Origin of the sequence: Lacinutrix himadriensis (assembly GCF_001418105.1) — a bacterium.
In the GTDB taxonomy this organism is placed as follows: domain Bacteria; phylum Bacteroidota; class Bacteroidia; order Flavobacteriales; family Flavobacteriaceae; genus Oceanihabitans; species Oceanihabitans himadriense.
In genome coordinates this window covers 634,385-692,055 of sequence record NZ_LIQI01000022.1, presented here as the reverse complement: position 1 = coordinate 692,055, position 57,671 = coordinate 634,385, and the positions used below count along the sequence as shown (strand labels likewise).

The 57,671-nt window shown below is 31.3% G+C and carries 55 protein-coding genes and 1 pseudogene (2 of these 56 running past the window's edge); 43 read left to right on the top strand and 13 right to left on the bottom strand.

The window, feature by feature from the left end; translation table 11 throughout:
* The 10 genes from AMD28_RS10680 to AMD28_RS10630 form a co-directional block, all read left to right on the top strand.
* Nucleotides 1–745, top strand: partial view of a flippase gene (locus AMD28_RS10680; protein WP_055444104.1) — the 3' portion only. The gene continues 563 nt to the left of window position 1, outside the view; 745 of the gene's 1,308 nt are visible here — the last part of the coding sequence; its start codon lies off the left edge, out of view; its stop codon occupies nucleotides 743–745.
* Between the two features lie 73 nt (nucleotides 746–818).
* Nucleotides 819–1,700 (top strand): sulfotransferase family protein, encoded by an 882-nt coding sequence (locus AMD28_RS10675; protein WP_055444103.1) that lies wholly within the window; start codon nucleotides 819–821, stop codon nucleotides 1,698–1,700.
* Complete coding sequence (locus AMD28_RS10670; protein WP_055444102.1) at nucleotides 1,682–2,671, top strand: glycosyltransferase; 990 nt, start codon at nucleotides 1,682–1,684, stop codon at nucleotides 2,669–2,671. The genes AMD28_RS10675 and AMD28_RS10670 overlap by 19 nt, the downstream gene beginning before the upstream one ends.
* Before the next feature lie 376 nt (nucleotides 2,672–3,047).
* The gene (locus AMD28_RS10665) at nucleotides 3,048–3,857 is read left to right on the top strand and encodes a hypothetical protein (RefSeq protein WP_152975585.1); all 810 of its coding nucleotides are present in this window, start codon (nucleotides 3,048–3,050) and stop codon (nucleotides 3,855–3,857) included.
* Nucleotides 3,854–5,023 (top strand): glycosyltransferase, encoded by a 1,170-nt coding sequence (locus tag AMD28_RS10660; RefSeq protein WP_055444100.1) that lies wholly within the window; start codon nucleotides 3,854–3,856, stop codon nucleotides 5,021–5,023. Before AMD28_RS10665 ends, AMD28_RS10660 begins: the two co-directional genes overlap by 4 nt.
* Nucleotides 4,981–6,303, top strand: a complete 1,323-nt coding sequence (locus tag AMD28_RS10650; protein ID WP_161804634.1) for a hypothetical protein — start codon at nucleotides 4,981–4,983, stop codon at nucleotides 6,301–6,303. The genes AMD28_RS10660 and AMD28_RS10650 overlap by 43 nt, the downstream gene beginning before the upstream one ends.
* Nucleotides 6,278–7,378 carry a DUF1972 domain-containing protein gene (locus tag AMD28_RS10645; protein ID WP_055444097.1) on the top strand — a complete coding sequence of 367 codons (1,101 nt, stop codon included), beginning with the start codon at nucleotides 6,278–6,280 and terminating at the stop codon, nucleotides 7,376–7,378. Before AMD28_RS10650 ends, AMD28_RS10645 begins: the two co-directional genes overlap by 26 nt.
* Before the next feature lie 162 nt (nucleotides 7,379–7,540).
* Nucleotides 7,541–8,938 carry a UDP-glucose 6-dehydrogenase gene (locus tag AMD28_RS10640; RefSeq protein WP_055444096.1) on the top strand — a complete coding sequence of 466 codons (1,398 nt, stop codon included), beginning with the start codon at nucleotides 7,541–7,543 and terminating at the stop codon, nucleotides 8,936–8,938.
* Nucleotides 8,939–8,951: 13 nt separating this feature from the next.
* Nucleotides 8,952–9,938, top strand: a complete 987-nt coding sequence (locus AMD28_RS10635; RefSeq protein ID WP_055444095.1) for a UDP-glucuronic acid decarboxylase family protein — start codon at nucleotides 8,952–8,954, stop codon at nucleotides 9,936–9,938.
* A 1-nt stretch (nucleotide 9,939) separates the two neighbouring features.
* Entirely contained in the window at nucleotides 9,940–11,298 is a 1,359-nt protein-coding gene (locus tag AMD28_RS10630; protein WP_055444094.1) for an exopolysaccharide biosynthesis polyprenyl glycosylphosphotransferase, read from the top strand.
* Here AMD28_RS10630 and AMD28_RS10625 read toward each other — a convergent pair.
* From AMD28_RS10625 to AMD28_RS10615, 3 genes are read right to left on the bottom strand one after another with little or no spacing between them, the layout of a single operon-like run.
* Nucleotides 11,295–12,461 carry a glycosyltransferase family 4 protein gene (locus AMD28_RS10625; RefSeq protein WP_055444093.1) on the bottom strand — a complete coding sequence of 389 codons (1,167 nt, stop codon included), beginning with the start codon at nucleotides 12,459–12,461 and terminating at the stop codon, nucleotides 11,295–11,297. The two genes, AMD28_RS10630 and AMD28_RS10625, sit on opposite strands and share 4 nt — an antisense overlap.
* Nucleotides 12,462–13,556, bottom strand: a complete 1,095-nt coding sequence (gene wecB / locus AMD28_RS10620) for a non-hydrolyzing UDP-N-acetylglucosamine 2-epimerase (protein ID WP_055444092.1) — start codon at nucleotides 13,554–13,556, stop codon at nucleotides 12,462–12,464. It abuts the gene before it with no gap.
* A gap of 1 nt (nucleotide 13,557) precedes the next feature.
* On the bottom strand, nucleotides 13,558–14,868 hold the full coding sequence (locus tag AMD28_RS10615) for a phenylacetate--CoA ligase family protein (RefSeq protein ID WP_055444091.1): 1,311 nt from the start codon (nucleotides 14,866–14,868) through the stop codon (nucleotides 13,558–13,560).
* Nucleotides 14,869–14,952: 84 nt separating this feature from the next.
* Between AMD28_RS10615 and purD the strand changes: the two genes are divergently transcribed.
* Complete coding sequence (gene purD / locus AMD28_RS10610; RefSeq protein ID WP_055444367.1) at nucleotides 14,953–16,224, top strand: phosphoribosylamine--glycine ligase; 1,272 nt, start codon at nucleotides 14,953–14,955, stop codon at nucleotides 16,222–16,224.
* A 3-nt stretch (nucleotides 16,225–16,227) separates the two neighbouring features.
* On the opposite strand, the gene AMD28_RS10605 is transcribed toward purD, so the two are convergent.
* Complete coding sequence (locus AMD28_RS10605; protein WP_055444090.1) at nucleotides 16,228–16,455, bottom strand: DUF6341 family protein; 228 nt, start codon at nucleotides 16,453–16,455, stop codon at nucleotides 16,228–16,230.
* Between the two features lie 47 nt (nucleotides 16,456–16,502).
* Here AMD28_RS10605 and AMD28_RS10600 point away from each other — a divergent pair, with 47 nt between their 5' ends.
* A complete protein-coding gene (locus tag AMD28_RS10600) occupies nucleotides 16,503–17,444 on the top strand; it encodes a DUF6427 family protein (RefSeq protein WP_055444089.1) in 942 nt (313 codons plus the stop codon).
* Here AMD28_RS10600 and upp read toward each other — a convergent pair.
* Complete coding sequence (upp, locus tag AMD28_RS10595) at nucleotides 17,415–18,074, bottom strand: uracil phosphoribosyltransferase (protein WP_055444088.1); 660 nt, start codon at nucleotides 18,072–18,074, stop codon at nucleotides 17,415–17,417. The two genes, AMD28_RS10600 and upp, sit on opposite strands and share 30 nt — an antisense overlap.
* 209 nt (nucleotides 18,075–18,283) lie before the next feature.
* Between upp and AMD28_RS10590 the strand changes: the two genes are divergently transcribed.
* The 3 genes from AMD28_RS10590 to AMD28_RS10580 all read left to right on the top strand — a co-directional run bounded on the left by AMD28_RS10590 (nucleotide 18,284) and on the right by AMD28_RS10580 (nucleotide 22,810).
* Nucleotides 18,284–21,010, top strand: a complete 2,727-nt coding sequence (locus AMD28_RS10590) for an SdrD B-like domain-containing protein (RefSeq protein WP_055444087.1) — start codon at nucleotides 18,284–18,286, stop codon at nucleotides 21,008–21,010.
* An 89-nt stretch (nucleotides 21,011–21,099) separates the two neighbouring features.
* Entirely contained in the window at nucleotides 21,100–21,708 is a 609-nt protein-coding gene (locus AMD28_RS10585; RefSeq protein WP_055444086.1) for a DUF4254 domain-containing protein, read from the top strand.
* Nucleotides 21,709–21,799: 91 nt separating this feature from the next.
* Nucleotides 21,800–22,810: a glycosyltransferase family 9 protein gene (locus tag AMD28_RS10580; protein WP_241492481.1), complete on the top strand. Its 1,011-nt coding sequence runs from the start codon at nucleotides 21,800–21,802 to the stop codon at nucleotides 22,808–22,810.
* Nucleotides 22,811–23,089: 279 nt separating this feature from the next.
* Here AMD28_RS10580 and AMD28_RS10575 read toward each other — a convergent pair whose 3' ends face one another.
* Nucleotides 23,090–24,142, bottom strand: coding sequence for a ferredoxin--NADP reductase (locus AMD28_RS10575; protein ID WP_055444084.1), 1,053 nt, complete (start codon nucleotides 24,140–24,142; stop codon nucleotides 23,090–23,092).
* A 109-nt stretch (nucleotides 24,143–24,251) separates the two neighbouring features.
* On the opposite strand from AMD28_RS10575, the gene AMD28_RS10570 reads away from it, so the two are divergent.
* The 23 genes and pseudogenes from AMD28_RS10570 to AMD28_RS10460 all read left to right on the top strand — a co-directional run bounded on the left by AMD28_RS10570 (nucleotide 24,252) and on the right by AMD28_RS10460 (nucleotide 45,364).
* A complete protein-coding gene (locus AMD28_RS10570) occupies nucleotides 24,252–24,590 on the top strand; it encodes a PadR family transcriptional regulator (protein ID WP_055444083.1) in 339 nt (112 codons plus the stop codon).
* Nucleotides 24,590–25,315 carry a hypothetical protein gene (locus AMD28_RS10565; RefSeq protein ID WP_055444082.1) on the top strand — a complete coding sequence of 242 codons (726 nt, stop codon included), beginning with the start codon at nucleotides 24,590–24,592 and terminating at the stop codon, nucleotides 25,313–25,315. The genes AMD28_RS10570 and AMD28_RS10565 overlap by 1 nt, the downstream gene beginning before the upstream one ends.
* A 47-nt stretch (nucleotides 25,316–25,362) precedes the next feature.
* Nucleotides 25,363–26,841, top strand: a complete 1,479-nt coding sequence (locus AMD28_RS10560; protein WP_055444081.1) for a DUF5687 family protein — start codon at nucleotides 25,363–25,365, stop codon at nucleotides 26,839–26,841.
* Nucleotides 26,842–26,852: 11 nt separating this feature from the next.
* Nucleotides 26,853–27,560 (top strand): ABC transporter ATP-binding protein, encoded by a 708-nt coding sequence (locus AMD28_RS10555; RefSeq protein ID WP_055444080.1) that lies wholly within the window; start codon nucleotides 26,853–26,855, stop codon nucleotides 27,558–27,560.
* 275 nt (nucleotides 27,561–27,835) lie between these two features.
* The gene (gene porW, locus AMD28_RS10550) at nucleotides 27,836–30,403 is read left to right on the top strand and encodes a type IX secretion system periplasmic lipoprotein PorW/SprE (protein ID WP_055444079.1); all 2,568 of its coding nucleotides are present in this window, start codon (nucleotides 27,836–27,838) and stop codon (nucleotides 30,401–30,403) included.
* Nucleotides 30,404–30,416: 13 nt separating this feature from the next.
* Complete coding sequence (locus tag AMD28_RS10545) at nucleotides 30,417–30,836, top strand: bactofilin family protein (protein ID WP_055444078.1); 420 nt, start codon at nucleotides 30,417–30,419, stop codon at nucleotides 30,834–30,836.
* On the top strand, nucleotides 30,829–31,038 hold the full coding sequence (locus tag AMD28_RS10540; protein ID WP_055444077.1) for an AtpZ/AtpI family protein: 210 nt from the start codon (nucleotides 30,829–30,831) through the stop codon (nucleotides 31,036–31,038). The genes AMD28_RS10545 and AMD28_RS10540 overlap by 8 nt, the downstream gene beginning before the upstream one ends.
* Nucleotides 31,022–31,417: a DUF6168 family protein gene (locus AMD28_RS19165; RefSeq protein ID WP_420806050.1), complete on the top strand. Its 396-nt coding sequence runs from the start codon at nucleotides 31,022–31,024 to the stop codon at nucleotides 31,415–31,417. Before AMD28_RS10540 ends, AMD28_RS19165 begins: the two co-directional genes overlap by 17 nt.
* Before the next feature lie 96 nt (nucleotides 31,418–31,513).
* Nucleotides 31,514–32,704 (top strand): F0F1 ATP synthase subunit A, encoded by a 1,191-nt coding sequence (gene atpB / locus AMD28_RS10530; protein WP_055444366.1) that lies wholly within the window; start codon nucleotides 31,514–31,516, stop codon nucleotides 32,702–32,704.
* Nucleotides 32,705–32,740: 36 nt separating this feature from the next.
* A complete protein-coding gene (atpE, locus tag AMD28_RS10525) occupies nucleotides 32,741–32,929 on the top strand; it encodes an ATP synthase F0 subunit C (protein WP_013993139.1) in 189 nt (62 codons plus the stop codon).
* 93 nt (nucleotides 32,930–33,022) lie between these two features.
* On the top strand, nucleotides 33,023–33,523 hold the full coding sequence (locus AMD28_RS10520) for a F0F1 ATP synthase subunit B (protein ID WP_055444075.1): 501 nt from the start codon (nucleotides 33,023–33,025) through the stop codon (nucleotides 33,521–33,523).
* 9 nt (nucleotides 33,524–33,532) lie between these two features.
* Nucleotides 33,533–34,069, top strand: a complete 537-nt coding sequence (atpH, locus tag AMD28_RS10515; protein ID WP_055444074.1) for an ATP synthase F1 subunit delta — start codon at nucleotides 33,533–33,535, stop codon at nucleotides 34,067–34,069.
* A 61-nt stretch (nucleotides 34,070–34,130) separates the two neighbouring features.
* Nucleotides 34,131–35,711, top strand: a complete 1,581-nt coding sequence (gene atpA / locus AMD28_RS10510) for a F0F1 ATP synthase subunit alpha (protein ID WP_055444073.1) — start codon at nucleotides 34,131–34,133, stop codon at nucleotides 35,709–35,711.
* A 154-nt stretch (nucleotides 35,712–35,865) separates the two neighbouring features.
* Nucleotides 35,866–36,726: an ATP synthase F1 subunit gamma gene (gene atpG, locus AMD28_RS10505; protein WP_055444072.1), complete on the top strand. Its 861-nt coding sequence runs from the start codon at nucleotides 35,866–35,868 to the stop codon at nucleotides 36,724–36,726.
* A 143-nt stretch (nucleotides 36,727–36,869) separates the two neighbouring features.
* The gene (locus AMD28_RS10500) at nucleotides 36,870–37,406 is read left to right on the top strand and encodes a hypothetical protein (RefSeq protein WP_152975582.1); all 537 of its coding nucleotides are present in this window, start codon (nucleotides 36,870–36,872) and stop codon (nucleotides 37,404–37,406) included.
* A 12-nt stretch (nucleotides 37,407–37,418) separates the two neighbouring features.
* Complete coding sequence (locus tag AMD28_RS10495; RefSeq protein ID WP_055444070.1) at nucleotides 37,419–37,886, top strand: hypothetical protein; 468 nt, start codon at nucleotides 37,419–37,421, stop codon at nucleotides 37,884–37,886.
* A gap of 54 nt (nucleotides 37,887–37,940) precedes the next feature.
* On the top strand, nucleotides 37,941–39,365 hold the full coding sequence (locus AMD28_RS10490) for an oligosaccharide flippase family protein (RefSeq protein WP_055444069.1): 1,425 nt from the start codon (nucleotides 37,941–37,943) through the stop codon (nucleotides 39,363–39,365).
* Between the two features lie 85 nt (nucleotides 39,366–39,450).
* Nucleotides 39,451–39,885, top strand: a complete 435-nt coding sequence (gene dut, locus AMD28_RS10485; RefSeq protein ID WP_055444068.1) for a dUTP diphosphatase — start codon at nucleotides 39,451–39,453, stop codon at nucleotides 39,883–39,885.
* 97 nt (nucleotides 39,886–39,982) lie between these two features.
* Nucleotides 39,983–41,001 (top strand): annotated as a pseudogene (locus AMD28_RS10480) (sugar phosphate nucleotidyltransferase).
* Nucleotides 41,002–41,067: 66 nt separating this feature from the next.
* The gene (locus AMD28_RS10475) at nucleotides 41,068–42,429 is read left to right on the top strand and encodes a tetratricopeptide repeat protein (protein WP_055444067.1); all 1,362 of its coding nucleotides are present in this window, start codon (nucleotides 41,068–41,070) and stop codon (nucleotides 42,427–42,429) included.
* Nucleotides 42,430–43,200, top strand: coding sequence for a lipoprotein insertase outer membrane protein LolB1 (gene lolB1, locus AMD28_RS10470; protein WP_055444066.1), 771 nt, complete (start codon nucleotides 42,430–42,432; stop codon nucleotides 43,198–43,200).
* A complete protein-coding gene (locus tag AMD28_RS10465; protein ID WP_055444065.1) occupies nucleotides 43,200–44,432 on the top strand; it encodes a murein hydrolase activator EnvC family protein in 1,233 nt (410 codons plus the stop codon). The genes lolB1 and AMD28_RS10465 overlap by 1 nt, the downstream gene beginning before the upstream one ends.
* A 170-nt stretch (nucleotides 44,433–44,602) precedes the next feature.
* Nucleotides 44,603–45,364 carry a hypothetical protein gene (locus AMD28_RS10460; RefSeq protein ID WP_055444064.1) on the top strand — a complete coding sequence of 254 codons (762 nt, stop codon included), beginning with the start codon at nucleotides 44,603–44,605 and terminating at the stop codon, nucleotides 45,362–45,364.
* A gap of 189 nt (nucleotides 45,365–45,553) precedes the next feature.
* Here the strand turns inward: AMD28_RS10460 and AMD28_RS10455 are convergent, their stop codons facing one another.
* Together AMD28_RS10455 and AMD28_RS10450 are read right to left on the bottom strand one after the other, a co-directional pair.
* Complete coding sequence (locus AMD28_RS10455; protein ID WP_055444063.1) at nucleotides 45,554–46,069, bottom strand: acyl-CoA thioesterase; 516 nt, start codon at nucleotides 46,067–46,069, stop codon at nucleotides 45,554–45,556.
* A 209-nt stretch (nucleotides 46,070–46,278) separates the two neighbouring features.
* Complete coding sequence (locus tag AMD28_RS10450) at nucleotides 46,279–47,217, bottom strand: HU domain-containing protein (RefSeq protein ID WP_055444062.1); 939 nt, start codon at nucleotides 47,215–47,217, stop codon at nucleotides 46,279–46,281.
* Between the two features lie 104 nt (nucleotides 47,218–47,321).
* Between AMD28_RS10450 and dprA the strand changes: the two genes are divergently transcribed.
* Nucleotides 47,322–48,425 (top strand): DNA-processing protein DprA, encoded by a 1,104-nt coding sequence (gene dprA / locus AMD28_RS10445; protein WP_055444061.1) that lies wholly within the window; start codon nucleotides 47,322–47,324, stop codon nucleotides 48,423–48,425.
* A gap of 102 nt (nucleotides 48,426–48,527) precedes the next feature.
* Here dprA and trpS read toward each other — a convergent pair whose 3' ends face one another.
* Nucleotides 48,528–49,496, bottom strand: coding sequence for a tryptophan--tRNA ligase (trpS, locus tag AMD28_RS10440; protein WP_055444060.1), 969 nt, complete (start codon nucleotides 49,494–49,496; stop codon nucleotides 48,528–48,530).
* Nucleotides 49,497–49,611: 115 nt separating this feature from the next.
* On the opposite strand from trpS, the gene AMD28_RS10435 reads away from it, so the two are divergent.
* The gene (locus tag AMD28_RS10435) at nucleotides 49,612–50,352 is read left to right on the top strand and encodes a lysophospholipid acyltransferase family protein (protein WP_055444059.1); all 741 of its coding nucleotides are present in this window, start codon (nucleotides 49,612–49,614) and stop codon (nucleotides 50,350–50,352) included.
* 95 nt (nucleotides 50,353–50,447) lie between these two features.
* Here AMD28_RS10435 and AMD28_RS10430 read toward each other — a convergent pair whose 3' ends face one another.
* The 4 genes from AMD28_RS10430 to recA form a co-directional block, all read right to left on the bottom strand.
* A complete protein-coding gene (locus tag AMD28_RS10430; RefSeq protein ID WP_055444058.1) occupies nucleotides 50,448–52,127 on the bottom strand; it encodes a hypothetical protein in 1,680 nt (559 codons plus the stop codon).
* Nucleotides 52,127–52,669 (bottom strand): RNA polymerase sigma factor, encoded by a 543-nt coding sequence (locus AMD28_RS10425; RefSeq protein ID WP_055444057.1) that lies wholly within the window; start codon nucleotides 52,667–52,669, stop codon nucleotides 52,127–52,129. Before AMD28_RS10425 ends, AMD28_RS10430 begins: the two co-directional genes overlap by 1 nt.
* Nucleotides 52,670–52,697: 28 nt before the next feature.
* Entirely contained in the window at nucleotides 52,698–53,111 is a 414-nt protein-coding gene (locus AMD28_RS10420; protein WP_055444056.1) for a hypothetical protein, read from the bottom strand.
* Between the two features lie 101 nt (nucleotides 53,112–53,212).
* The gene (gene recA / locus AMD28_RS10415; protein ID WP_055444055.1) at nucleotides 53,213–54,220 is read right to left on the bottom strand and encodes a recombinase RecA; all 1,008 of its coding nucleotides are present in this window, start codon (nucleotides 54,218–54,220) and stop codon (nucleotides 53,213–53,215) included.
* A 681-nt stretch (nucleotides 54,221–54,901) separates the two neighbouring features.
* Here recA and trhO point away from each other — a divergent pair.
* The 3 genes from trhO to AMD28_RS10400 all read left to right on the top strand — a co-directional run.
* Nucleotides 54,902–55,972: an oxygen-dependent tRNA uridine(34) hydroxylase TrhO gene (gene trhO / locus AMD28_RS10410; RefSeq protein ID WP_055444054.1), complete on the top strand. Its 1,071-nt coding sequence runs from the start codon at nucleotides 54,902–54,904 to the stop codon at nucleotides 55,970–55,972.
* Nucleotides 55,973–56,977 carry a radical SAM protein gene (locus AMD28_RS10405; protein WP_055444053.1) on the top strand — a complete coding sequence of 335 codons (1,005 nt, stop codon included), beginning with the start codon at nucleotides 55,973–55,975 and terminating at the stop codon, nucleotides 56,975–56,977.
* A gap of 231 nt (nucleotides 56,978–57,208) precedes the next feature.
* On the top strand, nucleotides 57,209–57,671 hold the beginning of the coding sequence (locus tag AMD28_RS10400; protein WP_055444052.1) for a PSP1 domain-containing protein. Its footprint extends 956 nt past the window's final position; the window shows 463 of its 1,419 coding nt (coding positions 1–463); it begins with the start codon at nucleotides 57,209–57,211; its stop codon lies off the right edge, out of view.

Here is a 57,671-nt window from a genome sequence, read left to right as displayed (position 1 = left end):
TGCTTATGCTTTAGGGGTTGTTATTGCTTTTGTTTTGAGTATTTTCTGGATTAAAAAAGCAGATAATTCGAAACTGAAAAAGTATTCTGCTAAGCAGCTTATGCATTATTCTTTTCCCATGTTAGCTACTAGTTCTTTTATTTTTATAATGGGATGGACAGACACTTTAATGTTAGGGTATTACAATGATAAAGTAGATGTAGGAGTATATAATGTGGTTATAAGAATAGCAAGAATAGCGATCATTGCTATCACATCCATTAATCTTGTTTTGGCACCTAAAATATCAGAGTTATATGGTAATTCTCAATTGGATGAGATGAAACAATTAATAACAAAATCCACAAAATTAATTTTTATAATTACAGTGCCATTGGTAATTGTAATTATGGTAGCTAATAAACTAGTACTATCCATTTTTGGAGAAGAATTTCTAATTGGAGGTACTGCTTTAATAATAGTAATGATGTCCCAGTTATTTAATGCCATATCAGGGAGTTCTGGTCAGGTAATGAATATGACAGGTAATCATAAAAAACTAAGAAATTTTACCATATACAGCGGGATTTTAAATATTAGCCTTAACTTTCTGTTAATCCCATTATACGGAATTATAGGAGCTGCAATAGCAACAGCTTCTAGTATTATTGTACTTAACCTAAGTTCTGCTATTTTTGTAAAACGAAAATTAGGTATAGTAACGTATTTTAATCCATTCCTTTTTATTAAAAACAAGAAGAAGTAATTGTTATTCTTTTTTAATACATTAGAATGCATTACAAATTAAATCTAATTAAGAAATTAAATATTGATTCATAATGAATAATAAAACTACTTTTTTTTGTCTAGGAGCTCAAAAATCAGGGACAACATCTCTACATGATATCTTATTACAGAACCCAAATATAGGTCTGCCAATAAATAAAGAAACACACTTTTTCTCTCATGACGACTTGTATACAGGAAACTTAGAAGAGTATTTTAAAATGTTTAATGATGATTTAGAGGAGAAGGAAGTTATTGGTGAAATTGATCCCGAATACCTATGTTCAGAAAAAGCACCAGAAAGAATTCTTAAACATTTTGGAGCCGATTTAAAATTTATTGTTATTTTAAGAAATCCTTACGACAGAGCTTTTTCTCAATATTTGATGAGTAAACGAAGAGGTTTTGAAGACTTAGAGTTTGAAGAAGCGATAGAAAAAGAAGAAACACGTACCAAAGATAATTTTGGAGAGTTGTATTTTAGTTATAAAACAAGAAGCTTGTACACCAAGCAAATTAATAAGTATTTTAAGCTTTTCAACCCATCTAATTTTTTGTTTATTCGTTTTGAAGACGATTTCATTGCTAATAAACAAGAAACTATAAATAAGGTAAATGATTTCCTAGGTTTAGAGTCTTTTAACTACGATTTAAGCATTCAGAGCAATGTGGCTTCAACTCCTAAAAGTAAATGGATTAGAGACTTTGTAAACAAGCCTAATGTTATTAGAAAAATAGGAAAGAAAATTATTGCGTCTCCGCAAATTAGAAAAAATATTATTAGCAAAATAGATCATCTTAACAGAAAGAAAATAACGTATAATACCAATGTAGATCTTAAAGATAAGCTTACTAAGTCTGTGTTTTTAGAAGATATAAAAGCTTTAGAAAGTTTAATAAATCAAGATTTATCTTCATGGTACAAGAAAGAGTAGGAATAGTTACAGTTACTTATGGGAATAGAGAGGCTTATTTTTCAAAACTAATTGCCTCTGCTGTAAAACACCCCAATGTTGCAAAAATTGTTGTGGTTTCTAATGGTGTTGACCAAGAAAGCAGCGTACGTTTAAACGAATTACAAGAAGCAAATAAAACAAAACTTATAGTACATGATTTAGGCTATAATTCTGGGTCTGCTAAAGGTTTTAAAGAAGGAATTTTAAGAGTTTTAGAAGAAGATGTAGATTTTGTATGGCTTTTAGATGACGATAACCTACCTAAAGATAATGCCTTAGAAGTGCTATTAAAATCTTGGGATGGTTTTAATAAAGATACAACCAAACCTCTTTCATTGTTATCCTACAGACCACAAAGAAAGATTTACAAGGATGCTATTTCGCAGCATAATCCCTATTTAATGCTAGGGACTGAAAATTCTTTTTTAGGATTTAATATTGTAGATAAACTGAAGAAACCTAAAGCCAATAAACCAGAAAATGTAGATTCTGGTGTGGTTGCAGTGGCACCTTACGGAGGCATGTTTTTTCATAAGGATACTATTAGTAAAATAGGGCTTCCTAACGAACACTTTTTTCTATATGCAGATGATCACGAGTTCTCTTATAGAATAACAAAAAATGAAGGAAAAATAATTTTAGTTTTAGATAGTGAATTAGAGGATTTAGAAACTTCCTTTCATTTAAAAAAACCTAAAAAAATTCTGCACACAAGATATTTTTCTACCGATTCCAAAAATGCAATTTATTACTCAGTACGTAACAATGTGTATTTTGAGAAAAATTTTGTGACTAGTAAGTTCATATATTTCTTAAATACTATAAGTTATATTTTTATCTTATTTTTGGCAATGATTTTTAATCCAACTCACTTCTGGAAGTTTCCTATAATATTAAGAGCAATACTATCTTCTAGTAAACACTTTAAAACAAATGATAAAATTAAATAAGTTATACTTAGGTGTTTTTTTATTAATTATAGCTTTTTGTTTTCTAATAGGAGGGTTTACTCAGTTTTTTATAGGTATACCCAACACCGTTTTGTCTTATGGGATAATTGGGCTTTTTTTTATATTTTACACTATTTACGTTGTTGTTAAGAAAAAGGTTTTTGTAGATAAAATAGTACTTCTTTTCTTCCTTTTTTTTCTACTCATTATTCTCAGTTCTATTGTAAACCAAACAAAAGTTTTAAAAACAATTATTTATTTAATTTTTGTATTTGTACCTCTGGGAAGCTATTTGTTTTTTAAAATAAATCAAAAAGAAAGATATATTTCAACTAGAACAATTAGTAAAATCTATTTATTTATAGCTTGTTTACAATTGCCGGTTATTTTAATACAGCATTTCGGATATGATTTCCTTATACGGTTTAATAATAGTAGTCAAGGTATTGCTTCTTTCGACTTTATGTTTGGGACCTTTTTCTTAAAAGCCGATCATGCTTTAGGTTTCTTTATTTTGTTAAACATCTTTAATATTTTTGAAAACAACACAAATAACAGCATTACCAAAATGCCTAAACTGATTGTTTTCTACCTGTCTTTAACCATATTAATAGCAGAATCAAATGTTACGAAACTGTTGTTGATTTTATTTTTTGGATATTTAATTTATAAATCATTTCCAAAAAAAATAAAAGTATTTGGTGTTTTAGTACTTCTTTTTTTAATGCCTTTAGGGTATTCTCAAGCTAAAAAAATAACAGCTTTTGAAAGGGAAATTTACTTTTTTCATCAAGAATATAATTCTAAAAAATCCTTTTCAAACTACAATAGAGGCATTGCTAAGCGACCTCAAGTTGTTATCACCTATGCAACCATGCTACCGCTAAGAGTAGTAGGGGAAGGGCCGTACTCTTATTTTAATGTATTAAAAGGAAAATTTACAAATACAGAACATTTTTCGCAATTAATATGGGTTTATGCAGATTTGGGTATTATAGGGTTAATTCTATTAATATTACTTTTATATTTGCTCGTAAATAGTTTTAACTTAGATAGAAGTGTGAAATTTATTCTATTTGGTGTTGTACTTATTTATGCTTTTATGACAACGATTTTTTCAGATTTAGCAATAATGATAACCCTAACTAGTTTATTACAAAATAATAAAAAGATTAGACAAGAATGAATATACTTATAGCACCTTTTCACGATTGGAGAAAAATTATCCTAGAAGGTTTTAGAACTAGAGATGCGCATTTTATTGAACATTTAAATGAAAATACTGCAGATGTAAAAGTGGTTATTAATAGACCTACAACATTAGTAGAAATCTTGCTTAAAAGAAAACCTAACTTAATAAAAGGGAAAGTCATTCATTCGAAATCAAACTTTAAACTTTATGAAGTAAGTACGAATTTTTATGTTATAGATTTTGTTTCAAATGATATTTTTGGTCAAGTATTAAACGGTTATAATTGGTTTATTTCACAATATGAAAACCCAAAATATATTAACTTCATTAACGAGTCTTTAAGTAAACTTGGTATTCATGACGATTACTTTTTACTCAATCAAAACATCTTTGCAAGTAAATTATCTAAATCCTTAAAGCCTAAAAAATCCGTTTTTGATGCTTGGGATAACTTTGCAAAATTTAATGTGTATTCAAAAATTAAAGAAGAAATTTTTTCTGCATATAAAGAGTATGCTAAGATTTGTGATTTTTGGATTACAAACTCCAATGATAATATTAGAGATTTTTCAAAAGCATACCAACCTAAAGAACTCGTACTAATTAAAAACGGTGTGGACGTTTCTAGATTTGCTAATGATACAGAAGCAGAAATTCCTGAGGATATGAAAAATATCCCGAGGCCAATTGTTGGTTTTGGAGGAAAAATAACACACCTTTTGGATGTTGATTTGTTAAATGAAACGATGAAGCAAACTAAAAATGCTTCCTTTGTTTTTGTAGGTCAGATTTTAGATAAACAAGTATTTAATAGTATTTTAAAATTAGATAATTTTTATTATTTAGGCGATAAGCACTACGAGATCTATCCAAACTATGTAAAAAACTTTGATATCTGTACCGTACCTTATGTGGTAGATGAAGACAAGAAATCTGGTGCAAACTCTATTAAAGTTTATGAGTATTTAGCAACTACAAAAAAAGTGATTGGTACAGACTCTAATGGCTTAGAAGAATTAAAAGAACATTTGTATATAATTCATAATGCCGAAGAGTTTTCTGCAGAAATTACAAACCACCAAAATTCTAAGAACTTAATAGATTTAAATACACATTCTTGGAGTACAAAAGTAGAAGACTTAATCAAACTACTTCATTAGTGGGGTTTATAAAAAACATCATTTCAAAATACGACGTAGCAACAATTTTGCTATGTTTAATTGCTGCTACAATACCATTTAAGATTAATATTGGTAATCTTGCCATTATTATTGCTTCGGTATATACGGTCTTTTTTTTTCGAAAAGAAAATCTTAAAAAACTCAAATCTTTTAGTGCTATTTTTCCAATAGCATTCTTTCTAATCGTAATAATAAGTAGCCTTTTAAGTAATAAACACATGGAAGGCTTAAAGCGCCTAAACTTAGAGATTTTATTAGTTTTGCTCGTTTTTATTTTAGTAAACAACAAAATAACCAAAACTAAAATCTCTAAGATATTAATATGGTTTACTTATGGTACTGTATTAAGTGTTACCATATTATTGATTCATAATGTAATAAAAGTTGCCCAACATAAAGAACTAGGAGATTTAATATTTCATAACTTCACATTGTTATATGATTATCATCCCATTTATTATTCTTTAAATATTTCCATTGCTTTATTTTTTATTATTCACACAAAAACGAAGTGGTTTTACAAAAAGAATAAAGTCGTAAAAACGGGGTTTATAATTATTCTTCTTTTAGGGCTAATCCTTTGTGTTTCAAAAGCAATATTATTTATAAATGGAATTATTTACCTGTTTTATTTTTCGTTGAAAATAAAGCAATTGAAGAAAAAAATAGTATATTTTACAATATTAGGAATAGTATCTATATCGGTATTTAATATTCATTTTATAAAGGATAGGTTTACTGACGGATTACGTTTTAGTCCAGAAATATTAAACTTTAAACCAACTAACGATTTTAGCCAAAAAAAAATATTCACCTATCAAGAAAAAACAGAGATAAGTGATTTAGAGTTAAGATATGTTTTAAGTAGCATTGGCGTTTATCATTTAGTAAAAGATGGCAAATTGCTTTTAGGTTTCAAACAAGGGGATACGAAAGATTATTTGAACTATTATTTTTTTTCCTATAACTTAGGACCTAATTGGTACGAGGATTTTAATTTACACAATCAATACACGCACATGCTAGTAACGTATGGTGTTTTTGTATTGATCTTTTTTTTATGTTATTTGTTTTTTAGTTTTTATGAAGCAATTAAACACAAAAACGTAATGCATGTTTTTTTCCTTATACTTGTATGTTTTGGATTTCTTTTTGAAGTCACCCTCGTTAGAAGCAAGGGGATCGTATTTTTTTATTTTTTTAACACACTTTTTTTACAAAACTATTTAAATTTTGAAGATAGCAATAATAGGAACTAGAGGGGTTCCAAACCATCACGGAGGATTTGAGCAATTTGCGGAATTCTTTTCGGTTTTTTTAGCCGATAATAAGCATGACGTATATGTATATAATTCGCATACGCACCCTTACCAAGAAAGTACGTTTAAAGGAGTAAAAATTATTCATTGTCAAGATCCAGAAAATGTAATAGGGACTCCCGGACAGTTTTTATACGACTTAAACTGTATAAGAGATGCCAGAAAAAGAGATTTTGACATCATACTACAACTAGGGTACACAAGTAATTCTGTTTGGCATCGATTTTTGCCTAAAAAAGCCATTATAATTACTAACATGGATGGTTTGGAATGGAAAAGAAGTAAATACTCCAAACCCGTACAAACCTTTCTAAAATACGCCGAAAAACTGGCTATAAATAGTAGTGATTATTTAATCTCAGATTCTATTGGCATACAAGAGTATATTCAAAAGACCTATAATAAAGATTCTACATACATTGCGTATGGAGCAGATAACTTTATAAATGAAGATAGCACAGTTTTAGAATCCTACAATGTAACTCCGTATAAATACAACATGCTAATTGCTAGATTTGAACCAGAAAATAATCTAGAAACTATTTTAGATGGCGCAAGCCTTGCAGATAAAAAGGAAACCTTTTTAGTAGTAGGTAAACATGATGCTAATGAATTTGGTGAGTACTTAAAGAAAAAATATATCGATCATAAAAATATTCGCTTCATTGGAGGGGTTTATAATTTAGAGCATTTAAATAATCTTAGACATTTTTCTAATTTATATTTTCACGGCCATTCGGTAGGAGGAACAAATCCTTCTTTATTGGAAGCCATGGCATCTACCACATTAATAATTGCTAATGACAATGTCTTCAATAAAGCAATTTTAAATGAAGATGCTTTCTATTTTACAGACAAAAACGAAGTCGCTAAATATATCGACACCATAAATAAAGAAGCGTATCAAGATAAAATCACTAATAATTTTAAGAAAATAGAGGACACCTTCAATTGGAATAAAATTAATAATGAATATTTAAAACTCTTGCTAAAAGCATTAAAAGAAAAGAAATAAGAATAAAGGATAATACTTTCACTAATAAATAATAAAGCTTTATTGTTGAAAAACGTAATAATTTCTTTATTTTGAAATAATTTACGTGTAAAAACAAAATTGCTAGAATTTAAATTAGTATTATTTTTATAATAGTAATAATAATAAAAGAAGTTTAAATAAATGAAAATAAAAAACATCTGTTGTATTGGAGCTGGATATGTTGGTGGACCAACCATGGCCGTAATAGCAAAACAATGCCCTAACATAAAAGTAACTGTTGTAGATATTAATGAAGCTAGAATTGCAGCATGGAATGATGATAATTTAGATAACCTTCCTGTTTTTGAACCAGGTTTAGATGCTATTGTTAAAGAAGCAAGAGGAAGAAATTTATTCTTTTCCACTGAAGTAGATAAAGCTATTGACGAGGCTGAAATGATATTTATATCTGTAAATACACCAACCAAAACTTACGGAAAAGGTAAAGGAATGGCTGCAGATTTAAAATATATCGAGTTATGTGCTCGCCAAATTGCTAGAGTTTCTAAACAAGATAAGATTATTGTTGAAAAATCTACACTTCCTGTTCGTACAGCTTCTGCTATAAAAGATATTTTAGACAATACAGGTAATGATGTTGCTTTTCAAATATTATCCAACCCAGAATTTTTAGCTGAAGGTACAGCGGTAGAAGATCTTTTAAGCCCAGATAGAGTACTTATTGGTGGTGATACAACTCCAGAAGGAACGAAAGCTATTGAAGCTTTAGCAGCAGTATATGCGCATTGGGTACCACAAGAAAGAATTTTAAGAACTAATGTGTGGTCTTCAGAGTTATCTAAACTTACAGCAAATGCCTTTTTAGCACAACGTGTTTCATCAATTAATGCAATGTCAGAAATTTGTGAGAAAACTGGAGCAGATGTAAATGAAGTTTCTAAAGCTATCGGGATGGATAGTAGAATAGGCGCTAAGTTTTTAAAATCGTCTGTAGGTTTTGGAGGTTCTTGTTTTCAAAAAGACATTTTAAATCTTGTTTATATTGCTAAAAGTTACGGATTAAACGAAGTTGCAGATTACTGGGAACAAGTAATCCTAATGAATGAACACCAAAAACAACGTTTTTCAGATAATATTGTAAGTACACTTTACAACACAGTATCTGGTAAAAAGATAGCGTTTTTAGGATGGGCATTTAAAAAAGATACCAATGATACTAGAGAATCAGCAGCCATCAAAGTCGCTGATAATTTACTAAATGAGCAAGCAGAAATAACTGTTTTTGATCCTAAAGTGGTGGAAGAACGTATTTATGCCGATTTAGACTATTTAAATACAAGATCAAGCGAAGAAAACAGAAGCCTTCTTAAAGTTGAAAATAACCCTTACGAAACGTGTAAAAGCGCTCATGCTATTGCCGTTTTAACAGAATGGGATGAATTTAAAACCTATGATTGGAAGCAAATTTTTGACAATATGCAGAAACCAGCTTTCGTTTTTGATGGAAGAGGTATTTTAGATAAAGAAGTTTTAGAAGATATCGGATTTGTTTACTACAAAATAGGAACAGGTCAATAAAGAATAATAAAGAATGAAAAAAGTACTTATAACAGGAGCAGCAGGATTTTTAGGGTCACATTTATGCGATAAATTTATCCATGAAGGTTTTTATGTTATTGGTATGGATAACTTTATTACTGGCGACAAAAAAAATATTAGTCACCTAGCTAGTAATCCTAACTTTGAGTTTATAGAACACGATGTAACCGAGTTTATTAAAATTGAAGGAGACTTACATTATGTTTTACATTTTGCTTCACCAGCAAGCCCAATAGACTATTTAAAAATACCAATACAAACCTTAAAAGTAGGTTCTTTAGGTACACATAACTTGTTAGGATTGGCTAAGGCTAAAAATGCAAGATTATTAATAGCATCCACATCCGAAGTTTATGGAGATCCATTAGTACATCCACAAACCGAAGATTACTATGGTAATGTAAATACCATAGGTCCAAGAGGTGTTTATGATGAAGCGAAACGTTTTCAAGAATCTATAACCATGGCTTACCATAGGTTTCATGGTCTAGAAACACGCATAGTTCGTATATTTAATACCTATGGCCCAAGAATGCGATTAAATGACGGAAGAGTTATTCCTGCATTTATGGGACAAGCACTTCGAGGAGAAGATTTAACGGTATTTGGTGATGGTAAACAAACCAGATCCTTTTGCTATGTAGATGATCAAGTGGATGGTATTTTTAAATTAATGTTTAGTGACTATGCAAATCCTGTAAATATTGGTAATCCAAACGAAATTACCATTGGAGATTTTGCCGAAGAGATTATAAAACTTACAAATACCAATCAAAAAGTAATTTATAAAGAATTGCCTGTAGATGATCCGTTGCAGAGACAGCCAGACATAACATTAGCAAGAAAGTTGCTTGGTTGGGAGCCTAAAGTTGAACGCGAAGAAGGTATGCTTAAAACTTTTAATTACTTTAAGTCTTTGTCAGATGAAGACTTATATAAAAGCGAGCATAAAGATTTTTCTAAACATATAAAAAAATAAATTGAACACATTTAACCAAGGGAGATATTCTGTCTATTTAAGGCCTATATCGTATATAATTGATTTAATTATTATAAATAGTTTAGCAATACTTTATTTTTTTAAAAGTGTTGAACCTGTTTCTTTTGTTGTTATAATTTCTTTATCCTGGATTACTATCTCTACACTATCTAAATTTTATGGTGTTTTTAGATATACAAGAGAAGTCGTTATCATGACACTTATTTTTAGGCAAATGGCACTTTTTACATTGGTTGTGTTTGCCTTTTCAGGGTTTTACTATGATTTAGATATATTGCCAAAAACTATTTTTAAATATATAGGTAGCGTATTTGTCCTGGTAACTGTATTTAAATTCACATTGTATTACTTATTACAGAGATATAGAGTTTCTTTTGGTGGTAACTATAGAGTTACTGCTATTTTAGGTAAAAACAAGCAAACGTATGCATTAGAAAAGTTTTTTAATGACAAACCAGAATATGGGTATTCACACACCAAAACTTTTAATTTTAAAAACCTTACAGAAGAGGGGCTGCAAGATTGTTTTAAGTTCTTACAAGAAGAAAATGTAGACGAGATTTACTGTTCTTTATCACAGCTTTCTAATAGTCAATTGAGTAAAGTAATAGATTTTGCAGATAATAATCTTAAAATCTTAAAGTTTTTACCAGACAACAAAGATATATATTCCAAAAAATTAAAATACGAATACTACAATTACACACCAATTTTATCCTTTCGTAATATACCTTTAGAAGATTCTGTAAATCAGTTTTTTAAGAGAGTATTCGACATTGTGTTTTCATCTGCTGTAATTATCTTACTTCTTTCTTGGTTAACCCCAATTATTGCCATTCTTATTGTATTAGAATCTAGAGGTCCAATATTCTTTAAACAGTCTAGAAATGGATTTAATTATAAAGAATTTGATTGCTATAAGTTTCGTTCTATGACTCCAAACAAGGATGCTAATTTAAATCAGGCTACAAGAGGAGACCAACGTGTAACTAAAATCGGTAAGTTTATACGTAAAACGAGTATTGATGAGTTACCACAATTTTTTAATGTATTGTTTGGTGATATGTCTGTAGTAGGTCCTAGACCACACATGGTAAGTCATACCAATATGTACGCAAAGCGAATAGATAAATTTATGGTGAGACATTTTGTTAAACCAGGAATTACAGGATTGGCTCAAGTAAGTGGTTTTAGAGGAGAAATTGAAACAGATAAAGACATTATTAATCGTGTAAAACTAGATATTTTTTACATCGAAAATTGGTCTTTACTACTAGATGTTAAGATCGTTACGCAAACCTTTATGAATGTCGTTAATGGCGAAGATAAAGCCTATTAAAGCAAGCTAGTTAGCTTTTTTAGTTGCCCTTCTAGATTAAATGTGGTTGTTGCTGTTTCTTTTATTTGTTGTTTAAAAGCGATTGTTATTTCCGAAATAGTAATAGAAGCAATTACACGATTTAAATCCTCATAATCTGCCGCATTAGCAATCCAACCTAGTGTGTTATTTTTTACAACATCTTCCCCTTCACCACCTCCAAAATATAGAATGGGTAAGCCTAATTTTGCATATTCAAATATTTTGGAAGGTACAGAACCATAAATTCTATTTAATAAAGGGATTATAGCAATATCGTATTGCAATAACACCTTATGTAGTGCTTCTCTTGTAACTCTACCATGAAAGTATATAGGAAGATCTGGATGTTTTTCTATAAAGGACTCTATAAGCTTCTGTTCTGCTCCAGAACCATAAATATGAAGTTCTATATTGTTATTGAAATTTAATTCGGTACAAAGCTTGTAAACACCTTGTGCAATTCCTAGAAGGCCAGCATAAACTAGTTTTATTTTTTCTTCGGAAGGATTTCTAGATTCTATTTCAGGGGCATCAAAATCCGGATAATTTCTATATAAAAGCGTTTCCTTTTCAGGGAATAACGAGGTAACATGTGTTAGTATTTCTTCGCTTTGACCTAAAACCAAATCCGCTTTATTGTAATTAAAACGTTCAATTTTCTCTAACATTTTATAGCTGAAATTCTTTTTAAAAGCACCAAGCTCTAATCCTGCAATTGGCCATAAATCGCTAACATTTAAAATAAGATTTCTATTTTTGGAACGTAAAAAAAGCATGGCAGTAAAAGCAACCAATAATGGTGGCGATTGTACAATTACCGTTTTTGGTAGTTTATTAAATGCAAAAAAATAAAGCAAGCTGAAACTATAGGAAAGCATTGCAATTAAACGCAAAAACTTGTTTTTAGAAACGGTAGCATAGATCCATAATCGGTGAATCGTGATGCCTTTTTCAACCGTTGTTTGTTTAAATTTCCCGCTGTAATCATCAAATATTTTACCAGTAGGATAGTTTGGTAAAGGGGTGATTACTTGTACTTTAAAGTTTCTTTCTTGTAAACCTTCCGCTAGGTGAAAAATCCGATTAGAAGCTGCTCCAATTTCTGGAGGAAAGTAACTCGTTATTATTAGTACCTCTTTCATTTACAGCGAATAAATTTTAACTAAACAATCTGTAATACGTTTTGCCGCTTTACCATCCCAAAGCTCTGGAGTTTGTCCTTGTTTCCAATTACCCGAAAGTAAATTTGCAAAAGCAGCTTCAATTTTAGCAGTATCATTTCCTACTAAAACATTAGTTCCAATAGCACAAGTTTCTGGTCTTTCCGTCGAGTCTCTAAGCGTAATACAGGGCACATTCATCACAGTGGTTTCTTCTGTAATTCCACCAGAATCGGTAAGCATGGCAAAAGCATTTTTTACCAAATAATTAAAATGTAAATACCCTAAAGGTTCTACATAGTGCAGGTTTTTAAAATTTAAATCTAAACCTTCTAAAAGCTTTTTGGTTCTTGGGTGTACCGGAAATATTATAGGATAGTCTTTACCAAGATCTACAATTTGCTGAATAAGGTTTTTAAGCTGTTTTTCTTCGTCTACATTACTTGGTCTATGTAAAGTCATGACCATATATTTTTTCTCTTCCAACTTTAATTTCTCCCAAATTTGCGGTTTTTCAAGTCTTGGTAAATTTTTCAATAAGGTATCAATCATCACATTTCCAACAAAGAAAACTTTGTTTTTAGAAACTCCAAGATTTTCTAAGTTTTCATTTGCATAGCTAGAAGTCGTGAAATAGTAATCGGTTAAACTATCGGTTACAATTCTATTAATTTCTTCAGGCATATTCATGTCGCCAGAGCGAATTCCTGCTTCTACATGTGCAACATCTATTCCTGCTTTTTTAGCAACAATAGTACAAGCCATTGTGGAGGTTACGTCACCAACAACCATTACTAAATCACAAGGGTTTTGTTGTAATTCTTTTTCAAAACCAATCATAATTGCAGCCGTTTGTTCTGCTTGCGTACCACTTTTTACTTCTAGATTAATATCTGGAAAAGGGATGTTTAGTTCGGTAAAAAAAGTATCGCTTAAATTTTTATCGTAGTGTTGTCCGGTATGAACTAACCTATAATTCATATTAAAACCTTGTGCTTTCTTTTCTTGAATAGCTGCAATAATTGGTGCTATTTTCATGAAGTTTGGTCGTGCACCTGCAATAATAGTTATATTCATATTAATTAAGTAAAGATCTAAATTGTTTCAATTTACCGCTTTTAGATCGTTCGATTTTATCGTGTCTTTCAAAGATAATATTTAAACCTTTTTCAAGGTAGTTATCCATTTCGGTTTTAATGTTTTTTATTTTTGCTTCCGAAATATCTTCCGCACTAGCATAAATAATTTTGAAAGTATCTATTTTCTGCTGTTCAATAATAAACTCTTTTATGGTACTATCGTCTTCAATAATACTTTTGGTAATGTAGTAAAAAGTTAAGCCTGCTGCCTTTTTTCCGCTAGGTAAAATAGCGATATCATTGGTTCTTCCTATTAGTTTTTCAAGAATAGGTTTTTGTAAGGTGCTGCTTTTACTAAGTACGCCAATATCGCCAATATCATAACGTATAAAAGGATGTGCTTTGTTATACAGTGAGGTAATTACAATTCTGCCTTCTTCACCAAAAGGTAAAATGTTGTCCTGCTTGTCCAGGATTTCTACAAAAATGGTTTCGCTATTTACTTGCCAAATATTTTGCGGATTTTGAAATGCAATTAAGTCTAATTCAGAGGCGCCATATTCATTAATTATAGGAACATTAAATTGCTTTTCTAGAAGTTTTTTATCGTCTTCAAAAAGCATTTCAGAAGTGACAACACAAGCATTTAGTGTAGGGCAAACCGTTTTTAGAATAATATTTTTTTTCTGAAGATATTTAGCAAATTGCACAATGGCACTGGTGTAACCATTAATATAATCAAAACGTGTTGTATGAAATGTCGTTACACATTTTTCAAAAGCGGCATCGCTTAAATCGAAAACCGAAAACCGAAAACGTTTCCCTAAAAAATCTTTAAAACGTTCTTTATAATACCCCACTTTATCTAACGGAATACCATAAAATCGAGCTTGTTTAGAAGTATTAAAATCGATACCAAACCAACCAAACCTGTTTTTTATTACCGACCAAGTTAGTGCATGGCAAAATTTATCTTTAGCAAAAACAAAAGGATCTCCAGAAGAGCCGGAAGTTTTATTCACATATACGTTTTTAGTAGTAAACCCTTTAGAAAGTCTAGCGTTTAAAGGTTGCTGTAAATCGCTTTTTGTCATTACAGGAATGTTTTTCCAGTCTGTAATAGTAGCATTTTTAGCAATTTCTTGATAAAACGAATTGTTTTGTAAGTGATAATTAAAAATATCCTTTTTTTTCTGAAGTAGATAAGTCTCAAAATCGGCTTCGTTTTTAGCCTGAATATTTTCTAAAACACGAGAAGCCTTCTTTATAGGAAAGCCGTTTAGTTTTAAAGAAAGATTGAATAAATGCAAACGAAAAGATATTTTTGTAAAGTAAATAAAAAATATTCGTGTATTCGACGCATTAGTTTTATTTTTGAGCAAACAAAATACAACATGACTATTTTAATTCTTGGTTCTGGCGGAAGAGAACATACTTTTGCTTGGAAAATATCACAAAGCCCTTTATGTAAAAACCTTTATGTAGCTCCTGGTAATTCTGGAACAGCAGAAATCGCTACCAATGTGGATATTGGGGTAACCGATTTTCAATCGATTAAAGCGCTGGTTTTAGAAAAAGAGGTGAATATGGTTGTGGTAGGACCAGAAGATCCTCTAGTGCAAGGTATTCATGATTTCTTTTTGCAAGACGAAGCCTTAAAGCATGTTGCAGTTATTGGACCAGAAAAAGCCGCGGCAGAGTTAGAAGGAAGTAAAGAATTTGCTAAAGAGTTTTTATACAGACATAATATTCCAACTGCAGCTTACCAGAGTTTTAATGCAAGTAATGTGGAAGAAGGATATGCTTTTTTAGAAACGTTAAATCCTCCTTATGTTTTAAAAGCAGACGGATTAGCAGCTGGAAAAGGGGTTTTAATCTTAAATGATTTAGACGAAGCGAAAGCCGAATTAAAAAGCATGTTAGTAGATGCTAAGTTTGGTGCAGCAAGTAACAAAGTAGTTATTGAAGAGTTTTTAGACGGAATAGAATTAAGCTGTTTTGTTTTAAGTGACGGAAAAAACTACAAAATTTTACCTACAGCAAAGGATTATAAAAGAATTGGCGAAGGAGATACCGGATTAAATACAGGTGGAATGGGAGCAATCTCTCCAGTACCTTTTGCTACCGAAGAATTTTTAAATAAAATTGAAGAACGCATTGTAAAACCTACAATTTCTGGTTTACAAAAAGATAACTTACCTTATAAAGGTTTTGTGTTTATTGGTATCATTAAAGTTGGTGACGATCCAAAAGTTATAGAGTATAATGTAAGAATGGGAGATCCGGAAACCGAAGTGGTTTTACCAAGACTTAAAAATGATTTAGTAGAAATTTTTCAAGCCATAGCGAATCAGACTTTAGATCAAATAGAAATTGAAATAGATGAGCGTGCAGCAACAACAGTGATGTTAGTTTCTGGTGGTTACCCAGAAGCATATGAAAAAGGAAAAGAAATCACTGGAGTGAAAAACATAACGGAATCTTTAGCTTTTCATGCAGGAGCAAAATTAGATGGAGATAAAATTGTAACTTCTGGAGGACGTGTTATGGCAATTACAAGCTATGGAAATACCTACCAAGAAGCCATAAAAAAATCTTACCAAAGTATAGAAAAACTACATTTTGATAAGATGAATTATCGTAAAGACATTGGTTTTGATCTGTAATTCTTATAAATAAGAATGTGCAGAAACAGTTTTATTTTCTTCGTTGTTTTTATCAAATGATCTTAATTGAAGCATCCAGTAAACCATTGCTACAAATCCAATAAGAATAAAAATCCAAGAAATAATATTTGCTGCAAACCAGTTTTCAAGTTCTAAGTTTTTAATTGCATCTAAAGGAACAAATAAAACATTTACAAATAGGTCTTGTATTGCGTTAAAGAAATCTTTCATAATAGTAATAATAGTATATTTACAATACAAAAGTACAAAAAGAGTTAATGATTACAAGTATTTTTAGTAAATCTAAGCCAATAAATTTTTTAATCGTTTTTGTAATTACTGCTTTGGCGTTTTTAAGCGTTAAATTAAAGTATACACAAGGGCCTGTTACTAGCGTGTTTGTTATGCAACAACTAGTAACTTTTATGGTTTCTTATTTCTCCATTTTACTATTAAATTTTATTGTAACTAAAAATGAATTAACTCTAAAAAGTAATATTGAAATAATATTATTTAGCCTTTTCTTATTACTAATACCAGAATCATTAATTAGTTCTAGAGTGATTTGGGCTAACTTTTTTATTCTTTTTGCCTTAAGAAGACTAATAAGTTTAAGAACTAAAAAAGATATAAAAAGTAAACTGTTTGATGCTGCTTTTTGTATTGCTGTTGCTTCTTTATTCTATTTTTGGGCTATTTTGTTTCTTTTCTTAATCCCATTGGTATTACTGTTTCATTCTAGTGATAATATAAGACATTGGCTAACACCTGGTGTTGGCGTTGCTACCGTTTTTATATTATGTATAAGTGCATCTATAATAATTAATAATACCTATTTAAGTTTTTTTAATAGTAATTACGAAACAGGATTAGACTTTAATAGCTATAACACCTTACAGTTTTTGGTAGCTTTAACATTGCTGTTTTCCTTTGGGTTTTGGTCAGTTTTCTATTATTTAAAAAACTTTAGAAAGAAAATTAGAACCATAAGACCAGCTTTTAAAACAATTTTGGCAACGTTAATAATCGCTTTTATACTCTTTGTAATTGCGCCAAATAAGAACGGAAGTGAGCTTTTATTCTTATTTGCACCTTTAGCAATAATTATTACTAATTATATTGAAACCATTAATGAGAAATGGTTTAAAGAAGTATTTTTTGGTGTTTTATTAATTGCTCCGTTTGTGATGTTAGTGTTGCACTTTTTTTCCAAAAGCTAAATCACCAGCATCCCCTAAACCAGGAACTATATATCCTTTGTCGCTTAATTCTGGATCAATAGTACCAATCCATAAATGTGTGTCTTCGCTAAAATTTTCATTTATAAAATCTACACCTTCTTGTGCGCCAATTACACTTACTAAGTGTACGTTTTTTGGTTTTCCAAAAGGTTTTAGAGCTTCAAAAGTAGCAAGCATCGATTGTCCTGTTGCTAACATAGGATCTGCAAGAATAAGGGTTTTGTTTTCTAAGCTTGGGCAAGCTAAATATTCTACTACAATTTCAAAACTATCCGGATCTTCTTTATGGTGTCTATATGCAGAAATAAATGCATTTTCTGCATCATCAAAATAATTTAATAAACCATTATGTAATGGTACTCCAGCCCTTAAAATAGAACATAAAACAATGTCATTATTAAGTAATTCCATTTTACAATTACCCAAAGGAGTTTCAATGGTTGTTGTATTATATTGTAGAGATTTACTCATTTCATAACCCAAAATTTCACCAATACGCTCTATGTTTCGTCTAAAACGCATGCTGTCTTTTTGAATTTTTATATCTCTTATTTCAGAAATAAAAGAGTTTAATATGGAATTCTCTTCTGCTAGATTAAATATTTTCATGGGATAAAAATAAGAATAAATTAAATAGTAAGATTACGGGTTTTGCCGATTTTTTATGAGTTTTATCTAAAAAAACTGTAAATATTTAAAAAAACTTCGGATAGTTGTATTTTGTATTATATTTGATTCCCCTCAAAAAAAATCTACTAGAAATTTCGTGCCTGTTTTATGTTATAGTATGCTATAATTTAAACATAAAACTAACTAACATGAAATTAAAAATTACAATTCTAGCCTTTTTGGCTTTAGCTTTTGGTTTTCAGACCATACAAGCTAATGCTCCTTTAAGTATTGATGGGGAAGCTGCAACTGTAATGATGACTACCGAAGACAATTCATTAATTGTTTCTGCAGGATGTCACATTTACACAGTAAATATGCAGACTTATCAAGCTACATTACTAACATCATCTCCTTATGTATCCGAGATAAACTCCTTAGCTGTAGATGCTAGTACAGGATGGGTTTTTTACGTTAGTAATCAGGCTTCTAAATACAACTGGACCGTTTATGGTTATAATGTATATGCGAATACACATAAATCTTTTGGCGATATTAAATCTTATTTTACTTCAAGCGGACATGCATATTCATCTAGAGGTTTAGGTTCTGGAGGCGCAACTTTTTATAATGGGAAACTTTACTTTGCTATGGAGTATCCTTCAAATTGCTATAACTATAGAACTTCAAGTGGTATAGTAAATGTAAAGGACGAATTAAAAAGAGAATTAGAAAGCGTTAAGATTAATAAAGGTTCTCTTATAAACACTGCTTCCGAAATGAGTACGGGAAGATCAGGATCTACGGAAACGTTGCCTACTGCAGATGTTAATGAAACTAAAAGTCTAAAAACGGAAGACAACTATAATTTACGTGATTATGTTTCAGAATCTAGCTTAATGGACAATACGGGTTCATCAACAGGATCTTCAACAGGTTCTTTAACAGATTCTAATAGAGGTGTTTCGCAACGTGGACATAGCAATTATAGTAGTTATAATAATAAGATTTACTTGCTAGAGGTTTGCTTTAGTAACCTTTCAGATTTTAGTGGAGATTCTTCTAGTATATCTAACGCTAGTCCGAAATACGACAACGACGGGCATTCTAGTTTTATATATAAAGGAGAGCTTGGGGATATAGCTGTAAGTGATGACGGAGAAATTTATGCGGTTACAACGTATCAAATTCAGCATTTTGATTTTAATACCAATGCTTTCAATTGGGCAAATAACGAAGATGTTTATGCGCAAATAGCTAAAGATAAAAACAGTAATTTTCATTTACTTAAAAATAAGAAAACGTGTTCTCATTATGGGTCTTGTTATTCTAGTTGTACTAGAAAAAGTTATGTACAAAGCTATACACAACCATCCCAATTACAAACGTATAATGATATTCAATTAGGAAGTTTAATTGAAATTCAGGGTTTATCAGCAGAAGATCAAGGTAAAATTACCGATGCTGCAGATTATTTAAACCTAGTTGTAGATGTTGAAGTTTCTTATAATTTAGAAGGAACTATTTTTGACGATGATAACCAAAATGGAACACAAGAAACGGAAGAAACTAATCTAGAGGATGTAATAGTGACTTTATATGCAGACACTAATAATAATGGTGTTTTAGATACAGGTGACCAAGAATTAGCAGTTGCTTCATCCGATGCCAATGGTTATTATAACTTTACAAATATCTCGGAAGAAGATATACTTGTAATTGTAACAGTGCCGGAAGATACAGAGGCCAACACCTACCAAGCAACGACCAATGAAGTTATCGTAATTACAGCAACGGAAGATGTTTCTGGAGTGGATTTCGGAATTAACGAAAATAACATAATTAACTATGCTATTGAAGGAGTTGTATTTGATGATGATAATGCTAATGGCCTTTATGAGACAGAAGAGGCGTATTTAAACAACATTCCTGTTATTTTATATAATGATATTAATAACAATGGCGCTTTAGATGTTGATGACTTAGTATTAGAAGAAACAACTACGGATGAAAATGGTTATTATGCTTTTACCGAAGTAAGCTATTATAGCGTATTAGTTGAAGTAATTGCACCAGAAGACACAGCAGATAATATATATACATTAACAACAGATGAGGTTGTTGTTATTCATTCCGATGAAGATGTATCTGGAGTTGATTTTGGTATCAACGAAGAAGAAATTTTAATGTATACTATTTCTGGTGTAGTATGGGATGACAATAATAGAGATGGTGTGCAAGATGCAACAGAAACACCTTTACCATCTATTATTGTTAATTTATATAATGATAATAATGAAAACGGAATTTTAGATGCTGGAGATGAATATGTAAGTACGCAATTTACGTCTTATTCAAACCCTAATTACACATTTACTAATGTTACAGCAGGTAGCAAAATAGTATATGCAGTAACGCCTCAAAACGTTCCACCATTCTTGTTTTATACTACTACTTTCGATTTAGATGATGCGACTGTTAATCCAGATGGTTTTTATGGTTTTAATTTACAAGAAACTACAGAAGGAGTTGATTTTGGTATAGATAAAATTTTTGGTAACTCAAAAGTAGCAGCAGACGAAGGAAAAGACAAAGGGAAATCTGACGAAGCATTAATTGACGATACGCTAATAAGAGAGTTTGCACAAAACAGTCAAGATTTAGATGCAGAATCTTTAGAGTTATATAATAGTGTGAAATTATATCCTAATCCTTCTACGAAATACATTTTTGTAAAATCAGATATACTAGATGCCAACACTGTTATTAAAGTTTACAGTATTACTGGTAAGTTAATTATAACAAAAGATTACAGTACAGCGTCTAATTTAAGTGAAGTAAAACTTGACTTAGAACAATTAAGCGCTGGATTATATCTTGCAAAAATTTTAACTAAGGATAATAAAACCATAGTTAAAAGGTTTGTTAAACAATAATTAATCAAATTTAATTGAATTCCAAAAAGCCGCTTTTAGCGGCTTTTTTGGTTTCAAAAATGTATATTTGTAATCAAATAAATTAAAATATGTTTTCAGAAAAAGCCAATAAAATATTTCAAGACGTAATTAATACCTATCACGTTTTAAATACTGTAGATCAACCTTTCACTAATATTTATAATAAAGAAACCAATTTATTAGAACATTTATTATACAGAAAATGTTGGATAGATACGGTACAATGGCACTATGAAGACATCATTAGAGATCCACAAATAGACCCTGTTGCTGCTTTAGCATTGAAACGTCAAATTGATGCTTCTAACCAAGACAGAACAGATATGGTAGAGTATATTGATAGTTATTTTTTAGAAAAAAATAAAAGCGTTTCTGTAAAAGAGAATGCTACTATTAATACCGAAAGTCCAGCTTGGGGAGTAGATAGATTATCTATTTTAGCTTTAAAAGTATATCACATGCATGAAGAAGCAACTCGTACAAACGCTACAGATACGCATAAAGCAGCTTGTCAAAAGAAATTAGACATCTTATTAGAGCAACGTGTAGATTTATCAACAGCAATAGATACCTTGTTAAAGGATATCGCAAATGGAGATAAATACATGAAAGTGTACAAGCAAATGAAAATGTATAATGACGATGAGCTAAACCCAGTTTTACGTTCACAGAAGTAATACATAATTTTTCATTACAAGAAACTCCTTCCCTTTTTTTAAGGAAAGGTGGATTTCAATTTATTAAAAAATTGAAAGACGCAAAGGTTTTATGAATACACAAAAACATATTTTAGTCATTCGTCTCTCTGCAATGGGAGACGTTGCTATGACTGTTCCTGTTTTAAGAGCATTTACACAGCAGCATCCAGGAGTGAAAATCACCGTTTTAACACGTGCGTTTTTTACGCCTTTTTTTAGAGACTTAGACAACGTTACTGTTTTTCCTATAGATTTAAAAGGAAGGCATAAAGGTGTTTTCGGACTTTTTAAACTTTCAAAAGAATTAAAAAAACTACATATTGATGCCGTTGCCGATTTGCATAACGTATTGCGAACTAAGATTTTAAAAGTCTTTTTCTTCGGAATAAAATACATGCAAATAAATAAAGGTAGAGCAGAAAAGAAAGCACTAGTTTCTGGTAAAGTGTTCCAGCAGCTAAAAACATCACAGGAGCGATATGCAGATGTTTTTAAAGCGCTAGGTTTACCTGTAGACATAAGTAATCCAACCTTTCCAAAAACCGTTAAGCTTCAAGATAAAACACTTTCTAAAACAGGAGGTAAAACCAAAAAGTGGATAGGTATTGCGCCTTTTGCAGCCTTTAAAAGTAAAATGTATCCTTTAGATGCTATGCAAGTAGTTATTGAAGCACTTTCTAAAACGCATACTGTTTTTCTTTTTGGAGGAAAACAAGATATTCAAGAGTTACAGGCTTTACAGATAAATAAGAACGTGGTTAATTTAGCCGGACAATTAAGTTTAAACGAAGAGTTAGACGTTATTTCTAATTTAGACGTCATGTTGTCTATGGATTCTGGCAATGCACACATTGCAGCAATGCTTGGCAAAAAAGCAGTTACCATTTGGGGAGTTACACATCCTTTTGCAGGGTTCTCACCTTTTAATCAACCAGAAAATTACGCGTTATTAGCAGATAAAAAACAGTTTCCTTTAATACCAACTTCTATCTATGGAAATAAGTTCCCTGAAGGATACGAAGAAGCTTCCAAAAGTGTTTCTACAAAAAAAATTATAGACACAATAAATGCTGTAATTTAAAAGGTGTAAGTAATTGTTGTATAGAATTTTAGGTGCTGAAATGAAAAACCCTACTCCAAGGAGTAGGGTTCATTTTAAACTTACCATAAAAAAAATAATCCCTAACTATTATCATTTATCGTTTAAAACTAGAACGAATATATTGGGTTTATTATTTAAAAAAAATAAACATCTAGGAAAAGATAATAAAATCGTTAAAGTGTATGTTTTTTGAGTTAAAACAAGATTTTCATCGATAAAATGTTAGCACAAGAATGATTTTAAATATTTTTTCACCGTTTATACATCATCGTAATCGACTGTAATTTTAGAGGTTGTTGGGTGTGCTTGACAGGTTAAAATTAAACCTTCTGCCAATTCACTAGCAGTTAAAATATTATTTTGTCTCATTTTTGCTTCTCCTTCCGTAATTTTCGCAATACAACTACTACAAATTCCGCCTTGACAAGAATATGGAGCGTCTAGATCTTTATCTAATGCAGCTTCAAGAATAGATTGTTTTTGCGACATAGTAAAGGTCGTTGTTTCATCATCTACAGTAATAGTAATTTCTGTTTCACCATTTGCAGTTTCTTCATTTATAACAGCAGGTTTTGCAGCTTTAAAAAGTTCAAAGTGTATGGTGTCTTCCGCTATATCATGTCCTGTTAAAACATCTTTAACAGTATGTATCATTGCTTCTGGTCCGCAAAGGTAAAAAGCATCTACATCAATATGCTTATGCTTATTTTTCATTACATAATTTACAGTACTTTTTTCAATCCTTCCAAAAATAGCATCTTCTTCATCTTCTTGACTAAAGACAAACTGTATAGAAAAGCGTTCTTTATAATTATGATGCAATGCTAATAATTCATTTAAAAACATCGTGTCTTTGGTGGTTTTGTTTCCGTAAACCAGAATTACTTTACTGTGTACTTCTTCTTCTAAAGCACATTTTATAATACTTAAAACAGGAGTAATCCCACTTCCGGCAGCAAATGCAGCGATATTTTTAGTTTTAGAATCGTTAGGTGTAAATACAAACCTTCCTTTTGGCGAAGCTACTTCTAAAGTGTCTCCAGCTTTTAAAGTGTTATTTGCATACGCAGAAAAAGTACCACCTTCTACTTCTTTTACTGCAACTTTTAATTCTCCACTTTTTGGCGAAGAGCATAAAGAGTAATCTCGTCTTACTTCATTGCCGTTAATAGTGGTTTTTACTGTTATATATTGTCCTGCTTTAAAAGCGAAAATTTCTTTTAAGTTTTCTGGTACATTAAAGGTTATAGTTACTGCTTTTTCAGTTTCTCTATGTATATCTTTAATGGTTAATTTATGAAATTGTGACATCTTTATTATTTTTTGTAAAAATAATGAAGCATTTTCGTTTTGCCTTTCTTTTATTCTAAAAATTATACCTAATTATCTTATACATAAGAAATTTATGTATATTTGATTTATGGCAAACAATAAATTATATAAAGGAAGTTTAATAACCATTATATTAAAGCTTCTGGATGAAGGAGGTAAGATGTATGGTTATGAAATCACGCAAAAAGTGAAAGTGATCACTAAAGGAAAATTAAAGATTACCGAAGGTGCTTTATATCCTGCTTTGCATAAATTAGAAGCAGATGGCATGTTAGATGTTGAGGTAGAAAAAGTAGATAATAGACTGCGAAAATACTATAAGCTAACAGAAAAAGGAAGTAAAGAAACCAATAGTAAATTGCAAGAGCTTCAGGATTATATTAAAACGATGCAGCTTCTAGTAAACCCTAAATTTAGTTTAGATTAATGAAAACAGCCAATAAAGAAAACATGTCGAAGAGCAAAAAAGTGGACAAAGAACAGCTTGACGATCTTTATCAATTCACCATAAAACATTTTGTAGAGCATTACGATTTGCAAACAGAATTAGTAGATCATCTGGCAAATGATATAGAATCTATTTGGGAAAAGAATCCTGATTTACCTTATGAAGATGCGCGAGATAAAGCTTTTAAAAAGTTTGGTGTTTTCGGATTTATGAATGCTGTTGAGCAACGTCAAAAAGCAATGCATAAAAGGTATTTAAAGTTTTTATGGACAGAGCTTAAGCAATGGTTTACTTTACCTAAAGCAATTAAAACGGCTGCCTTTTTTATAATAATCTATGTTGCTTTTACCTCTTCTTTATTCTCATATTTTATTTTTGCTTTTTATGGGGTAGTCTGTATTTGGTCTTTTGTTAAAAGTGTACAGCTTAAAAGACAGTTTAAAAGAAGAAAGGAAGTTTCTAATAAAAAATGGATGCTAGAAGAAATAATATTTAAACAAGCTGGAGGATCTGTACTATTATTAATGTCTCAATTGCCTTCTTTGTATAATCTTTCAGATAATTTATTTACCAATTTCTATTTTATTTTAGGCTTTTCTGTTTTTTCGACTTTATTTTTTCTTTGGCTATATATTAGCTTTTTAATATTGCCCCAAAAAGCGGAAGAGTTATTAAATAAAACCTATCCCGAATTCTGTGTGTAACATTTTTATACTTTTCACTACTAACATTTAAACCAAACCCAACCAAAATGATAAAACGTTTTTTAGATTTAGAATGGAAACAGTTTACTAGATCAGCAAGCTTTGGTAAAAGCGTAGCGCTAAAAATAGTAATGGCCTTTTTTGCCTTGTATTTTGTTGCCATGTTTTTAATCATGGGAATTGCAATGTATCCACTGCTTAAAAAAGTGTTTCCAGAAAGTGATCCTTTAATAATGTTTAACGGATTTATCTTCTTTTGGATTTTAGGCGATTTAGTAATCCGATTTTTCTTTCAAAAATTACCAGTAATGAGTGTGAAACCATTACTTACGCTTCCTATTAAAAGAGGTAAAGTGGTAAACTTCGTTTTAGGAAAATCTGCATTGTCCTTTTTTAATTTTCTGCCTTTATTTGCAATTATACCTTTTGGTGTTACGCTAATATTAAAAGATTATAACGTTTCTGTGGTTATCGTTTGGATGTTAACGATTGTGCTAATTACTCTTATTAATAATTTTTTAAATTTTATTATTGAAAGTCTATCTGCTAAAACAGAATTATCTTTTTTACCAATTATACTTTTTGCAGGATCTCTTTTTGCATTAAATCATTTTCAAATAATAAATATTGCCGAAGTTTTATCTAATGGTATTCAGGCTATTTCTAATAATCCGTTATTCCTAGTGGTTCCAATACTTGTTTTAATTGGTCTATACCTGTATAACTTTAAAATTCTTCGTGCTAAATTATTTTTAGACAGTTCCCTAAAATCTAAAACACAAGAGGTAAATGCTTCTAATCTAGAATGGACTAAAAAGTTTGGAGACATTGCACCTTTTATGCAATTAGATTTAAAATTACTTTGGCGTAATAAACGACCAAAATCCTCGGTTTGGATGTTGTTAATGGGACTTTTATATGGTTTGTTCTTTTATCCAAACCCTATGTATCAAGACAAAGAATTCTTATTTGCGTTTGTTGGTATTTTTGTAACCGGAATTTTTCTTATCAACTTCGGACAATTCATTCCTGCATGGGATAGTGGTTATTACAAAATGCTAATGAGTCAAAATATTAAATACAAACAATACTTAAAATCTAAATACACGTTAATGACTTTAAGTGTTATTATTTTATTTGTGTTAAGTATTCCTTACGTATACTTTGGTTGGAAAATTTTACTAGCACATTTTGCTGCAGCAGTTTATAATATTGGTGTAAACACCTACGTCATTTTATTAGGAGGTTCTTTCAATCGAAAAAAAATAGATTTAAACCAAAGAGCAGCGTTTAATTTTCAAGGTACTGGAGCGGTACAGTGGATTATTGGTTTTCCGTTAATGCTTTTACCAATGGGGATATTCGCTATTTTTAATTTTGCATTCAATTTCGAAATTGGTATTCTAGTACTTATCCTTTTAGGAGTAACCGGAATTATTTTCCATCAAAAAATAATGAAATTAATAACCAAGAGATATTTAGCTTCAAAATATAAAATGATTGCTGCTTTTGATCAAGACAACTAAAATTTAACCACATGATAACTACAACAAATCTTACCAAAAAATACAATTCAAATCCCGTTTTAAATATTGAAAGTTTAGAAATCCCTAAAGGACAAAGCTTCGGTTTAGTTGGTAATAATGGTGCTGGAAAAACCACGTATTTTAGTCTGCTTTTAGATTTAATACAACCAACTACAGGGTATATTAAAAATAACGATATTCAAGTAAACCTTAGTGAAGACTGGAAGCCATTTACGTCGTCTTTTATAGATGAAAGCTTTTTAATTGGTTACCTAACTGCAGAAGAATACTTTTATTTTATTGGCGAACTTAGAGGACAAAACAAAGCAGATGTAGATGCCTTAGTAGCTACTTTTGAAGATTTTTTCCATGGAGAAATTCTCGGACAAAAAAAATACCTTCGCGATTTAAGTAAAGGAAACCAAAAGAAAGCAGGAATAGTTGCGGCACTTATTGGTAATCCAGAAGTCATTATATTAGATGAGCCTTTTGCCAATCTAGATCCTACAACGCAAATAAAACTGAAACAAATAGTAAAAGATTTAGCGCAAGAACAAGGAGTAACCGTGCTTATTTCTAGTCACGATTTAATGCATGTTACAGATGTTTGTGAACGTATTGTAGTGTTAGAAAAAGGAGAGGTGGTTAAAGATATTGTAACTAGCCAAGCAACCTTAAAAGAATTGGAAGCACATTTTGCAGGAACAGAAATAATCTAAAAGTACTTGCTTTTTATAGCAAAGTAAAAAAAGATGTGTATTTTTACGTGCTTATGCAGTTTTTATACCAGTTGTGAATTAAAATTACTATAAAATAAAATGATGATTTTTTTCTTTATATAAATTAGAGAAATAAAGCATAGCTTTAGTTACGGTTTCTTTTTGTAATGAAATAGAAAGGAAAAAAGGGCGTTTTATTACGGAAATTTCAATTGGTAAATGATATTATATAATAATTGCACAAGTTTATAGTTATTTGATTAAATACACCGCTTTTGAAAACATCGTATAAAATAATATTAGTTCTTTTAGTTTCAGTAACTTTAATAACTAGTTGTTCTAGAAAAAAGAATAGCTTTATTAGTAGAAATTACCACGCATTATCCGCTCGAGACAACACCCTTTTTAATGGATATAATGCGCTAGAAGAAGGCAGAGAAAACCTGAACCAAGGTTATACAGATAATTACTGGGAAATCCTTCCTATAGAGCGCATGCAAGTTTTTGAAGAGGTTACACTTCCTGGACAAAATAAAAACGAAAGCTTTAGTAGAGCAGAAGAAAAAGCAGTAAAAGCCATTCAGAAGCATGGTATGAATATTCAAGGAAAAGAATATAATTACCAAATAGACGAAGCGTATTTACTTTTAGGGAAAGCACGTTATTTTGACCAGCGTTTTGTGCCTTCCTTAGAGTCTTTCAACTACATTTTATATAAATATCCTGCTAGTAATAAAATCAATCAAGCTAAAATTTGGAGAGAAAAATCTAATATTCGTCTAGAAAACGAAGAATTAGCGATTAAAAATCTAAAACGTCTTTTAGATCAAGAAGAATTAGACGGTCAGGACTTAGCAGATGCTACATCTATACTGGCACAAGCTTATATAAATACCAAATCTTTAGATAGTGCATTAACACAAATAGATATTGCATCTAATGCTACAAAAAGTAATGACGAACGCGGAAGATATCGTTTTATACAAGGACAGTTATACAATGCTTTAGGAGATAAAGACAGTGCAAACATAGCCTTTGATAGAGTTATAGATTTAAACCGAAGCACGCCTAGAATGTACCTTATTAGTGCACACATTGAAAAGGCTAAAAACTTTGATTATGAAGAAGGAGACAAATTAGAGTTCCTTGAATTACTTACCGACTTAGAGGAAAATCGTGAAAACAGACCTTACCTAGATAAGATTTACCATCAGATAGCAGAATACCATTTAAAGAATCAATCCGATTCTTTAGCATTAGCATACTACAATAAATCTTTAAGAACAGACACCAACGACAAGGTTTTAAAAGCAAAAACCTATGAGATTATTGGGGATATGAAATTTATTGCTGCAGCTTATAAAAGTGCTGGTGATTATTATGATAGCACCATGACGAATATGGTAGTGAATAGCAAGCCATACCGAGTTATTAAACGCAAAAGAGATAACTTGGAAGATGTTATTCTATATGAAGACATCGCGAAAAATAATGATAGTATTATACGATTAGTGTCTCTGTCTAAAGAAGGGAAGCTTGCGTTTTTTACAGAGCATGTAGAGAAACTTAAAGAGGAAGCCGAAAAAGCACAAGAAAAAGCAGCAGCAGCAGAAAGAAACAAAGGTCTTGTAACAACCAATAAGGTTTTTGGTAATAGTCCCGCATTAGGAGGTAAAGGTTCTAAAGGCGGACCAACACCTGGTCAAGGGTCTTCTTTTTACTTTTACAACACAACTACAGTAGCTTATGGTAAATCGGAGTTTGCTAAAGATTGGGGAAAGCGTAAATTAGAAGACGATTGGAGATGGTCTAGCAATACAAATTCCGGAATAAAAAATACCGAAGAAAATCCTGCGATAGCAAATGCTTCCGAAGTAGAATTATACGATCCTCAGTTTTATATAGATCAAATTCCTTCCGAAGAGAAAGTAGTAGATAGCATTGTAAAAGAAAGAAACTTTGCCTATTACCAATTAGGTCTAATCTATAAAGAGAAATTTAAAGAATATCCTTTAGCAAAGAGTAAATTCACACAACTTTTAAATAATAACCCGGAAGAAAAGTTAGTGCTTCCTACCAAATATAACCTGTATAAAATTTATCAATTATTAGGAGAGCAAGGGGAAGCCGATTTTACTAAAAAAGATATTACTACCAATTATCCAGATTCTAGATATGCAACCATTTTAAATAATCCGGAAGCAGCAAATCTGGAAGATGAAAATAGTCCGGAAACCATATATAAAAACCTGTACAATCAATTTGAAAATCAGGAATACGTTCAAGTACTTTCCAATATAGAAAAATATATTATAGCTTTTGAAGCAGAAGCGATAGTTTCTAAATTCGAGCTTCTTAAAGCAACAGCAACAGGACGTTTATATGGTTATGAAGCTTATAAAAAAGGAATTAATTTTGTCGCGCTTAATTATGCAAACACACCAGAAGGGCAGCGAGCACAAGATTTATCCACCAATGCATTGCCTAAATTGGCTAACAAAGAATTTGCTTCGGATAGCTTAAATGGTAATTATAAAGTGTTGTACAAGTTTAATACAGCGAATACCGAAGAGATAACAAGTTTTGAAAAAACCTTAAAGGAAGTAACAGCGCATGTGCCACATTATAGATTAAGTACTTCGGTAGATGTATATGATCCAGAAACAACATTTGTTGTCATTCACGGACTAAAAAGTATCGATGGAGCAAAAGGATTTGCATACATATTAAGAGATGAGGATAGATCTAAAATAACAAAGCCATCTATCGCTATTTCTTCTACAAATTACCAAATTGTTCAGATTCATAAGAATTTAGACGATTATACTAAAGCACAGCAATAATAAAATAAGAATCATGTTTTCAGATAATAAAAAAGATAAAAAAGCTTACGAAAATTCTTCCAGCCAAAACATTATAGCAAAAGGAACCAATATTGTTGGAGACTTTTCTAGTGAAGGCGATTTAAGAATAGATGGAACTATTGAAGGAAACCTAACTACTCCAGGAAAAATTGTAGTGGGAAGATCTGGTGTAATTAAAGGGACGCTAAATGGATCTGATGCTTATTTTGAAGGAAAATTCTCAGGAAACTTAACCTTAACAGGAACCTTAACTTTAAAGTCTTCTGCACATATTGAAGGGGAAGTCGTTCTTGGTAAACTAGAAGTAGAGCCAGGAGCAACCTTTAATGTAAACTGTGTGATGAAAGGCGCCTTAAAAGAATTAAATAATAACAATACTTCACAAAAAATAAAAAAAGGAAGAAGTGCCTAGTAAATTTTTAAGATTTACATCTACAGCTTTTCAAATGGGAGGAACCATTTGGTTGGGTAATGTATTAGGAAAATGGTTAGATGTAAAATACCAAACCACGTATTTAGAAAACACCATTACACTTCTAGCGGTTTTTATTGCTATGTACTTAGTGATTAGCCAAGTTTTAAAAATTTCAAAAGATAATGAAGACAATGATTAAAAGAATCGTTTTCTACTGTATAGGTTTTTCATTTTTATTTGCAGCTTCTTATACAATTCATGTATCTGGTTTAAAAGATTTAAATATTAAACTTAGAGTACCACTATTTTCTATCTATCTATTTCATTTTATAGTATCCCTATTTATTTGTGTAAGTTTTGCGGTACTGGAAACTACTAAAAAATGGTCGCAACAGTTGGGTTTTGTGTACTTATTTACATTAATAACCAAACTTATGCTGTTTGCAGTTCTCTTTAAAAATTCTGTTTTTAAAGTCGAGAACCTTAGTAAATTAGAAGGATTTAATCTGCTAATTCCGGTGTTCCTTTTTCTTTTTTTAGAAGTCTATTTTATTGCGAAGATATTAAGTAAAAAATAGTGCTAAATATTATTGAAAAAAAAGTAATTGTTTTTTCAATAATTTCCGTAGTTTTGCACCGAATTTAAAAACACAGTTTTTTTGATTTTTTTAACAATGAAGGTAGCTAAACAAACTTTTAAATTATTCACTCTCGCAGTAATGCTTTTCGCTAGTGCTTTTGCAATGGCCGAAAACACTAATGATACGGAGAAAGATACAGGTGGTCAAATAGATACAAAAGAAGAAGTGGAAGCTTATATTTTGCATCATATTCAAGATTCTCATGATTTTTCTTTGTTCTCATATACAAGTGATGCAGGAGAACGTAAACATTTCGGATTCCCTTTACCAATTATTTTATGGTCAAGTAACGGTTTAACAACTTTTATGTCTTCAGAGTTTCATCATAATGATGATGGTCATGTTGTTGTAGAGAAAAACGGATTGAAATTCGCAAAGATTCATTCTAAGATCTATGAGTTAGACGGTGGAGCTGCAACAGTAGCTTTTGATGAAACACATCATGCAACGAATGCACATAGAGTATTAGATTTTTCTATTACTAAAAGTGTAGTAGGTGTCTTATTAATTGGTTTATTAATGTTAATCTGGTTTTCTGGTTTAGCAAGACAATATAAAAAGAGACAAGTACCAACTGGTTTTGGTAGAGTCTTAGAGCCATTAGTATTATATGTAAGAGATGAAATCTCAAGACCAAACATTGGTGAGAAACATTATAGAAAATTTACAGGTTACTTATTAACAGTATTCTTTTTTATCTGGATATTAAACTTATTAGGCTTAACTCCATTTGGTTTTAATGTAACAGGTCAATTAGCAGTTACTGCTTGTTTAGCAATCTTTACATTAGTGATTTATACAGTAAGTGGTAATAAAGATTACTGGATGCATATTTTATGGATGCCAGGAGTGCCAATTTTAATTCGTCCAGTTTTAGCTGTGATTGAATTAGCCGGAGCATTAATCATTAAGCCATTCTCCTTATTAGTACGTTTGTTTGCAAATATTTCTGCAGGACATATTGTAGTAATGAGTTTAATAGCAATTATGTTTACTCTTAAAAAATCTTTAGGAGTTGTAGGAGCTACAGGATTATCATTAGTATTATCATTTTTTATAACATTAATTGAAGTGTTAGTTGCTTTCTTACAAGCATATATCTTTACCATGCTTTCGGCATTGTTTATTGGTATGGCTGTAGCAGAGCACGATCACGAACATGAGCATGATGATCATGGTCACGAAGTCGCTGACGCAGAAGATGTGCGAGGAGATTTCATTTAACAAGAGTTTTTTTAATTTAACTATAAATTTTTTATTATGTACAATTTAATTGGAGCAGGTTTAATCGTAATCGGAGCAGGAATTGGTCTTGGTCAAATTGGTGGAAAAGCAATGGAAGGTATTGCACGTCAACCAGAAGCAACAGGAAAAATCCAAACAGCAATGATTATTATTGCAGCACTTTTAGAAGGATTAGCATTCGGTGCTTTATTCTTAGGAAAATAAGCAGCAATCAAATTAAGAACACAAACCTGTAACGGTTGGTTACAGGTTGTGTTTATTAAATTAAAAAAAGAAGAAATTTAAATACATTTAGAAATGGATAAGTTATTAAATGATTTTTCACCAGGATTGTTTGTAGTACAAACAATACTTCTTTTACTATTAATCTTATTAATGGTAAAATTTGCTTGGAAACCAATCATGAGTTCTTTAACAGAAAGAGAAGAAGGAATTCAAGGTGCTTTAGATGCTGCTGAAAAAGCAAAATTAGAAATGCAAAATCTGCAAGCGGATAATGCAAACTTATTAAAAGAAGCACGTGCAGAACGTGAGTCTATGCTTAAAGAAGCAAGAGATTTAAAAAACAAAATGATTGACGACGCTAAAACGGAAGCTCAAGCACAAGCAAACAATATGATTGTTCAAGCACAAGCTGCTATTGAAAGCGAAAAGAAATCAGCTATGGCAGAATTAAAAAGCCATGTAGCAGGATTATCTATAGAGATTGCAGAAAAAGTAGTACGTCAAGAATTATCTAACAAAGACAAACAACTAGAATTAGTTGCCTCTATGTTAAATGATGCTAAATTAAACTAAGTTTAAATCATGGCAGGAGAAAGAGCAGCAATACGTTACGCAAAAGCGGTTTTAAGTTTAGCTACAGACAAAAATACAGCGGAGGTTGTAAATGCAGATATGGAGCTAATTAATAATACAGTAGCGCAAAGTAAAGACTTGAAAGACATGCTTTATAGTCCTGTAATTAGTTCGGCTGTAAAAAAATCGGCTTTATTAGAAATCTTTAAAGGAATAAATCCTGCAACGGTTAATCTAATAGATACGTTAATTACAAATAAAAGAACAAGTTTATTAGCAGAAGTAGCTTCTAAGTTTATTACTTTATACGAAGAACAAAAAGGAAGTCAAATTGCAATAGTTACAACAGCTGTACCTTTAACTGAAGCTTTAGAATCTAAAGTTTTAGCAAAAGTTAAAGAACTTACAGGAAAAGAAACGGCAATTAAAAATATAGTAGATGAAAGCATTTTAGGTGGTTTCATTTTAAGAGTTGGAGATACGCAGTATGATGCTAGTATATCTAACCAATTGAATAAATTGAAAAGAGAATTTACAACAAATTAATAAGGTTTTTAGGTTAGTACTTTTTAAAGGCTAACTATTAAAAGCTAAATACTAAATAAAGATGGCAGAAGTAAAACCAGCTGAAGTATCAGCAATCTTAAAACAACAACTATCAGGTTTTGAAGCAAACGCTTCATTAGACGAAGTTGGAACAGTATTAACAGTAGGTGATGGTATTGTACGTGCTTACGGATTAGCTAACGCACAATATGGTGAGTTAGTAGAATTCGATGGCGGATTAGAAGGTATTGTACTTAACCTTGAAGAAGATAATGTAGGTATTGTACTTTTAGGAACTTCAGTAGGAGTTAGAGAAGGTTCTACAGTAAAACGTACTAATCGTATTGCATCTATTAAAGTAGGTGAAGGTATTGTTGGTCGTGTTGTAAATACTTTAGGAATTCCTATTGATGGTAAAGGACCAATAACTGGTGAAACTTATGAGATGCCTTTAGAGCGTAAAGCTCCTGGAGTTATCTATAGAGAACCAGTAACTGAGCCATTACAAACAGGTATTAAAGCAATTGATGCTATGATTCCAGTGGGTAGAGGACAACGTGAGTTAGTTATTGGTGACAGACAAACAGGTAAGACTGCAGTTTGTATTGATGCTATCTTAAATCAAAAAGAATTTTACGATGCAGGGGAACCTGTATATTGTATATATGTTGCTGTAGGTCAAAAGGCTTCAACAGTAGCACTTATTGCTAAAACTTTAGAAGAAAAAGGAGCTTTAGCGTACACAACAATAGTAGCTGCAAATGCATCAGATCCTGCTGCAATGCAAGTATATGCACCTTTTACAGGAGCATCTATTGGAGAGTACTTTAGAGATACTGGTAGACCAGCTTTAATTGTATTTGATGATTTATCAAAACAAGCAGTTGCTTACCGTGAGGTATCTTTATTATTAAGACGTCCACCGGGACGTGAGGCGTATCCTGGAGATGTATTTTATTTACACTCAAGATTATTAGAGCGTTCTGCAAAAATCATTAATAATGATGCTATTGCTAAAGAAATGAATGATTTACCAGATTCATTAAAACCAATCGTAAAAGGTGGTGGTTCTTTAACAGCATTACCAATTATTGAAACACAAGCAGGTGACGTTTCAGCATATATTCCAACAAACGTAATTTCAATTACAGATGGACAAATCTTCTTAGATGGAGATTTATTTAACTCTGGTGTTCGTCCAGCAATTAACGTAGGTATTTCTGTATCTCGTGTTGGTGGTAATGCACAGATTAAGTCTATGAAAAAAGTATCTGGTACTTTAAAATTAGATCAAGCACAATACCGTGAGCTAGAAGCTTTCGCTAAGTTTGGTTCAGATTTAGATGCTGTTACTTTAAATGTAATTAATAAAGGTAAACGTAACGTAGAGATCTTAAAGCAAGGTCAAAATGATCCGTTTACAGTAGAAGATCAAGTAGCAATTATTTATGCTGGATCTAAAAATTTATTAAAAGACGTTCCTGTAAATAAAATTAAAGAATTCGAAAGAGATTATCTTGAATTCTTAAACGCGAAGCATAGAGATGTTTTAGATACTTTAAAAGCAGGTAAATTAACAGATGAGGTTACAGATACATTAATGAATGTATGTAAAGAACTTTCTGCTAAATATAGAGCTTAGAAGTTTTAAGTTTAGAGTTATGCGTTTACTTACGCATAACTCTAAATTTCAATTATAAAATTAATGTCACTCGGAGCATTGCTAAAACATAAAATGTATTTTGTGTTAAAGGCAGCAAGAAAATCTTGGCAAAGAGTCTTTACATAAATAAAGAATGGCGAATCTTAAAGAAATACGTAATAGAATAGCTTCAGTATCTTCAACGATGCAGATTACTAGTGCCATGAAAATGGTATCTGCTGCAAAATTGAAAAAAGCACAAGATGCTATTACAGCAATGCGTCCTTATGCAGATAAGTTAACAGAACTTTTACAAAGTTTAAGTGCAACTTTAGATGCAGATTCTGGAAGTAAATTTTCGGAACAACGTGAGGTAAATAATGTATTAATTGTAGCTATAACTTCGAATAGAGGGTTATGTGGTGCTTTTAACTCCAACATTATTAAGCAAACACAAAACTTAATTTCTAATGTACATGCAGGTAAAAAAGTATCTGTATTAGCAATAGGAAAAAAGTCTAACGATGCCTTTTCTAAAAAAGGAATTGTTATAGACAACAAGAGTGCTATTTTTGATGATTTAACTTTTGATAATGTTTCCGAAATAGCAGAAATGCTAATGGAGAAGTTTGTTGCTGGTGAATTTGATAAGATTGAAATTGTGTACAACAAGTTTAAAAATGCTGCTACACAAATCATAATGACAGAACAATTCTTACCAATTGTTCCTGTAGAAGGTGAAGCGGTTAACAATGCAGATTATATTTTTGAACCTTCAAAATTAGAAATCGTTGAGCAATTAATTCCTAAGTCGTTAAAGACACAATTATATAAAGGAATTAGAGATTCTTTTGCTAGTGAACATGGTGCTCGTATGACAGCAATGCATAAGGCTACAGATAACGCAACAGAATTAAGAGATCAACTTAAATTGACATACAATAAAGCACGTCAGGCATCTATTACTAACGAAATATTAGAGATCGTTGGTGGAGCAGAAGCTTTAAATAACTAAAGAATAAATATTATTAAAATGTCCCCTTGAGAGCAGTCGAAAGGTCTTTTTATAAACTAAAACAAAGCTTTACTATTATTAGTAGAGCTTTTTTTATGGAACATTATTTGATTTACTATCTTTATAACAATTAAACGTATTCCATGAGCATTATTAAAACATATATCCTATCTCTTTTCATGCTTTTTATTTTGGCAAGTTTTTCAAATTGTTCCAGTAGTAAACAAATAAATAACGAAGGGAGTAAGACAGCAATGCAAGATTTTCAAGATAAAATACCATTTACATTAGAAGAAACCTCTTATAAACATTGGGTTGCAGGTGTAAAAGGAGGAGGTGCAGGAATCACCATGCTAATCTCTGTTTCAAACAACACCAAAAATATAGTCATAGATGCTGCCTATTTTAGAGGAATGCAAACAAAATTAGAATCTATTAATTCGGGTTATGTAGCAAATTTTATAACCAAAGCAAATCAAAAGGAAGATATAGTAATGAGTACCGATAAACGTGCTGAGTATGATAATCAATTGCCAAACAAAGCAGATTTCCCTTTTCAGTTAAAAGATAATGAATGCGTTATTAGTTATATTGAAGAGGGTACAACCAAGTATTATAAAATAGAAAATCTTGTAGAAAAACCAAGAGATGAATATCCAAAGGCGCGACCAAAAAACTAAATCGAATATAGTATGCTAAATAGGAAAGCTTCTTTAAAAAACACTTTTGTTTTACTTATTCTCATTTCCATATTTAGTTGTAAACCTTCCAAATATGCATTTCAAAAAGAGGCTCCTTTCCAATTAACACGTGCATATTTTAATAATTGGACTAGCGGGATTAAAATTGGTAGTACAGGTTTAAATATATATTTTGCGAACCTAATTCCTGCAAAAAATATAACCATAGATAGTGTGTTTTTTAGAAGAATGAAAGGAAAGTTAAAAGAAGGAAAAGGATTGTATACCTCAAGATTAACGAAAAGATTAACCAATGCAGAAGATAATGCGCTAACTACAAATGGATTTTTTCCTTTTAAATTAGGAAACAGAGAATGTGTAATTAGTTACCTAGAACACGGCGTCATTAAGTATTTTAAAGTAAATTATGTAGAAGAAAAAGAAGGTGTTTATTATCTAGATGGACCTCCAAAAGATTAATACTTTTTATACTGCAACAAATTCAATACATTTAAGCCTAATTAAAAAATAACATTGAGTACATTAAAAAGGTTTTTTAAAGACACAATTATTTATGGATTGGCAACAGTTTTGCCAAGGCTAATGAATTTTATTTTAGTGCCTTTACACACGGGTAATTTGGCACTTTCTAATTACTCAGACAATACCACGTTTTATATTTATGCCGCTTTTTTTAATGTCCTATTAACCTATGGGATGGAAACCGCCTTTTTTAGGTTTTATAATTCGCATAAAGAAAAACTAAAAGTATTTTCTACCGTATTAATTAGTCTTTCCATTACCACTATTGTTTTTCTAGGCCTTGTTTTAATATTTAATAATGAAATTGCCTCTTTTGTTAATTTAGACATTGAGTACTTTAATCTTTTAATAGGTGTATTAGCTTTAGATACATTAGTTGTAGCTCCTTTCGCATATTTAAGAGCTACAGGAAGGCCTATAAAATTTACAGCCATTAAACTCTCTAATATTGTCGTTTATGTTATTTTAAATTATTTCTTCTTTTGGGCAGTTCCAAAATTTAATCTACAGTTTTCTTTTTATGATAAGACAGATTTAGTGAAGTATATATTTATCTCCAATTTGGCAGCTAGTATTGTTACCTTTTTACTACTAACACCCTACTTTTTTAAATCGAAACTACAATTTAGTAAGGCTATTTTTAAGCAACTAATAAATTATGGTTGGCCAATCATGATCGCTGGTTTAGCGTATGTAATAAACGAAAGTTTCGATAAGTGGATATTACCAAGAGAATTAGGAAAAGATATCAATGGTGCATATAGTGCATGCTACAAAATAGCAGTGTTTATGACTATTTTTATTCAAGCATTTAGACTAGGAGCAGAACCTTTTTTCTTTAATCATGCTAAAGAGAAAAATGCAACTAAAACCTATGCCATTATTATGAAGTATTTTGTAATCTGTGGTAGTATTATGTTGCTGGTTATTATTGCTTTTTTAGACATAATCAAAGAACAATTAGTTCCTAATGAAGCATATTGGATTGCTATAGATATTGTACCAATAGTACTATTAGCTAATTTGTGTTTAGGTATTTATTTCAACTTAGGTATTTGGTATAAACTTACAGATAAAACGAGATACGGAATGTATCTATCCATTGTAGGTGCAGTGATTACAATAGCATTTAATTTAATATTGATTCGTGAAATAGGGTTTATAGCATCCGCTTGGGCAACTTTAGTCGCGTATGGTTTTATGATGCTTTTATCGTATTACTTAGGACAAAAACATTATCCAGTGCCTTATAATATAAAAGCAATACTTGGCTATTTAGGGATAGCGATTACTTTATCCATTTTAGCATTATATACAAACGCAAACTATTATATTAATACAGCGTTAGTTTTAGTATTTTTGGGAATCGTTTTCTTTTCCGAAAAAAAGGAAATCAAACAACTATTAAAGCAATAACTATTTGTCACCTCGAGTGCAATCGAGTGGTATCATTATAATTAAAAAGGAAATTTAAAAAGTACCGCTTTCGCGGAAAATAAACATGACAATAAAAATAATAAACAAGTCTAGTCACGCATTACCACACTATGAAACCATAGCGTCTGCAGGAATGGATTTAAGAGCAAATATTACAGAATCCATAGTACTTAAGCCTTTAGAAAGAACGATTGTTAAAACAGGCTTATTTATAGAGTTACCAATAGGTTTTGAAGCACAAGTTAGACCAAGAAGTGGTCTTGCTGCAAAAAAAGGAATTACCGTATTAAATGCGCCAGGAACAGTAGATGCAGATTATAGAGGAGAAATAGGGGTTATTTTAGTAAATTTATCAAACCAAGATTTTACCATAGAAAACGGCGAGCGTGTTGCACAATTAGTTATTGCTAAACACGAACGCGCAGCATGGATAGAAGTAAAAGAACTTTCGGAAACCGATAGAGGAGAAGGCGGCTTTGGAAGTACTGGAACTTCTTAGGAAACCCTGAAAGGTTTTTAAAACCTGGCAGGTATAAATAACATAAAGTTTAATGAAACAGATTTCCACGAAAGTGGAAATGAAAATATAATTTTCAATGAAAATAATAGTACCAATGGCAGGACGAGGTTCTCGTTTACGTCCACATAGTTTAACCGTACCAAAACCATTAATTCCTGTTGCAGGACAACCAATAGTACATAGATTGGTTAAAGATATTGCTAAAGTTTTAAAGCAACCAATAGAAGAAATAGCATTTATTCTTGGAGACCCAGCTTGGTTTGGGGAAGAGGTAGTCTCAAGTCTTAAAGCATTAGCAGAAAGCCTTGGCGCAAAAGCATCTATTTACAGACAAGATAAACCATTAGGAACTGGTCACGCTATTATGTGCGCAGAGCCATCCCTTTCTGGACCTGCAGTTATTGCGTATGCAGATACTTTAATTCGGGCAGATTTTAACTTAGATCCAGAAGCAGATGCTGTGATTTGGACTAAAAAAGTGGCAAACCCAGAAGCTTATGGTGTTGTAAAATTAAATGCAGAAAATAATATTACAGAGCTTGTTGAAAAACCAGAAACCTTTGTTAGTAACCAAGCTGTAATAGGGATTTATTACTTTAAAGACGTTGCTGTTTTAAAAGGGAAACTGCAAGAGGTTTTAGACGAAAACATTATGAATGGCGGAGAATACCAATAAACGATGGTATTTTACGCATGATGGCTGAAGGAAAAGTCTTTAAAACAGGAACCGTTGATGAGTGGATGGATTGTGGTAACAAAGCCGTTACTATAGAAACCAACACGAGAATGTTAGGCTTTTTAAAAGCAGATAATGAAGAGCAATTAATAGCAGATTCTGTAACTTTAGATAATGCTACAATTATTGAACCTTGTTATATTGGCGAAAACGTGAAGCTTACTAATACTACTGTCGGACCAAATGTATCTATTGGTAATAATTGTACCTTAGAAAACGTTAGCGTTAAAAATAGTTTAATACAAAACCATACCAGCATAAAAAACGCTAATTTAGACGAAGCAATGATTGGAAACCATGTGAAATATAATGGCGAATTCTCTAAAATTAGTATTGGAGATTATTCTATTTTGGAATAATTATTGAAATCTAGAATACAATTAAAAAGATAATGTCATGCTGAGCTTGTCAAAGCATCTTTACTTATGAAAAAACAACGGTACATATTACTATTTATCTTCGGAATACTTCTCTTTCCGCAGGCAAACTATGCACAAGTTGATTTTAATAAGAAGCCTGATGATGATTTAGGAGACAATGAAGATGCATACCAAGAATTCTTTTTCGAAGCCTTAAAACAAAAGGGAATTGAAAACTACGATCGTGCTATTGAAGCATTATTAAAATGTGAAAAAATAGACAATTCAGATCCTGCTTTGTTTTTCGAATTAGGAAAAAACTACAGCCAACTTAAAAACTTTGGTGCAGCAGAAGATGCGCTTCAAAAAGCAATAAAAAAGCAACCAGATAACGAATGGTATTTAGATGAACTTTACGGAGTTTATGCAAAACAAAACGATCTGGAAAACGCTATTAAAACCGTAAAAAAACTAGTAAAATACCATCCAGATTATAAAGAGGATTTAGCAACGCTGTATGTTAAAACCAAGAAATATGATGATGCTCTTAAAGTTTTAGATGAAATGGATGCAGAGCTAGGTGTTTCAACCACAAGAGATCGTGTAAGAAACATGATTTATAGTGCAACTGGAAATAAAAAAGACCAGATTGAAAATTTAGAAGAACGCGTAGAAGATAATCCGGAGGAAGAGAAAAACTACCTTTCTCTAATTTTTAGATATAGCGAGAATAACGAAAAAGAAAAAGCTTTTGAAACGGCAATAAAACTATTAAAAAGTCATCCTAATTCAGAAATGGTACATTTGGCTTTATACAAGTTTTACCTAGATGATAATGAAGCCGAAAAAGCAGTAGTTTCTATGCAAATTGTACTTAAATCAAGTCAAATTAAACCAGAAGCAAAAATGATGGTGTTATCAGATTTTGTGAAATTTGTAGCTATACACCCAGAATATGAAAGCCAACTGGTGGAAATTACTTCAAACATCACAGAAGACGAAAAAGGCAAATCAAATATAGAAGTTGCACAATACTTTTTGGCTAAAGGAGATAAAGTTAAAGCAGTAGCCTATTACGAAAAAGCATTAGAAAAAGAACCAGATAACTTTGGTGTACTTCGCAATGTATTGTTATTATACATAGATGTAGAAAACTATTCAAAAGCGGTAGAGAAAAGTGATGAAGCTTTAGATAAATTCCCTTCGCAACCCATCTTTTATTTAGTAAATGGTGTTGCTAAAAATAAATTAAATCAGCCAGAAAAAGCAATCCGAGTTTTAGAAACTGGTTTAGATTATGTGATAGATGATCATAAAATGGAAGGTGATTTTTACAAACAAATAAGTATTTCACACACCCAATTAAACAATACCAACAAAGCAAAAACGTTTAGTGATAAAGCAAAACAATTAGAATCTACAAATTAGATGCATACAAAACGCCTTATATACCCCATTTTCTTTTTTGTTTTTTTGTTAGTAGGTTGTACCGCTACCAAAACAGTAACCTCTGGAAATGGCAATTTAAACTTAACCGCTAAGCAACTTATAAAAGAAAATGCAAAGCAAACACCAAGCTTTAAAACACTTGCTGCAAGAGTGAAAATAGAGTATGCCAAAGGAGAATCTTCGCAAAGCACAACGGTAAGCTTAAGAATGGAAAAAGACAAAACCATTTGGATGAGTAAACTAGGCTTTATTAAGGTGTTAATTACTCCAGAACGCGTAAGCTTTTACAATAAATTAGATAACACCTATTTTGATGGAGATTACAAATATCTAAGTGATTTATTAGGAACCGATTTAGATTTTGAAAAAGTACAAAACATGCTTTTAGGAGAAGCTTTGTACAATTTAAACAAGAATGATTTTGAAGTTTACACACAAGAAAATCAATACGTTTTAAAACCTAAAATACAGCCAGAAGCATTCGAGTTGTTTTACATATTAGATGCTTCACATTTTAAAATAAACTCGCAACAACTAGCACAAGAAAAAGAAAATCGAATGCTTCAAATAGACTATACCAGTTATCAAGAGGTAGACAAACAAACGTTTCCGCAGCATATAAAAATTAATGCCGTAGAAGCTTTTGAAGAAACAAGACTAAACCTAGAATTTAAGTCTATAGCTTTAAATGAAAAACTAAGCTTTCCGTTTAATATTCCTTCCGGATTTGATGAAATTATACTTAAATAATGCAGCATAAATTTACATACAAAATAGTCTTTTTAGTCGCATTATTTTTTTGCACTTCACTTTCGTTTTCTCAAAGTAAAAAGCAACAAGAGTTAGAAGATCGTAGACAAGAATTGCGTCGCGAGATACAACAAATCAACAGTCTCCTTACTAAAAATAAATCGCAACAAAAATCGCAATTAACCCTAATTGAAGATTTAAATTATAAGGTTAGTGTGCGTAGAAACTTAATTAAAGTTACTAACCAACAAGCCAATTTGCTTACTCGTGAAATTAACGATAACCAAAATAAAATATCGGAGTTACGAGAAGAATTAGCAACACTAAAAGACAATTATTCTAAAATGATTGTTACTTCCTACAAAAGTAAAAGTGAGCAAAGTCGTGTCATGTTTTTATTGTCTTCTAGTAATTTTCAGCAAGCTTATAAACGGGTAAAATATATTAATCAATATGCCGAATACCAAAAGGAGCAAGGGGAATCTATTAAAACTAAAACGGCAGAATTACAAGTAACCAATACGGCGTTATTAAAACAAAAAGCAGACAAGCAACAGCTTATTAGTGAAAATAAAGTAGCGCAAGTAGAATTAGAAAAAGAGCTTAAACAGCATGAAACCTTAATGGCTTCCATTAATAAAGACCTTAGCAAATATGCAACGCAAATTAAAAGCCGACAAGCAGAAGCAAGTAGAATAGACAGAGAAATAGAAAGAATAATTAAAGAGGCTATTGCAAGTTCTAATGCCAAATCTGGAACAAAATCTACTTCTAAGTCCACAGCTTATGCCATGACACCAGAAGATAAAGTGTTGGCGAATAGTTTTGTTACTAGCAAAGGTAAATTGCCTTGGCCTGTAGAAAAAGGAATTGTAAAATTACGCTATGGTAGACAGCCAAGTCCCATTGTAAAAACTATTATGATACAAAGTAATGGCGTTCGAATTGCGACAGAAAAAAACGCAAAAGTACGCGCTGTTTTTAATGGGGAAGTATATCGAATTATTGGATCTAAAAACGGAAATCCTTCGGTTTTAATTCGACATGGTAATTACTTTACAGCATATTCTAATTTGGGAAAAATCTACGTTAAAAAAGGAGATAAAGTAACTACGAAACAAGAAATTGGTGAAGTTTTTACAAATCCTTCAAACGGGCAAACCATGTTAAGTTTTAGTGTGTTTAATAACTCTAAAACAGAAAATCCAGCTTCTTGGATTTTTAAAATGTAAGATTATCATTTAGATTTCTCGACAAGCTCGACACCTCAAGCTTTTAATAAATTTCAATTCTAAAAAGAAACTATATGTCATTCCGACTTAAATGGAGGAATCTATAATTATTAAAATTTATTTCCTAAACCCTTGCAAATCCACATATATTGAAATTCTAAATTAATAACATGAAAAAATATTTTGTAATTGCTGTTTGTATTTTATTAGCTGCTTGTGATAGTGATGATTCCGATAATGTTTCACAAAATAATGCACCAAGTGGTACACTTATAAGTACAGAAACTTATTCTGTAATATCTGGTTATAGGCATATTAGCACAAACTCTTTTGACTCAAACGGAAGATTAATTGAAATAAACGGAATTCAAACTTCACCGGATGGAGAAAGTAGTTCATCCTCTACTACTTTTTCATATAATAGCAATGGACAAATATGGAAATCTATTTATACAAATGGTAGGTTTGAAGAATTTTATTTTACCAATAATTTAATTTCCTCATCTATTTATGCAAATGAATTTAATTCAGGCGAAAGAATATATTCATATAATAATTTGAATCAATTAAACCATATACAATTTATAGATGAGGATAATGTTGAAGTTGCAACCAAAGACATCACTTTTGATAGTAACGGAAATATCACGAACACTTATTCTTCAAATTCTGAAAACACTTCATTTACAGAATATACTTTTGAATATGATAATAAAAATAATCCAGCAGCATCACTTTTTAATAATCAAGAGTTTAGAAAAATATTAGAATACAATTTCAATAACAAAACAAAAAGAATTTACTCTAGAAATAGTGGTACAAATGTTTTTACTATGGAATATACTTACAATGAAGCAGATTATCCTTTAACCTCAAATGAATATATGGATGGAGATTTGGTAACACAAAGCACTTTTAATTACCAAGAATAAATTAAATAGAAACTCAATGTAATTTCAACTACAATGGAGGAATCTCTTAATGTAATTTTTGTTTCATTATGGAAGATTTCTCGACAAGCTCGAAATGACAGTGTGATTTTAAATAAAGAGACAACCTTAAACGGAAAGGTTTTGTCATTCCGACTACAATGGAGGAATCTCTAAGTAAAGTTTTAAAACCTACTCGTTCATAAACAAAGCCTTCAATTCTGTAGCATCATTAGGTTTCATTTTTCCGGCAAGTACTAAGCTTAATTGTTTACGTCTTAGCGCACCTTCAAAACGTTCTTTTTCTAATTCGGTTTCCGGTTCTAGTTCTGGAACTCTAATTGGTCGTCCAGTTTCATCTACAGCAACAAAAGTGTAAATAGCTTCGTTAGCCTTGTCTTTAATGCCTGACTCTCTGTCTTCAATCCAAACATCTATATAGATCTCCATAGAGCTGTTAAACGCTCTAGAAACCTTAGCGTCGACGGTTACCACACTTCCTAAAGGAATAGCACGATTAAAAGCAACATGATTAACAGAAGCGGTTACCACAATACGACGCGAATGACGACGAGCACTAATGCCTGCTGCGCGATCCATTCTTGCTAATAATTCGCCACCAAAAAGGTTGTTAATTGGATTGGTTTCACCAGGTAAAACCATATCTGTCATTATTGTTCTAGATTCTTTAGGTGTTTTAGTTTGCATCAAAAATGTATTAATTTTTTGTTTCCGAAAAACCGAAAATAATTGAAAATGCAAAGGTAAACCGAATTTAAGATTTAGTAGCTAATAAAAACATAAATTAAAATAGCAACAGGAAGTAGATTTAACGCTATCGGTATGTATTGTAAAGGGTCTAAAAAAAGAAACCTTCCCAAAAAAGGAAGGTTTTATAATAGGATGTCGTTTAGAAATTAGTTTACATCTTTAACTAATAACCAAGCTTCTTTGTTATGTGTTTTTTTAACGTCACGTAACGCTTGTAATGCTTCTAATCTATCCGTATAACTAGAGTAAACAACTTGGTGTAAGCCATATTTGTTAGCTCCAATTTTTCTAGCATTAAAACCTTGTTTTTTTAATTGCTTTACTTTTTTATCGCAATTTTCTTCCGCTCTAAAAGCACCAGCAATAATGTGATATTTACCAGTTTGCTTGTTTACCGTAAGGGTTACAGCAGGAAGCGGATTATCTATTACAAAAGTAGCTTCTTGAATTTTGTTTTCCAATTGTGTGTTTGCTTCTTCTTGTGCTAGTTGGTTATGTGTTTCAATTTGGGTTACATAGTAATTAGAAGAAACCAAACCTCCAGCAGTTAATGCTAATAATGCAATGGCTGCATATTTAAAATAAGGTCTCGCTTTGCGTTTTTCTGGAGTTACTGTAAGTGGAATTACTTTTTCTATTGCTTCTACTTCTTCCTTATACACTTCTCTTGTAATGGTAGGAGAAACGAATTGGTTTAAACCAAAAGCATCGGTTAAGTAATTTAAATGGTACGATGGCTCAAACAACATTTTACCTTCGGTATTAAAAGATAAATCTCCAATATTATCAAAGGTTAGTGTTTCGCCTTCTGTTAAATAAGATTTTAAAGATTTTACTCTTTTCTCCATTTTTTTAACAGCTACTTCAAAAGGAATCTTTTCTACATCCGCAATATAATGCGCCAACAAACCATCGTTTTGTTGTATTTGCTCGTTAAAAGATAATACTTTTTTTGGAGGATAAAAGGCATTTGTAGAGGCATGTACTTTCGCAGAAACGCGTTGTGTTAAAAAGGTACCAAAGTTAGGTACTGTAACACAGTCGTATCTGTATAATAAATCGCTTATGTAGGTTTCTAATCGCATAAAACAAAGTTATAAATTTTTTACTTCAGAAAAAAGAACGCGTGTATGAGTTATTAACATTATGTTTTTTTGTTTACTTTGCAGTATAGAAAAAATTCTATATTATGAATGATAATGAATTGCTTTACGTTTTAGCATTGCAGCATGTTGCTAAAATTGGGGACATTACGGCAAAAAAGCTCATTGCGCATTGTGGTTCTGCGGAAGCTGTTTTTAAAGAGAAAAAACAGAATCTTTTAAAAATTGATGGTATAGGAAGCATTGTAATTAGCGATTTATTTGCTAGAACGCATTTAAAAGCTGCAGAAAAAGAGTTACAATTTATAAAAGACGAAAATATTTTTTGCCATTATTTTACAGCGGAAACCTATCCCGAAAAGTTGAAACACTGTATAGATAGTCCTGTTTTATTATTTCAATCCGGAAATATGAATCTCAAACAACAGCGTATTATTAGTATTGTAGGCGCAAGAAAGGTTACTACAAATGGCATTGCTTTTTGTGAAAAGTTAGTAGAGCAACTTGCTGTTTTTAATCCTGTGATTGTTTCTGGTTTTGCTTATGGTACAGATATTACAGCACAAAAAGCAGCAATGAAACATAACCTACAAACTATAGGTTGTTTAGCACATGGTTTAAATCAGGTATATCCAAAGACCCATAAAAAGTATATTGCAGAAGTGGAGAAAAACGGCGGTTTCTTTACCGATTTTTGGAGTAGTGACACCTTTGATAGAAACAATTTTTTAAAACGCAACCGAATCATTGCCGGAATTAGCCAAGCTACTATTGTAATAGAATCTGCCGAAAAAGGTGGAAGCCTCGTCACTGCAGATATTGCAAACTCCTACAACAGAGATGTTTTTGCAGTTCCTGGAAGAGTTACAGATAGCCAGAGTATTGGTTGTAATAATTTAATAAAACACCAAAAAGCACACATGTTATCTACGCCTTTAGATGTGCCTTATATTTTAAATTGGGAATTAGAAGACAGTAAAAAACAGACAGTACAAAAACAATTGTTTGTAGAACTTGACGACCAAGAAAAAGTGATCTATAACTTTTTGAAAGATATCGAAAAAGAACAATTAGATGTTATTGCTTTGCGTTGTAACCTACCAACTTTTAAAGTAGCTGGTTTGCTTTTAAACATGGAATTAAAAGGTGTGGTAAGACCACTTCCTGGGAAATTGTTTGAGGTGATTTAATGTTTTTGAAAGTAGAAGAAGTAAAAAAAGCAATTATGTTTCTTATTAGAAAACATAATTACTTTTTTAATAATAGAAATTCTAACTTCTGAAGGGATTTAATTAATACCCAATCTTTTCTCTTACTCTAACTAAAACATCATTAGCAACCAAAGTCGCTTTTTCTGCGCCAATAGCAAGTATTTTGTCCAGTTCGTCTGTATTATTCATATAGTAGTTATAACGCTCTCTTTGGTGTGCAAATTTTTCGACAATCAACTCAAATAAAGCTTGTTTTGCATGTCCGTAACCAAAACCACCATTTTCATAATTGGCTTTCATGGTTTCAATTTGGGCTTCCGAAGCTAAAAGGTTATATAATGCAAAGCAATTACAGGTTTTCCAATCTTTAGGGTCTTCTAAAGCAGTGCTATCTGTTGCAATACTCATAATTTGTTTTCGCAGTTTTTTATCGTCTAAAAATAAGTTGATAAAGTTGTTTCTACTTTTACTCATTTTTTCACCATCTGTTCCAGGAACAAGCATGATGTTTTCTTGTATTTTTCCTTCTGGAAGTACAAAAGTTTCTCCCATTTTTGCATGAAAACGAGAAGCTACATCCCGAGTCATTTCTATATGTTGTAGTTGGTCTTTTCCAACAGGAATAATATTAGCATCATAGGCTAAAATATCTGCAGCCATAAGCATTGGGTAGGTAAACAAACCTGCATTTACATCATCTAATCGATCTGCTTTGTCTTTAAAACCATGTGCTAAGGTTAAGCGTTGAAAAGGGAAAAAACAAGACAAATACCAAGATAATTCGGTTACTTGCGGAACATCACTTTGTCTGTAAAATACCGTTTTTTCAACATCTAAACCAAATGCCAGCCAAGTTGCAGCTACAGAATACGTGTTTTCTCTTAAGACTGCTGCATCTTTAATTTGTGTTAAGGTGTGTAGGTTTGCTATAAATAAAAACGATTCGTTTTTAGCGTCTTCCGCCATTTTAATAGCTGGCATAATTGCCCCTAAAATGTTTCCTAAATGTGGTGTTCCTGTACTTTGTACTCCTGTTAAAATTCTTGCCATGTTTACTTTCCGCGAAAGCGGAAATCTTTTTAAATTAAACTTAAATCTTGATTGATAAAGCAAAGATAATTTTTTTATAAAGAGGAGTTCGATAAATTTAGTAGTTTTGGCACTTATGAAAGTTTTTAAGTACATTTTTTGGATTTTCTATCGCATTTGGTTTTATATACTGGTTGCTATACCGATTATTATATTATTTCCATTTTTAATTATTTCTATTTTAAAAGAAACCTGGTATCCTTTCTTTTTTAAGATTGCGCGTATTTGGGCTCGTTTTATTTTAATAGGAATGGGTTTTAAAACCAAAATTGAACGCGATCAAACTCTGGAGCCTAAAACAAGCTATATGTTTATTGCTAACCATACTTCGATGATGGATATTATGCTCATGTTAGTTGCTGTAAAAAATCCGTTTGTATTTGTTGGTAAGGCAGAATTAGCAAAAATACCATTGTTTGGTTTCTTTTATAAACGGACTAGTATTTTAGTAGATAGAAGTAGCGAACGTAGTAGAAAAGCAGTTTTTAGAAATGCACAAAGACGTTTAGGACAAGGATTAAGTATTTGTATTTTTCCGGAAGGATTGGTTCCTGATGATGATGTGCTTTTAACCGAATTTAAAGATGGTGCTTTTAGACTGGCAATAAACCACCAAATACCAATTGTACCATTAACGTTTGCAGATAATAAGAAACGTTTTTCATATACCTTCTTTAGTGGAAGTCCTGGAAGAATGCGCGCTAAGATGCATCAATTTATTCCAACAAAAGATCTAACAGTTAAAGATACTAAAGCTTTAAACAGCACTTCTAAAGCTATTATATTAAAGCAATTAAAGGTTTATAATTCAAAATAAAAAAGCTGCTCTTGGCATAGAGCAGCTTTTTGTATTATTACTTTTTTTAATGGTATACACTTAAAAAAGCAATAACCAATTTAACCAACTAAAAACTAAAATTTATAACTCAACCCTGTATATACCCCAATAATGTATGGTCTAAAATTACCAGAGGTATTTTCAAAGGCATTCATTTGGTATTTAAAGGTTGGTTGCACGTTGAATTTAATTTTATCAGAAAATTTATAGTCTAAACCAAGACCTAAGTTTCCGCTAAAACTCACATTGTTTATATTGTTTGCTTCGCCAATTTCTGTTTTTCTTTCTTCAAATTCAGAAAAAATCTTATTATCATTTAAGATAAATGTGCTTAATCCTGCAATAACATTTACTCCAAATTTTTTGCTAGATACCGTATATTCTAATTCCATAGGAATCTCATAATAACCAATACGCTGACTAATAGCTGCGTTTTCATTTGGTAAAATACCTATCGCTTGTTGTACCACAAGATTATTTGCAGAAATGGCAGATATATGTTGTTCGTTATTAAAGGTTATATTTTTTAAAGCAGGTCCTCCATTGTTACCCGAGGCACTTTGATATAAAATAACATTATCGGTGTCATAACTTAAATTTAAAGAGTTAAGTCCAGAGCGTAATTTTAATTTATCATTAAAAGCATAGCTCACATTAACACCATAGCTCGTATTTATTTCTCCAGATTTTGAGTTGTCTATAAATTGGTCATCAATATGAGATCCTTTGCTAAGTGTATTATAGTAAACAGGCGCAATGTTTGCATACACTTGCCACCTGTTTACTTTTTCTTCCTCTTTTTCAATAAGGTCTTCTAATTTTGCTATTTCCTCTTCTATAGATGCTTCTTCTTTTTTAGTTTCTGCGTCTGCAATGGTGTTTTCTAATTCGGTATTTGTGCTGTTTTCTGTGATAGCATTTGTAGTACTATTTTGTAATGCGGTAGCTACTTTGTTTTTATCTAATTCGGTTACATTTCCAGTTGTATTGTTGCTGTTTTCTACATTGTTTTGTGCAAGAGTATTCCCGTTTTTGTTGATAATGTTTGCGTTTTCTTCCTTGGAGCTATTGGTAACCACATTTTGATTTCTAGATGTTGAATTGTTTACAGTAATTCCTTTAGAATTTGCGTCTAATGCTGTACTATTTTTAGCAACTACTAATAGGGTTTGTTGATTAGTGATAACCTTGCTTTTATTATTTGTTACCGTAGCTATTTTGTTGTTTTGTGCTGTGTTATTGGTACCCGATTGGTTGATACTTGAATTATTATTATTATTATTATTATTATTATTGGTTGTGTTTTTAGAAGTATTGGAAGATACTATACCTGTGTTTGTCCTCTTTTTGTTTTCTTCGGAAGTGTTTTTAACTACAGCAATGGTTTCTTCATTTTTAGAAGTAGTATTATTTTCTTCTACAATGGCGTTATTTGTGTTTTCTGAATTCGTACTATTTGCGTTAATACTGTTTTTTTCCTCTGCTGAAGGATTTGTAGCATTTTCTGTATCGACAACATTTGTTTTAGTAGTATTGCTTTTGTTAGAAATATAGAGATTTCCAACAGTTAATAATACCAATAGTAATGCTGCAACACCACCAATACGGAACCAAATAGGGAAAATCTTTTCCTTATCTTCTTTAGGCTGTTCTAGTCGACTTTGAATATTTTCCCAAACTTTAGCATCTGGAGTTGCCTCCAAATCTTTAAGCTTTTCTTGAAAAATTCTATCTATATGTTTTTTGTCACTCATTATAATGTTTGCGCATTTAAACTCGCTCTATAGGTTTCTATTTTATCTTTTAAAATCTGTCTAGCTCTTGCTAAGTTAGATTTCGAGGTTCCTGTGGTTATACTTAACATAGATGCTATATCTTTATGGGAATAGCCATCTAAGGCATACAGGTTAAACACTAATCTGTATCTGTCTGGTAGTTCTTGTATAATTTGTAATAGATAGTCTATAGATAATTCATCGTCTTCTATTTCAAGAGTTACCTCTTCAATGTTTTCTTCGTTTACAATTTCAAAAACACCTTGGCTTCTGTAGCATTGTAAAGCGGTGTTTATTGTTATTCGTTTTAACCAACCTTCAAAAGAACCTTTGTTATTGTATTGTGATATTTTATTAAAAATAGTCACAAACGCATCCTGCAGATTATCTTCCGCTTCGACGTAATTTTTAGAATACTTTAAGCAAAGAGAAAACAGTTTACTCGAAAAGAGCTGGTATAGTTCGCTTTGTGCTTTAGCATCATTTTTTTTACAATTTAAAATGAGTTGGTCTAAACTCAAAGGATATATGTATTAGTTAAACGTATAATTATTCTACTACTTCTATCTCATAATCTAAGTAAACGTCTTCATTTACATTATTTATAGTGTTTTCACCATGCCAAAATTTAAAAATATAAGTTCCTAATTCTGTTGGTTCAAAGTCAAAAGAAGCTTCTGCTTCCGTAATTATTTCTTGACAATTATTATTGGTATGTACATCACTAACTATGGCAATGGTGTTTTCGTTACCATTTACATGCGAATAAATGCCATTAAAAGTGTGACAAGTAGATGGTTTATTATAAACTAAAGATATAGTATAGGTTTGATTAATTCTATATGCATCTGGCATACTAACACTTTCTATTGGCAAAAACGCTGTTTGTATACGTGGTATATCATCAGTTACACTACAAGAAGAGAATATTATGAATAATAAGACTACTAATATTTTTTTCATTTTTACGATAATAAAAAATACATGTTTTAATTACTAGATGCAGAAAAGTATAAAAGGTTGCGTGTAAAAACAAAAAATCCCGATTATATCGGGATTTTTATTTATTCTTTAGCTTCTTTAATCGCTGCTTTAATTTTGCCTTCCAACTCATCCATGAGTTCTGGATTGTCTTTTATTAATTCTTTTACAGCGTCTCTACCTTGTCCTAGTTTTGTTTCGCCATAACTAAACCACGAACCAGCTTTCTTAACAATTTCAAACTCGACTGCTATATCTAGAATTTCACCAACTTTAGAAATTCCTTGACCATACATAATGTCAAACTCAGCAAGTCTAAAAGGAGGAGCTACTTTATTTTTAACTACTTTAACTCTCGTTTTATTTCCTTGTACTTCTCCATCTGTACTTTTAATTTGTGTAGATCTTCTAATATCTAAACGAACAGAGGCGTAAAATTTTAATGCATTTCCACCAGTTGTTGTTTCTGGGTTACCAAACATAACACCAATTTTTTCTCTTAATTGGTTAATGAAAATAACGGTACAATTGGTCTTACTTATAGATGCTGTTAATTTTCTTAAGGCTTGAGACATTAGTCTTGCATGTAAACCCATTTTAGAGTCTCCCATTTCACCTTCAATTTCACTTTTTGGTGTTAATGCAGCAACAGAATCTATTACCACAATATCAATAGCACCAGAACGAATTAAATTATCTGCTATTTCAAGTGCTTGTTCTCCATTGTCTGGTTGCGAGATGATTAAATTATCGATATCTACTCCTAAGTTTTCTGCATAAAATCTATCAAAAGCATGCTCTGCATCAATAAATGCAGCAATACCTCCAGCTTTTTGCGCTTCCGCAATAGCATGTAAAGTTAATGTAGTTTTACCAGAAGATTCTGGTCCATATATTTCAATAACACGACCTCTTGGGTAACCACCAACGCCTAAAGCAATATCTAATCCTAAAGATCCAGAAGAAATAGCCTCTACATCCACGATTGCTTTATCGCTCATTTTCATTACTGTTCCTTTTCCGTAAGCCTTATCTAACTTGTCTAAAGTTAGTTTAAGGGCTTTTAATTTTGCTTCTTTTTCGCTGCTCATCTGTGTATATTAATTTATTCGTGTAAGAGACGCTAAAATACTACTTCTTTTGTCATATTGCAATACAATAATACATTTCATTTTAAATTAATTAAATAATAATTGCCTTTGTGACGCAACCTTTTTATGCTTTCTGCATCTACTATATAAAGTGGGAAAATTTTATGCTATGAAAAAGAAAAATGACCTTGCTTTTTAATAAATAGTGCCGAATAAATTTTAAAAGAGTAGAAACTAAATTTGAACCTTATTTTCTTTGGATGAAATAGTCATTTAAGCATCGCTTAAGTACGTTTTATTTTGTGTTGGAACTAGAAAGGAAATAGAGAGAAATGTAGTCCGCCATTTTAATCTTTATGAGGTATATATAGTTTAATCTTATAAAGTATCAAACTATGAAGTTTTTTAAAAAATGTATTCATGCACTAGGCGGACCCGTTGCTATATTTGTTAATAGCAATTGTAAAGCCGATGGAGGTTAACTCGTAAAATATTTTAAATTTTAAGAAATTAAAAATATTAATAACGAGTTAGTCTATTAAAAGTCCTTTGCAGAGCGTAAAGGACTTTTTTTGTTTTTAACTTTTATATTCTATTATCAAAAGACACAAATCTTGCCTATTCTTTTTAAAATACTACCTTTGTAAAAAATTATTCTTTAACCTTAAAAATTAGTATAGCATGCAACTGTACAATACCTTAAGCGCAAAAGAAAGAGCCGCGTTAATCGAAGAAGCAGGAAAAGACCGATTAACACTTTCTTTTTATCAGTACGCTAAAATTACAAATCCTCAAGAATTTAGAGACCACTTATTTTTAACTTGGAACGCACTAGATGTTCTTGGTAGAATATACGTCGCTACAGAAGGCATAAACGGCCAACTATCCTTACCAGCGGATCAATTTGAAGCTTTTAAAACTCATTTAGATACTATTGATTTCTTAAAAGGAATACGACTAAATATTGCGGTAGAGCAAGACAATATGTCCTTTCTAAAATTGAAAGTAAAAGTTAGAAACAAGATTGTTGCAGACGGATTAAATGACGATACGTTTGATGTGCGAAATAAAGGAGTGCATCTTTCTGCTAAAGAATTTAACGAAATGTTAGTCAACCCAAACACCGTTTGTGTAGATATGCGTAATCATTACGAAAGTGAGATTGGTCATTTCGATGGTGCTGTAACGCCAGACGTAGATACGTTTCGAGAATCTTTAGATATTATTGAAGAAGATTTAAAAGAATTTAAAGAAGAAAAAAACCTTTTAATGTATTGCACAGGAGGAATACGTTGCGAAAAAGCAAGTGCATACTATAAGCACAAAGGTTTTAAAAATGTATACCAATTAGAAGGCGGAATTATAGAATACACACGTCAAATTAATGCCGAAGGTTTAGAAAATAAATTCATTGGGAAAAACTTTGTTTTTGATGAAAGAAGAGCCGAAAAAATAAGCGAAGATGTTATTGCAAAATGCCATCAATGTGGTGATGCATTCGATATTCATACCAATTGTGCAAATGATGCGTGTCATCTTTTATTTATTCAATGTGATGCGTGTAAGGAAGAAATGAATAACTGTTGCTCTACAACCTGTCAAGAAATTCATGCAATGCCTTTTGAAGAGCAAAAAGAATTACGAAAAGGGCAAGCAAATAGTAACGATATATTTAAAAAAGGAAGAGCAGATCACTTACCTTTCAAGAAAGATTTAAGAAACATCTTTGAATCTTTACCAAATAAAAAGTAAATGAATATTTACAAGCTATTACAACTCAATCGAAAGATTAAAAGCCATAGAGTTAAATTTCTAGGGCTTTGGCTGTTACATAAACTCAACAAGCGTTATTTAGCAGTAAATCTAGATCCTGTAATGGCTTGTAACTTGCGTTGTAAAATGTGTTATTTTACAGATGCCGATTATGTGAAAACTCTAAAGGGACAATTTAAACCTGAAGAATTAGAGCAAGTAGCAAAAACCATTTTTAAACGTGCTTTAAAACTACAAATTGGTTGTGGTACAGAGCCAACGCTTTATAAAAATTTACCAGAAATTGTAAAATTAGGGAAACAATATGGCGTGCCATATATTTCTGTGACCACCAATGCGAATTTACTGGATGAAGAAAAGATTGAAGCTCTTTTAGAAGCAGGACTTAATGAATTTACAATCTCATTACATGGCGTAACAAAAGAAAGCTACGAAGGTTTTATGAAAAAATCGAGCTATGAGAAATTTCATAATGCATTTAATGCTTTTCAGAAACTAAAAAGTAAATACGATTTTAAAGTCCGAATTAATTACACTTTTAATAAAGATAATTTTTACGAATTAACAGAACTCTTTAATCATTTTAGCGGAAAAAGTTTCGATATACTTCAAATTCGTCCCATTAGAAAAATTGGAAATACCGAGTATAATGATTTCGATTTAGAAAGTATTCGTGCCGATTATCCAAAACTGATAACACAAATTCGAGACAATTGTAAAGCGAATAATATCATGCTTTTGGCATCTAACGAAATTCCTAAAAGCACACAAATAAACAACTCCAGTCTAATTTTCGACTATACGTTTTGTTATGTTTCTCCCAATAAATTCTGGAAAGATGGCTTTAATTGGAAAGAAGAAAGCTTTAATGATTACTCTAAAAGAATAGGTTGGAGCAAAGAATTATATGCCAATGCTTTTAAGTCGGAAACCGAATTAAAATCACTTACCAATAGATTAAACTACGAAGTAGAATTCAATTAAAAAGCACACAACACGAGGCAATTATCTTGGTTTTCTGTGTGTTTGTCTTTTTAAGAAAAAAGGGAATCTAAAACTTTGTTTTTAAGTCGTTAGAATAATATTATCTTTACAAACCAAAGTAGTACTTTGGTTTGTAATTTCTATGAAAGTAGAAATCATTAAAAAAGAAACTATTTTTTATTAATCTTCTTCTGAAAAAGAGTGCTTTTTCAGAATCAATATATACACTTTATGGCTTGTGGAACTTGTTCAACAGGAAAAGATGGCCAACCAAAAGGCTGCAAAAGTAACGGAACATGTGGAACAGATAGTTGTAACAAACTCACTGTTTTTGATTGGTTAGCAAACATGTCGCTTCCAAACGGAGAAAAACCCTTTGATTGGGTGGAGGTTCGTTTTAAAAACGGAAGAAAAGAATACTACAAAAATACCGAAAACCTAACCTTAGCAATTGGTGACGTGGTTGCAACACAGGCACAATCCGGACATGATATTGGTATGGCAACGCTTACTGGAGAACTAGTAAGAGTGCAAATGAAACGTAAAAAGGTTTCTGAAAACCCCGAAACGATTCAAAAAATATACAGAAAAGCATCACAAAAAGATATCGATATTTGGTCTGAAGCTCGTGATAGAGAAGAAGCAATGAAGGTAAAAGCACGCCAATTTGCAATAGATTTGAAATTGAAAATGA

Bases quoted from the DNA above. Each gene is read 5' to 3' on its own strand.
- AMD28_RS10430 (WP_055444058.1), bottom strand. From the start codon at position 52,127: ATGAGTGACAAAAAACATATAGATAGAATTTTTCAAGAAAAGCTTAAA.
- AMD28_RS10590 (WP_055444087.1), top strand. From the start codon at position 18,284: ATGAAATTAAAAATTACAATTCTAGCCTTTTTGGCTTTAGCTTTTGGT.
- AMD28_RS10495 (WP_055444070.1), top strand. From the start codon at position 37,419: ATGCTAAATAGGAAAGCTTCTTTAAAAAACACTTTTGTTTTACTTATT.
- AMD28_RS10520 (WP_055444075.1), top strand. From the start codon at position 33,023: ATGGATAAGTTATTAAATGATTTTTCACCAGGATTGTTTGTAGTACAA.
- dprA (WP_055444061.1), top strand. From the start codon at position 47,322: ATGAATGATAATGAATTGCTTTACGTTTTAGCATTGCAGCATGTTGCT.
- AMD28_RS10405 (WP_055444053.1), top strand. From the start codon at position 55,973: ATGAATATTTACAAGCTATTACAACTCAATCGAAAGATTAAAAGCCAT.
- AMD28_RS10600 (WP_055444089.1), top strand. From the start codon at position 16,503: ATGATTACAAGTATTTTTAGTAAATCTAAGCCAATAAATTTTTTAATC.
- recA (WP_055444055.1), bottom strand. From the start codon at position 54,220: ATGAGCAGCGAAAAAGAAGCAAAATTAAAAGCCCTTAAACTAACTTTA.
- atpB (WP_055444366.1), top strand. From the start codon at position 31,514: ATGAAGGTAGCTAAACAAACTTTTAAATTATTCACTCTCGCAGTAATG.
- AMD28_RS10605 (WP_055444090.1), bottom strand. From the start codon at position 16,455: ATGAAAGATTTCTTTAACGCAATACAAGACCTATTTGTAAATGTTTTA.
- AMD28_RS10580 (WP_241492481.1), top strand. From the start codon at position 21,800: ATGAATACACAAAAACATATTTTAGTCATTCGTCTCTCTGCAATGGGA.
- AMD28_RS10435 (WP_055444059.1), top strand. From the start codon at position 49,612: ATGAAAGTTTTTAAGTACATTTTTTGGATTTTCTATCGCATTTGGTTT.
- AMD28_RS10420 (WP_055444056.1), bottom strand. From the start codon at position 53,111: ATGAAAAAAATATTAGTAGTCTTATTATTCATAATATTCTCTTCTTGT.
- wecB (WP_055444092.1), bottom strand. From the start codon at position 13,556: ATGAATATAACTATTATTGCAGGTGCACGACCAAACTTCATGAAAATA.
- AMD28_RS10565 (WP_055444082.1), top strand. From the start codon at position 24,590: ATGAAAACAGCCAATAAAGAAAACATGTCGAAGAGCAAAAAAGTGGAC.
- AMD28_RS10635 (WP_055444095.1), top strand. From the start codon at position 8,952: ATGAAAAAAGTACTTATAACAGGAGCAGCAGGATTTTTAGGGTCACAT.
- trpS (WP_055444060.1), bottom strand. From the start codon at position 49,496: ATGGCAAGAATTTTAACAGGAGTACAAAGTACAGGAACACCACATTTA.
- atpG (WP_055444072.1), top strand. From the start codon at position 35,866: ATGGCGAATCTTAAAGAAATACGTAATAGAATAGCTTCAGTATCTTCA.
- atpH (WP_055444074.1), top strand. From the start codon at position 33,533: ATGGCAGGAGAAAGAGCAGCAATACGTTACGCAAAAGCGGTTTTAAGT.
- AMD28_RS10585 (WP_055444086.1), top strand. From the start codon at position 21,100: ATGTTTTCAGAAAAAGCCAATAAAATATTTCAAGACGTAATTAATACC.
- purD (WP_055444367.1), top strand. From the start codon at position 14,953: ATGACTATTTTAATTCTTGGTTCTGGCGGAAGAGAACATACTTTTGCT.
- AMD28_RS10640 (WP_055444096.1), top strand. From the start codon at position 7,541: ATGAAAATAAAAAACATCTGTTGTATTGGAGCTGGATATGTTGGTGGA.
- AMD28_RS10570 (WP_055444083.1), top strand. From the start codon at position 24,252: ATGGCAAACAATAAATTATATAAAGGAAGTTTAATAACCATTATATTA.
- AMD28_RS10675 (WP_055444103.1), top strand. From the start codon at position 819: ATGAATAATAAAACTACTTTTTTTTGTCTAGGAGCTCAAAAATCAGGG.
- AMD28_RS10555 (WP_055444080.1), top strand. From the start codon at position 26,853: ATGATAACTACAACAAATCTTACCAAAAAATACAATTCAAATCCCGTT.
- AMD28_RS10660 (WP_055444100.1), top strand. From the start codon at position 3,854: ATGAATATACTTATAGCACCTTTTCACGATTGGAGAAAAATTATCCTA.
- AMD28_RS10475 (WP_055444067.1), top strand. From the start codon at position 41,068: ATGAAAAAACAACGGTACATATTACTATTTATCTTCGGAATACTTCTC.
- AMD28_RS10455 (WP_055444063.1), bottom strand. From the start codon at position 46,069: ATGCAAACTAAAACACCTAAAGAATCTAGAACAATAATGACAGATATG.
- AMD28_RS10500 (WP_152975582.1), top strand. From the start codon at position 36,870: ATGAGCATTATTAAAACATATATCCTATCTCTTTTCATGCTTTTTATT.
- AMD28_RS10625 (WP_055444093.1), bottom strand. From the start codon at position 12,461: ATGAAAGAGGTACTAATAATAACGAGTTACTTTCCTCCAGAAATTGGA.
- AMD28_RS10450 (WP_055444062.1), bottom strand. From the start codon at position 47,217: ATGCGATTAGAAACCTACATAAGCGATTTATTATACAGATACGACTGT.
- AMD28_RS10460 (WP_055444064.1), top strand. From the start codon at position 44,603: ATGAAAAAATATTTTGTAATTGCTGTTTGTATTTTATTAGCTGCTTGT.
- upp (WP_055444088.1), bottom strand. From the start codon at position 18,074: ATGAAAATATTTAATCTAGCAGAAGAGAATTCCATATTAAACTCTTTT.
- dut (WP_055444068.1), top strand. From the start codon at position 39,451: ATGACAATAAAAATAATAAACAAGTCTAGTCACGCATTACCACACTAT.
- AMD28_RS10560 (WP_055444081.1), top strand. From the start codon at position 25,363: ATGATAAAACGTTTTTTAGATTTAGAATGGAAACAGTTTACTAGATCA.
- AMD28_RS10670 (WP_055444102.1), top strand. From the start codon at position 1,682: ATGGTACAAGAAAGAGTAGGAATAGTTACAGTTACTTATGGGAATAGA.
- AMD28_RS10545 (WP_055444078.1), top strand. From the start codon at position 30,417: ATGTTTTCAGATAATAAAAAAGATAAAAAAGCTTACGAAAATTCTTCC.
- atpA (WP_055444073.1), top strand. From the start codon at position 34,131: ATGGCAGAAGTAAAACCAGCTGAAGTATCAGCAATCTTAAAACAACAA.
- lolB1 (WP_055444066.1), top strand. From the start codon at position 42,430: ATGCATACAAAACGCCTTATATACCCCATTTTCTTTTTTGTTTTTTTG.
- AMD28_RS10575 (WP_055444084.1), bottom strand. From the start codon at position 24,142: ATGTCACAATTTCATAAATTAACCATTAAAGATATACATAGAGAAACT.
- atpE (WP_013993139.1), top strand. From the start codon at position 32,741: ATGTACAATTTAATTGGAGCAGGTTTAATCGTAATCGGAGCAGGAATT.
- AMD28_RS19165 (WP_420806050.1), top strand. From the start codon at position 31,022: ATGAAGACAATGATTAAAAGAATCGTTTTCTACTGTATAGGTTTTTCA.
- AMD28_RS10465 (WP_055444065.1), top strand. From the start codon at position 43,200: ATGCAGCATAAATTTACATACAAAATAGTCTTTTTAGTCGCATTATTT.
- trhO (WP_055444054.1), top strand. From the start codon at position 54,902: ATGCAACTGTACAATACCTTAAGCGCAAAAGAAAGAGCCGCGTTAATC.